The organism is Photobacterium arenosum (assembly GCF_014841115.1).
Classification (GTDB): domain Bacteria; phylum Pseudomonadota; class Gammaproteobacteria; order Enterobacterales; family Vibrionaceae; genus Photobacterium; species Photobacterium arenosum.
The window spans coordinates 345,268-402,938 of sequence record NZ_JACYTP010000001.1; the positions used below are offsets into that span (position 1 = coordinate 345,268).

Sequence of the window (57,671 nt, forward strand, 5' to 3'; positions counted from 1 at the left end):
GCTCCTTTCCAATCTGGCCTACACCAGCATTGCCTTTTTTATCATCCTGATCCGTTTCCGAGTGCTCATTACACCCCGCTAACAGAGTACTTGTCAGCAAGATAGCCGTGACACTGGCCAGATGCCTGTTTTTGATCGACATGTTTAATCCTTTTTTATCTCTATTCCATGGCGTTAACTGGACTAGTCCAATATTCAGCTGATGATGCTAATTGGTCTGTGTGACAGAGAATCTAAATATGGATGACACTTATCTATCAGTTTATTGACAATGAAATATTGATCTTAGCCTTTGTACTGTCGCTAGCTTAACTGTTCGGATCTTTCTGTTGCCGGGCTCACATTGAGCATGGCGTCTCAGCTCAGGAAGCGACAAACTGGCTTGCTTTACCGTTTTGGCATGATATGTTCTGAACTTCGACTCAATGCAGCTAAACAAATGACAAAATATCAATCACTTGCTAATGATCTAATGCAACAGATCCGCCAGAAGATCTGGCGCTCCGGTGAAAAAATCCCGTCTGTGCGAGCGAGCAGCCAGCAAACTGGCTACAGCACGGCGACTGTGTTGCAGGCATATCAATTGCTGGAAAGTGAAGGATGGCTGGTGGCTAAACCGCAGTCCGGGTATTTTGTCGCTCCCAACATCCAAGCACTACAGGCTTCGCGGCCGGAATCCCCTCAGTCTCCGGTCAACATTAATGATTTACTTTTTGATGTCCTACAGCGAACCAAAGACAGCGATGTCGTGCCTTTCAGCTCGGCGTTTCCCGACTCCAGCCTGTTTCCGCAGCAGGAGCTGGTCCGCAGTCTGTCCAGTGCCTCGCGCAAAATGGACAACAGAAGTGCATTAACGCACCTGCCGCCCGGCAACCATGACTTGCGCCGGATCATTGCGCAAAGGTACGTACAACAAGGGCTGCAGATTGGGCCGGATGACATAGTGATCACCTCCGGCGGCTTGGATGCACTGAATCTCAGCTTACAGTTTGCCACCCAGCCCGGTGATTATGTCGCGGTTGAATCGACCACTTTTTATGGGGCACTTCAGGCAATAGAGCGTTTGAAGTTGATACCGGTAGAGATAAAGGCCAGCGCTGACGGCGGCCTGGATTTGAAAGACTTCACTGAAAAGTTATCCGCTTATCCGATAAAAGCCTGCTGGCTGATGACCAATGTCCAGCACCCGCTTGGCTACACTCTCAGTCAAGAGCGCAAGCAGACACTGGTAGACATTCTGCGCCAGCATAAGGTGTTTCTGGTAGAAGACGATGTGTATGCAGAACTGTATTATTCAGCGGAAAAGCCAGTACCGGCCAAAGCTTTCGATCAGCAGGATCTGGTGTTGCTGTGTGGTTCATTCTCCAAATGTCTGTCACCAGGATTTCGCATTGGCTGGGTAGTGGCAGGAAAACACAGCGAAGCCATTCAGAAACAGCAATTTTTATCGACCATATCAAGCAGTGTGCCTGTGCAGCTCGGGATCAGCCATTACCTGCTTCATGGCGGGTATGACAACCATTTGCGCAAGCTGCGCAGTACATTGCAAGACAGAAAGAACGCAATGATACACGCAATACGGCGCTTTTTCCCGGACAGTACAGCTGTAACTGATCCCGCAGGGGGCTACTTCTTGTGGCTGACGTTTCCAGCTCCGTTCGATAGTCATGCATTTTATGAGCAAGCCCTTGAGAAGCGTATCGCAGTGGCACCCGGGACGTTATTTAACATCCGGCAAGACGATCTCAGGCATATCAGGCTCAACTATTCGTACGAGATGAATGAAGAAAACCTGGCTGCGATGGCCACACTTGGTCAACTAGCAAAAGCGTGCCTAAGTGACTGAAGTGAGCCACAAAGTGACTGTTCGGTAAAATACTGTATCAACTGTATCAACAGGAATAACCGCAGCCGTGATGAAATAGTGGCTCTTGCTTGTTAAAGGGTCACAACATGGAAAGAACCACTAAGGTTAAAGACGAAGTCAAATTCATATACATCGCCATTATCTGCGTCTTCCTGGTCGTGTTAGGCCATTTCATTTTGATGAAAAATGTCGCCTATTTTGCCTGGGCTGAAGCTACCGCAGCGGCTATCCCCTTTCTGCTCATCGGGCTGGGTGTGGCAGCTGTTCGCCGGGCAGTAAACATTGATAAGAAAAATACCCCGGCAGAATGAATAATACTGCGCTCTCCTGTATCGATTCAGGGGAGCGCAGTTTGTCAGCCAGTGCTAGTCATGAGCGGCTTCGATCTCATTCGATTTCAGGTATGACGGATGGGTCACCAGCTGCTGTGCATACGCGGCAATGTGCGGAAAATGCGCGAGTGCGCCACTGGTATGCAGGATTTCTACAATGAACGACATCATGATATCTGCCCCTGTCAGCGAATCTCCCACCAGATAACGCTTTCCTGCCAGTGACTGATCGACATAAGCCATGACCTTGGCAATTTCCCCTTCGGCATAACCGGCGAGAAAGTTAGTTTCACAGCCGTCTTTGTCGACGAACATCTTCAACAACAAAGGAAGAATGGCCGAGCTTTCCGCAAAATGCATCCATTGTAAGTAAGCAACATAATCTGCAGTGCCGCGCTCAGGTGCCAGTTTACCCTCGCCATACTTATCAATCAGGTACTCAGTAATAGCCCCGGATTCAGTGACGATCAATCCATCATCCTCAATCACCGGAGATTTACCCAAAGGATGAACCGCTTTCAGCTCTGGTGGCGCAAGGAATGTTGCGCTGTCACGTTGGTAAGGGACGATCTGATAGTCCACACCCAGCTCTTCCAGCAACCAGATAATCCGCTTGGATCGTGATTTGTTCAGGTGATGCAGTGTGATCATAATGCTGTTGCCTCATTGATCTGATTGAACTTAATAGTCTGTTTATTAAACAATTTCTTTGCAAACATCTTCCAGACTAAACCATATCTGTGTCTGTCACCATCACCGCTTATAAACTTTCCAACGCTTTTAGCCGCTTCCGCTGGCCACAAAAAAGCCCGGACGGCGATTTGCACATCCGGGCTTTACTGGTTTTATTGCGACTAGTTAGTAGGAATCAGTCTGGTTTCTGCTGTAACTTTTCTGGGTTACGCAGCCAGTGGATAAGCGTCAGGCTGCACACCAGAATGATAATAGTGGCCGGTAATCCACCGAGGTTAGACAACTGCTTCACGCCATCCACACCCACTGTGCTGACCATTATCCAGGCCACCAGACCAATAATTACCCCCCAGAGTACTTTTATTGGCAGGGCTGCGCCTTCATCAGAGTCCGATTTAAAATCCTTGGTACACAAATCGCCAATGGCATCAGTGCTGGAATCGGCAGCCGTGACATAGGAAATAAATGCGATCATCACCAGAAAGAACGATGTCAGTCCACCCAATGGCAGTTCACCGAAAATATGGTATAGCAACTGTTCAATGCCCCCTTCATTCAACACGGCGTATAAACTTCCGTCTGTGTGCAAGTCCATGTACACCGCCGTACCGGCAAAAACAGAAACCCATAACAGAATGAACAAACTCGGATAAACAACGTTGACCTGAATAAACTCGCGAACCGTATACCCACGGGCAATTTTCCCCAGGAACATGGCCGTGATCGGTGCCCAGGCAAACCACACCGCCCAGTAAAATACACTCCAGTACTGAGGCCATGGATCACTAGCCGCCTGGCCGGTAAACAAGCTCAGCCGGAAGAAATCTTGCAGGTAGGCGCCGACCCCTTCCACACCGATAGCCAGAATATAGACAGTCGGGCCGCAGAGAAAGACAAAGATAAACAGTGCAATCAGCATCCAAAAGTTGGTTGCCGATAAACGCGCTATCCCTTTGGTTAAACCGCTGGCAGCCGAGATCACAAAGGTAGCAACAATCAGGCTGATGAAAATACCCAGTGTCAGGGCATTACGTTCCATGGGAATAAACTGGCTCACCCCGCCCAGCAAGGTCAGCGCCCCTGTTCCCAGCGATGACGCCATACCAACCACCAGCGAATACAGTGCCAGCGCATCAATGACATCGGCCATTTTCCCCGTGACATATTTACCCAGAACAGGGCGCATGGCGCTGGTGATCGAAAAAGGCATTTTCAGGTTGTAGAACGCCAGCGCAAAGATCAACGCAGGTACGGCATAAATCGCATATGGCGTTGGCCCCCAATGGAGAAACATCGCTGAAAATGCAAACAACGCGGCATCAGCACTGCCCGCTTCAATACCAAAACTCGCCGGCGGCGAATGCAGGTGATAGATAGGTTCTGCCGTTGTCCAGAACAGCACCCCGACCGCCAGCGTGGTACAGAGTACAATCATAAACCAGCGGGGTTTGCTGATTCTTGGTGTACTGTGATCGCCACCAATTCGGATATTTCCCAGCTTAGAGAAATAGGTAAGCGCAATTAACACCAGCAGGTAAAAGCTGCCCAAACTGAACAACCAGGAGAAATTGGACAGAATCACTCCGTTCAGCGATTTGGTATAGCCAATGAAAGCGTCCAGATCAACCAGACTGAATACCAAAGCACCAACCAAAATAAGAAAGGTTGGAAAAAACACCAAAGGTCGTAACGATTTCAACATTGTATTTTCCCTAATTTATTGTTTTACATGTAGTTACGTTTAATCTTCTCGTCAAAGCCCTTTTCAAAGATCAACATACCTTCATGAAACGCTTCCCAGCGCGCTTTAATATAAAAATACTCATGATCACAGGTCATATGATAATGACTGTGAATCTTTGTCCACCAACCGTCCCGGCCCATTTCCACGGTCAGATCAATCTCGTTTTCAGCACTGAGCGGATCATCGGGATGAATCCGCATTTCCTGCCCTATCTTGAAATCTATCTCTGTATGACAAGAGTTGTAATACTGGCGGCCAAAATCTTCATAGGTTTCCAGCGTTACCAAACCGGTTTTGTAATCGCGGTGTGTAACGCGTTTGCTGTCGCTCGGGCGCAGTGTTTTCCCTGCAAACGTCACAGGCTGATCGTACGCTTTCAGCGGATTAGCCGTGCTGAATGAAGATTTACGGGGGATCTCGATCACACTGTCTTTGGGCAAGATAGTCAGGGTAGCGTTATCGGCAGAAGGCCAGATAAGTGGCCAGTATGCCGTCGAGATGGCAATACGCAGTTTGTGTCCTTTCGGTACTGTGTAGGCAATATGGTTAACCGGCACCTCGACTTCATAAATTTCACCCGGATTAAGCGCTTCAGGAAATTCATGGCTGTTGCGATGGGTCAGGTTCAGTATACCGTGACTTATTTTGGTCACTTGTCCGTCTGGATGCACATCGGAAACACGGACAATGACATTCGCCGACGGTGAGTCAGATACCAGTGCCAGCTTTGCCATAACCTGTCCGACGATAGCAAAATCGTCCTCCAGCACTTCGGAGTCAAACACCAGAGACCCGGCGTCATCAATGCGCTGATCCCCCGGGTGCTCCATGTCCAGACGAATGCCGACGCAGAATCGGCCACCGTCCAGCCCGACTGTCTCAGGTGAACACACAGCGTAAGACGTGACGTGCTCATTCAGAGATTCAGATAACCCGTGTTTACCCAGATAAAACGCGTGCGGGCGGATATCTGAAGATGGCCAGCCAGGCTCAGACATCCACTCTCCGGGGCGACACTCATAGTCCGTTTGCGGCCGTACGCTCTCCTGCAAATAATAATGCAGCGCAGGTTCATCCATCATGCCGTTGTCGTTGCCTTTTAACCAGTGATCCCACCAGCGGACAGACTCAGACACATAGTCAACCTTTGGGTTCGGGTAGGCAATATTCGGGTATTTGTGTGCCCAGGGGCCAACCAGGCCCTTGCAAGGCACACTGAGGTTTTCCAGCATGGTAAATACGGTATTACGATAGCCATCTGCCCAGCCGCTCATGGCATAAACGGGTACTTTAATATCATCGTAGTTTTCGCAGACCGAGCCGTGTTTCCAGTAATCCGAACGGGTTTGCTCAGTCAGCCAGGGTTTGGCCAGAAAAGGCATAGCCTGCAAACGATCCAACCAGACCGATTTCCACTTTTCCCCGATCAGCGCAGGATCCGGCGAGCGGGCCTGAGCGTATGCCCAGAAAAATGCTGCCCAGTCCATGTTGTCATTCAGCAGGCATCCTCCGCTGAAATGAATGTCGTCCCGATAACGATCATCCGTCGAACACTGCGTAATAATGGCTTTCAGCGCAGGCGGGTTCATCGCCGCGACCTGAAGCGCGTTGAACCCGCCCCAGGAGATACCGACCATGCCGACATTGCCGTCGCACCATGGTTGTTTTGTCAGCCAGTCAATGACATCGTAACCATCCTGTAGCTCTTGCTGAGAATACTCATCCGTCATGAAACCCTCAGATTCACCGCAACCACGCAGATCAACGCGAACACAAGCGTAACCATGTGCAGCCGTCTGGGCCATGGTGATTTCATCACGGATGATAGTACCGTCGTTTTTACGATATGGCAGGAATTCGAGAATAGCGGGAACCGGGACTGACTCTGCATTGACGGGTAACCACGCCCGGTAGGCCAGTTGAGTACCATCCGGCAGCGTCAGCATGTCATGATGGATTTCACGTATCATTTGCATAATGTCCTTGAGTCGATGACGTCGGACAACCCATATTAAAGACAGCCGTTTGTGAGTAAATCGCTATTTTGTTAACCTAATATGAACTAAAAGTTAAAGATAACCAGCCCTGATGCCTATTAACAACAAAGCCATACCGCCGATAAGTAACCTGATCTCTTTTGAAGCATCAGCCCGGTCAGGCAGTTTCACAAAAGCCGCCACTGAGCTCTGCGTTTCCACAACAGCCATCAGTAAGCAAATCAAACAGCTTGAAACGTTTTTGCAAACCAGCCTGTTTATCCGGCGGAAAACCGGTCTGGAACTGACTGATAACGGAAAAAACTATCTGGCAACCGTCACCAGTGTGCTTGAGATCCTTGCGCGTGAAACGGTAAAACTGAATAACAGCAATCAGACAGCACCGCTGACAATTGAAATCGGGGCCTGCTTTTCACACTTCTGGTTAATTCCCCGGCTGGATGGTTTTCGCGAGCGCTACCCGGATATACCTCTCAATCTGATTATCAACAATGAAAGGCACATTGGCGATAACGATGATTACGACATCGCTTTCTTCTACTCCGCGATAGATACGCTCAACAAAAATAACCATTTGCTCTTTGCCGAACGCATGCTGCTGGTTTGTAGCCCAGCATTTCTCGCAAAGCGCCCGGAGTGCAAAGATATCCAAACCATTTGGCAACAACCCATTCTTATGCTGAAGGATGCCAAGTCCTTTTGGGAAGGCTGGCAAACCTGGGCAAATCGTTATGGTATCCCCTACCAGGAGCCGACTAATGTCATTCAGATGGAAGAGCAGGTCTCTATCATTCAGGGCGCGCTCAGCGATGCGGGTATTGCTCTGGCCTGGGACTGGCATGTCCGCACTTTAATAGAAGAAGGAAAACTGATCGCACTGACTGAACCAGTGGAGTGCGACAGTAATGCATTTTTTCTCAGTATTTCTGAAACAAGCCAGCACTCCAATGCCAGAACCTTCGTCAGTTGGGTTTTAGAACAGGAAATGCAGATAAGCGGATTCGATTGATCTGCATCAAGCCATCTTTTGCCATACCAGATACAGTGGAGCTCTCCATGTTTTTGGGAAATGCATGTGTACGTTTGCCCCTGACTTGCAGGGGCTTTTTTTCACTCTGGCCCTGCCCTGCTCACTCGCCTTTTCTGTCTCTTCTCTCCGGTACGGCAATGCACTGTGGTTCCAGCTATATTTATGTCAATACTGGCTGCCGCAAAAGCACCGGATGAATGATTTAGCTGTTGTTCTGAAAAGAATATCTTCCGCAGCCAGATGATTGAACACGCGCTTCAGGAGGAGTAAGCTTCTGACGCCTGAAAACACATCATTAAATAAGGACAGCTATGAGCAGTAAGCGTACCTACCCGATTGGCACTCCTGGCCAGAAATGGACCATGAAAGAGAAGGCAGAGTGGCTGGCCCGGCTCACCATCAAGCGTTCCTATCTGGACGAAGTGGTCACTAAGATCGACGCACTGAAAGATCGCTTTGATGTCGCTCAGTATGGCGCTCTGTCGTATGACACAGAAAAGTACCCGCTGTTCGTCATCAAACCCCGTCACTGGAATGCGCAAAAGCCGACCATTCTGATCACAGGTGGCGTACATGGCTATGAGACCAGCGGTGTTCATGGTGCGCTGCAGTTTGTCGATGAAAAAGCGCAGCACTATAGCCAGTATTTCAATATTCTGGTTGCCCCTTGTGTCAGCCCCTGGGGTTACGAGACGATTAATCGCTGGAACCCGCATGCGATCGATCCGAACCGTTCCTTTTACGACAACAGCCCGGCGGAAGAATCGGCGGCGCTGATGAAAATGGTTAAAGATCAAGGCGCAGAGATCCTGGCTCACATCGATCTGCATGAAACCACAGATACCGACGAAACCGAGTTCCGTCCGGCTTTAGCGGCGCGTGATGGTATTGAGTATAAACCCGGCAGCATTCCTGACGGTTTTTACGTGGTGGGCGACACCAACAATCCGCATGATGCCTTCCAGAAAGCCATCATAGATGAAGTGCGTAAAGTCACCCATATTGCCCCGCCTGATGACGAAGGAAACATCATAGGTTCTCCGGTTTCTCAGGAAGGCGTGATTGATTATCCGCTGAAGAAACTCGGCCTGTGTGCCGGTCTGTCAGACTGTCAGTACAGCTCCACCACGGAAGTGTACCCGGACAGCCCGCTCGTCACGCCAAGCGAATGCAACAACGCACAAGTCGCGGCAATTGTAGGGGCACTGGAGTATATTCTGAAACAGCAATAATCCGCTGCTCCAGCCTGTGTGGCAGCCCTTCAGCTGCCACAATATATAAGGTGCGCTCGCAGTGATTCACTGAGATTGCCAGATAATAACCTTAGGAGACTTACCGTTAGCCTGCGATATCTCTGCCCGGATACTCATGGCGGGCAATGTCACAAGCTGACTGTCTACGCGAACTTGAGTCACATTGTGGCTGAAATTTGCCACTATCTGACTGCCATCGCTGAATCTTGTTCTTTGCAAAGAGCCATCACTATTCAGCCAGTCAAATCCCACTAATGCCTTATCCCACAATGCCTGATGCAATGGCATGAATCCCCGCTGATAATCTTGTAATGCTTTGATTCTGGGCGAAGTCGCAGAGGCTGCTTCATCACGGGTTAAATGCACCATGGGTGGCGTGTTATAAAGCATACTGGTCAGATCCCGGATGCCTTTCACATCAGAAAACTTCAGGCTATCCATATGCCAGTGATGGTTATTGATCAGCTCATCATGAAACACCGCCTGGTATAAGGGCACTTTAAAAGCCGGCGAGAAGAACAGGGTTCGGTACGGCTCCTTCACTGTTGCCGGCTTAAAAAAGAAGGCCGGCTTATTATCCGGGTACCAGGCACCAAGGTAATAGGGCGACTGACGGTTATGTTTCATCTCTTTATCCGTCCAGCCAAACCCCGTGGTTTCCATGCCATGGGCAAACACCACACCTCGGGTGGTGATACTGTTGCCATCTTCCGAGCCCAGCAGCACCCCTTGCCCGCTCACCCACTCTAGCCGGTCGTTGAATGCCTTCGCCATTGCCCGCTGAGACATACCGCCGGTCGCAGCACTTTCATTCCCGGATGCAGCCAAGCGGCTTTTATCGGAATAATCTTCACGCACCATTCCTGTTGCATCAACGTCCAAAAACAGGCTGTTAAACTGCCCCAGCTCCAGAATGCGTGAGATTCGCTGTTTGGCATAGTCAGTTTCACAGCCGGGGTTGAGGTAATTGCCTTGCCCGCGAAACCCCGCCTGATTCTGCCCATCGGCGCGTTCAATAGCGCAACGCGTTCTGATTGCTGCCGGAATGTGCGCTGTTAACCAGCTCTCGTTATCCGTTTTATCGATAGCCGTATTATAAGAATCATAAGTCGCGACCAGATATCCCGCCGCTTTTGCCTGTTCAACCACCTCGGGCTGATAAAAAGCAGGTAACCAGTTGTCCAGCCCCAGCCACAATTTCTGCAGTCCTGCTTGCTTGAGTGTTTCAAGTACAGGCGAAGACAGGCTTTGTCCCCATTTGTCAGAAGCAAGCAGAAATGGCGCCGCATGGCTTGCTAAATACGCTTTCCTTTTATGAATCGCAGCAAACTGGTCGGTAATTTGCTCCCATGGGCCCGCATTTTCGCTAAAAGGAAAAAGCGCGGACAAAGAGTGATTAACAGACTCGACCAAAAGACGTTGTTGATAGCGATCCAAGCTGACAGGCTGATTAGCTGTTGTCAGTGGCAGCAATTGTGTCTGGACTTCACGGCTCGCGAAGGCGCTCAGCTCTGACTGATGAAAGTACCATTTCAGCAACCCAGTCCAGTCGGTCACATCACTTTGCGAGATACCGTCACTACCGAACAAGTACACATGACTCGCGCCGATGATTTTGCTGACATCCGGATTGCGGGCAGCCTTATCCCGCAAGCTTTCTCTCTCGCCCTGCTCGTCTCGCCAGCGCCGGTACCGGATGGCGCCAGACAGCCTGTCTTGCCCGCTATGGATCAAGACCTGAAAAGGCTGATTCCAGTTCAGAGGGGTAAAAGAGTGGCTGGAGACCATATCAACAGCAGGTGAGGTTTCAGCCGCCTTTGCCGTTACCTCTTTGAATGCCAATGCATTGTTAAATGGATTGACTAACAGATAAGAAAAATATCTGGCCGGATTATCAGGCTCATTTTCGTAGTCTGTGTTCACCTGACTGTCAGCGCGTTGCCGGACCTTCTGAGTCCAGAACGGCATTTTCAGATCCTGCGTGGAATTGCTGCCTGAATATTCATCCTGCAAATACCTCGCCCAAAGCCTGTGATGAACAGGTACTCTGATCCCTTCATTAAACGGTAACAACAGCTCGGTAGTGGAGGTTTCCGGCAAATCAAACCAGTTCAAGACCATGGGGTGACTGCGAGTGATACTGGCACCAGAAAGCAACTGAAACTGGAGCGTCAGGTCGCCTGATTCTAATTGCGCTGTCACCTTGATATTACTGGGTTGCCACAGCCATGACGCATTATCACGCTGAGACTTCTGCCGTTGGCTGACACTTTGTTTTTCGTTATTTACCCTGGCACCCGCCTGGTTCAGATCGTAAATCAGGCTGTCGGTATGCCAGGTAATAGCGAGCGATTCGGGATCAATCTCGACTCGCTGATGGTTGTCACGTAATGAAATAGTATCGGCAGCCACTTTGCCACAAGGCATTAGCAAAATAGCTGAAAGTAATATCGCTTTACATGGCTGCAAGTGCGTTCGCTGGCCCGTCACAGGGGCTGCTTTCAATAACATGGGGGTCTTCATCCTAATACCTTGGGTTAATAAACACCGGTATTACACATGGTGCCGGACACCAAATTGTCACCCCTATGTATTCATTCGCACAGGTGGACAGGTGGACAGATGGACAGGATGAGTGATTAGTCTGTCAGCATGTACCTGACAGGCACTGTCAGCCGATGCACGTTTTCAATTTTAATCGCCCCTTGAAAATAACTGTCTGCCACTACCGCACTTAACCAATTCGCGTTATCAGGTTTGTCACGGGGCGGCACGCCATGCCCCTGAGCATCCAATACTAGGGTTTCAGCAGGAGATGCCAGTTGATAGTCACTGTCGAACCATTGCCACTGCAATCTCTGCCTCTGACAGGCATTTCGATCCGCAAAGAGATCCGGTGAAAACACGAAAACTCCGGCTGTACTCTTTTCTGCCTGCTGTAATTGAATCGCTGAAGCCCTTTCTGTTTCCTGCAGTGAAGTCAGAATCAACGGATAATGTTTCTCCCCAACACTCAGCTGATAGTATCCATCAGGCACGGATTGAAACCATTCTCTGCTTTCCAGTTCGCTGTAGCCCTCTACCGGCGTTGAGCTTGCCCCCGATAGCCATTGATTGCCCCGCGAATCCGTCAGGCTCACTTCCATTGCATGTCCGGCGCCATCAATCGAGAGTTTAAGCTGATACACCCTCTGGCTGAGATTTACTTTATCCTGTATCGACAGCGAAATTCGGGGTTGGTCAACCCAATCTGACAGTGCTCCCGGATACTCAGTCAGCCTGCGTCCACAATCTGACTGATTAATCAGCTGCTGAAAAACAGGTTGCCATAAGTCCGGGGTAACCGGTTCTGTACTCTGCTGCAAAACGACCTGTAACTCTTGCCACGCCAGCAGCATATTGTGATCGGCCAGAGCCTGATAAACCCGCTGTAATGGCGTGGGCATAAACCAGCCACCGGCTGCGGTACTCCCGGCCTGCACCTGATCTGAGGCTAATGCAGGACGACATACACAAGCGGCAAGCAACAGGGAAAATACCATGGCTTTAGTGCTAATAAATCGCATGATTACTCCTTTCTTAGCCGGTAGCCAACGCTGCGGACAGTATCGATTGCCAAAGAGGGAAATTTCTGCCGCAGATGCAGAACATGATTGTCGACTGTCCGGGTAGAGGGAAATGCCTGATATCCCCACACCTTATTCAAAAGTTCATCCCGGTGATAAACCCGTCCCGGATTCTGAACCAGCAACGCAAGCAACTGAAATTCTTTAGGTTTCAGAGGAATATTTTGCTGATCCATCATGACAGTCTGATAAGACAGATTCACCACAAGGTTTCTATATTGGAACTCGACTTCCCCTAACGGGCGAAGTTGGGCCTGAATCCGGGCTAGCAGCTCCTGATGTGAAAACGGTTTGATGACATAATCTTTCGCGCCGGCACTTAACCCTTCAATACGGTGATCGACATCGGTTTTCGCCGTTAAAATGATCACCGGGAGCGCTTTCACTGACAGCCAGCCAGGCAGCCATTTCACACTGTCACCTTCAGGTAACTGGCGATCCAGCACAACCAGATCGGCCTGAATCCAATGTTTTTCCACATCCGATATTTTTTTGATCCAATCACAGCGATAACCGTTTTTGGCCAGATACATCGAAAGACCTTCACCCAGTAACACATCGTCCTCAACCAGCAAAACCCGGCTCATAGTGGCAACTCCAGAATGTACCTGGTTGGATGCCGTAAGTGAGTCATGCGCCCGCCAATCCGGCGCATGATACGGTTGACTATCATCAGCCCAATCCCCATACCGTCCCCTTTCTCAGTTAGTAACCACTTTTCCCAGCGTGCAGGCGATGTCCCTTGATCCCTCACCTCAATAACCAGGCTGTCAGAGATTTGAGCATCAAGGTATATCGGTTGCTTGCCATGTAAAACGGCATTACGCAGCAGATTATCCAAGCACACGCCCAGCCAGTAATAAGGCAGCGACACCCTACGATCTCCGTCGATATGGCAGTGCAAGTCATACTGGCTGGCTATGCTCTCCAGCCACTCTGAAAACTGAGCGTCTTGCTTATCTAGCCCTTCTTCCCGGCGTCCACTGAGAAACCCTTTGCTGGTTTCTGTCAGCCGGTAGAGGCGCTGGTAGTCGCCCAGCAGCCGGTAAAACGCATGCTGACTTTGCTCGTTCAAGTGATCATATTCATCTCTGAACTGCTCCACCGTAAAACCAAGGCTGGTAATGGGTGTTCGCAATTCGTGCGTCAGCAATTGCAGGATAAACTGCCGCTCTTTCATTTCCCGTCGTCGCTCCAGCCCCAGCCTGAAAATCAGCCCAAGAATAATGACAAGTAAAATAAGCATGCCGCCCTGCCACCAAAGCGCATTGGTACGACGAAGCTCAATACATAAGTTACTGTACTGAAAACGACAACTCTCGCTGACCTGGTCACTAGACCGGGTGATCCTGATACCCGCCTTGTCTGCTATCGGTTGCCATTGCTCCGGGCTTAACACATCAATGCCAGTCAGCGTGTTGCGCCACAAGCGGCCACTTTTCGTCAGAAAATACCGCGAGCCGCCCAGAATAGCCGACTGACCCGTATCAGAAAGCGAGGCAAATATACCGTGTAACGGATGCAGCGGATGGGCAAGAGTCAGACTGTTGGCATGCTGTTGAAGAAATGCATTCGCGTCACTTCCATCATGATGATCTCTCAGGTAGTTCACATACCTGTCTGCATAGCTGCCACCGGCAGGGTGCCTCTCGGACAGGTGCTGACTCCATTGCGATGGAAGTTTACCTTCGCGGCACAAGATCAGTTCAAATTGCACCGCTCTGCGCCAATCCGCACTGTCACTCAACACATTGTCGTCTTCAGAGCAGTGGGTATGAATGTGGTAAAGTGTTTCTATCTGCGCCCAGCTGAACCGCTTTAAATCTGGGTACTGACTGACAGGTAACAGCAATTCCTGCGGATACTGATTCAACGACTGCTGACTGATTTGATCTTCACCCTGCACTGTTGCAATACGATCAGAAAATGCCTGCCATTGTTGATGGGCCAGATGTGTTTCCGGCTGCCCGCATACAGGCAAGGCCACTAATAACAGCGGAAGCAATGCATTCCTGACCATTTAACTCTCTCAGAAAAAATAATGCGCGATCATACACAATGCTTGTCGTGACATTGTCTCCGCAATGTCACTGTTTGGCATTTTATAAGCGCCGTTCCATGTGGTTATTCGTCAGTGATTGCCCTGTTAACCACTGCAATCAATGTGTCCAGCGCGCATTTGGCTGCGTTATCCGGCTCTCCCGGTTCGGGCAGCGCGTAGCCGATATTAATTCGCAGGCTGTCCCGGTACAGATCCCGCAGAGTGAAACACTCACCCAGCCTGATATCCAGCTTAGCCCCAATCAGCAAAGACTTAATTTTTGCCTCATCCATGCCTGGTATCTGTAACCAAAGTACTAACCCGCCAGCAGGATCACTGATACGAACTGTTTCCGGCAGATGCTGCTGCAAATATTCTCGGTAGCGCCGCTTATGGAGCAACAAATCAAACCTTTGTGTTTTCAAATGACGCGCATACTGGCCACTATCGATAAAATCAGCGACGGCCAACTGTATCGGCAGCGATACACCAAAGCAGCCAGCCGCATGTTTGCTCAGATACTGATTCAGATAACGTCCCGGCAAACACCAGCCAAGGCGATAGCTGGCGGCCAATGTTTTGGATACGGAACCGCACCAGAGTATATATCCGCTTTTGTCGTAATATTTTGCTGGTAATGGCACTGTATTGCCGTGGGGTAATTCCATGTACACATCATCTTCAATCACAGGAATTTCATAACGGGATGCCATCTTTGCCAGTCGCTGCTTTTGTGACGGTGACATCGTAATACCCTGCGGATTCATATGAGTCGTACAAAAGAGACCGGCTTGAACCGTCCCCTGCTGCATATGATGATCTAACTGGTCCAGATCTATGCCGCTGTCCACAGACGGAATCTCCACGATATTGCGCGACATTTCCCGCAATAAGGTTAACAGTCCGTTGAAACATGGCGAGCTGACAGCAATGGCATCGTCAGGTTGAGTACAGACTTCAATGGCCGTGCGTATGGCATCCATGCAGCCGTTTGTGATGGCCAATTGCTCAGCGGTGAAATGAAAACTGTAATTCGCAAAATGTGCAGACAAGACACTGCGCAACATAGCCTCACCCTGTCGGGTGGGATAAAAGTTCAACCTTTCACCAAGGCGCCGGTTTGTACGCCGGAAGCTCTGTTCCATCTGACTGGTCAGTTTATGAGTGACTTCAAAGCGGGAATAACCCAGCGGCCCGGCGAACTGACTGTCAGGCGCATTTCCCTTGTCCAGCGAATAGTCAGATGCCAATGCCAGCTGACTTTCAAACTGCGCCAGATCCGGTAAGCGCAGGGTTGATCGCTGTGCTACGTAATAACCGGATTGCGGTTTAGCGACAATCCAGCCCTGAGATTCCAGATGCTGATAACAATTCAAGGTAGTGGTCATGCTTACCTGATGTAATTGTGCAAACTGGCGCAATGAGGGCATGCGGACTTGAGCAGCCAGCAGACCTGATTGAATATCGGCAATATACTGCTCAGCTAATTGTTTATACCTCATGGCGTACCCTTTTCAGCTTGAAACACAAACTGTGCTCTTTTTATTGTTAAAAATTGTATCTGCACCTTTCTGCGACGGTAATCCACAATGTTGGTTAAATCAACAATGGAGTACAACGCATGACATTTAAAGATGCCTGCCTGGGCTTATTCGTGATGTTCATTTGGGGCATCAATTTCTCTGTGATCAAACTGGGCGTCAGTCAGGCTGATCCTCTGCTGATGACTGCAATTCGATTCACACTTGCGACAATGCCACTGATCTTCTTTGTTCGTAAACCGGATGTTGCCTGGCGCTACCTGGTGAGTTACGGCGTGCTGTTTGGAGTGGGTGTATGGGGCATGGCATCCTGGTCAATCACCGCCGGACTGTCTGCGGGAATGACATCAGTGTTACTGCAGACCAATGTCATTTTTGGTCTGTTCATTGGTTATCTGGTTTTTCGCGACAGATTCACAATACACAAAGTCATTGGCGCCCTGTTTGCGTTTACCGGGTTGGCTTTATCCCTGATGGCCACTGACGGCACCATCACAATAAAAGGTGTGGCTTTAGTGATGATATCTGCATTGTCCTGGAGCCTGGTCAGCACCCTGGTGAAGAAATCAGGCACCCGACAACCCTTTGCCTTCAGTATCTGGGGCATGGCATTTGCGCCTCTGCCATTGCTGCTCTTTGCACTCTCGCTAAATGGTACAGATATCATCACCACCACGATTAACAGCTGGAATGGCTACACCACTTTCTCAGTCCTATTTCAGGCCTATCCGACCACGGTATTTGGCTACTGGGTATGGAATCGTATGCTGGTGAAGTATCCGCTCAGTACGGTCGCACCGGTCAATCTGATGGTGTCAGTATTCGGCTTGCTCGGCGGCTATCTCTTTTACGGTGAGCATGTCGGTGCTTTACAGGTCATATCTGCAGCAATGATTCTGGCGGGTGTGCTCATTATTCTGCTCAAACCCGGCAACACTTTTTTGGCTGCCAGACTGGCTCAATGGCGTGTAAGGAAAGTCTCTGATCAGAAAGTCTGATTGTCTAAGCCACCTGGTGACAGGTGGCTTTTCATGTCAGAACCCAATTATTGCATCAGGAGAGCCTCACCGACTGGGCCATCAGATGTCTGTAGCCATGCTCAGCGAATGCCCAGATCTCGGTTTGCCAGTGATCGCGCCAGGTTTTCAGCCTCTGCATACGCCGCTTTCAGCGACGCCTGATGGCGGCTATCACCAAATTCCTGGTAGCCGGCACTTATTTCATAGGTCTGTTCCACCCCCAAATAGTGACTCATAACACGAATATGCGGACCAAGGTGATTCATCGCTTCGCGGACTCCTCCGGCTTCGAAACCAAATTCACCAGTAGAGGTAATGAGCACCAGTGTTTTCCCGGTTAACATCGGCGACAAAGGAAAATCACCCCGTTCCAGATCAAATGAAAAAGTTTTATTGATGCGTATTACCTGGTCAAACCAAGCTTTCAGCGCAGCAGGCAGACCATAGTTGTACATTGGTGTCGAGATGACTATCGTATCCGCCGCCATGACTTCCTCAATGAATTCATCAGACAGTGCCAGCACTTTCCTTTGGGCAGCGGTCCGATTCACCTCCTGAGTAAAAGCCGCTGCAATCCAGTCCTGACTAATGAACTCTGGCGGGTTAATACCAATATCCCTATGTATCACAGCGGTTTTCGGAGCAATAGTCAGCCATACATCCATAAAAGAAGCCGCTATTTGTTTAGAAATTGAATTATGGCCTGAAACGAGATTATCAGTCCTGCGTACACTGGCATCTAAATGTAAAATTGTCATCCGCTTATCCTTCTGTTCCAAAGTAAGTTGTGGTCAGAGAATATTGTCTGCCTGAGTGACAGTAATGACAAAAGGGATATACTTCCACATAGATGAAAAAAACTCACCTTTAGGTATATTAAATGTTCGCCCGTCTCCCCTCACTCAACAGCTTTCGCGCGTTTGAAGCCGCCGCCCGTCTGAAAAGCTTTAAAGACGCCGCTGCTGAGCTTTATGTTACGCCAACCGCTATTTCTCATCAGATTCGTCAACTGGAAGCGCAGATGGGTACCCAGCTATTTGAACGAAAAACCCGATCTGTTGTGTTAACCCTGGAAGGAGAAGAATTACTGCTTTGCACACACCAGGCGCTTAAACAGCTGCAATCAGGGGTGAATAACATACGTCGTCAGGCCAGCACGATTACCGTGAGCACGACTTCTGCCTTCGCCAGTTTGTGGCTGGTACCAAGGCTGGAACGGTTCCGACAACAGCATCCTGAACTGGATGTCGTTCTGAAAACCGGTGAGAGTAAAGAAGATGTCGAACACGACAGACGATTTGATGTGGCTATCCGTTATGGCCATTGCCCGGCTTCGGACCCACAATCTATCCTGCTGACAAAAGAAACATTATGTTGCGTAGCCTCACCTTCGTATTGTGAGCAGGTAAAAACAGCAGCAAACGCCACTGTTTTTACCACCCGATGGCAAAATACCGATTTACCTGCCATTGAACCTTCACTTGAAAGTTTAACTCCGGCCGCTGCTGCGTCTGTGAGTATCCGGTACTTTGATCAGGAAAATCATGCGGTACAGGCTGCATTAGCAAGCCAGGGCGTGGCTTTTATCAGTACGTTACTGGTACAGCAACCCCTGAGTGAAGCATGGCTGATACCGCACCCTGCCTTTGCGTCATTGCAAAAAACAGGGCTTGAATATTACGCAGTCATCCCTAGCCGACACAAACAAACTGCCGCGGTTCAGCAGTTTGTTTCCTGGCTTCAGCAGACACTCACCTAGATGCTGTCACCCTCACTCACGGCGTGACTCAGCCACCAGTGCATCCAAAAAGCTGAACAGGGCGCGGTTCATTTCACCGTAATCGGCTTTGCGCAGCTGATCAGCCGTCTGAATGAAGGGCTTATTTTCGTAATTGTTGAGATCGTCGCCAGAGTATCTGATGAGACCTTCCACCGAGTCGCGGGTAAATTCGGGGTGGCACTGAAAGCCATAGGCTAACGAGGTATAACGCACAATCTGGCGCGGACAGCCCAGACTGGTTGCCAGCACCTGGCATTCAGGTGTCAGCCCCGGCATGTCATTATGCCAGTGACCAACAACCAGCTCTGGCGGAAACCCTTCAAACTTGCGGTCCAGCCTTGCGTGTTTGTTAAGCACGATGGGAAAGCAGCCCACTTCCGGCTCCAGACTCCGGCAATGCGGCGCACCTAACGCTTCCCCGAGAAGTTGTGCCCCCAGGCAGAACCCGACAACCGGTGTTTTGCTTGAGACAGCTTTTTTGATCAGCGTAATTTCCGCTGCAGCATCAAAATGCGGGCACTCTTCTCTGGTGGTTGCCGGACTTTGCGGGCCACCCAATACAATCAGCAGATCCATATCATTACCACGTTCTGGTAACACCTCGCCCAGATAAACACGCGAATATGACGTCGAATAATTACGCTGATCAATCCACTGTAATAAAGCGCCTGGTCCTTCAAACGCTTCATGCATAACAAAATGTACTTTCATTGCTTTTCCTTTGCGTTTTGTATTTGAGTTTCGATAACACAACCCATACTATGCGCGAAACAATCCGGTCAGGTAGCGACAATATGACAAAAAATATCGATAAAAAGACATATGCAACACCTGACGGTAATACACTGATCGCGACCTATTCATGCCAACCTCTTCTGATCAATACCCTGAACATGGCTAAAGGCTTTCACGACAAACCGCATCAGCACGCGTGGCATCAGATTATTTTTCCATCCAGGGGATTATTGAAATGCAGCACTGACACGCATCAGTTCTGTATTCCACACCACAGGGCATTGTTTATCCCGGCACACACATGGCACGAGTCCAGGGCGCAACAGGACACCACATTTATCGCCGTGTACCTGAACCCAGCGTCCTTAACCCACTTACCGGCGTCCAGCCAGCCGATTGAAGTGACGCCGTTTTTCCGCGAACTGATCCTGAAACTCAGGCAATCCGTTGTGCGCGATCAAGAACAGCCACCTGGTATTTTACGCCTGCTGGCGGTACTGGAAGACGAGTTAAGCACAGACAAAGACAGTTCACTGGAGCTGCCCATGCCGCAAGACCGCCGGCTTATACCTATAGCCGATGAGTTACTGAGTCATCCCGGCAGCACAAAAACCCTGGCACAATGGGCTCGTCAGACCGGAGCAACCGAACGGACATTGTCCCGGGTGTTTCAGAAAGAAATACAACTGACGTTTCCGCAATGGCGGCAGCGCCTGCGGCTCATGACGGCAATGACGCTGCTTGAGCAAGGTTTACCTGTGCAGGATGTGGCCCATGAGATTGGCTACCAGTCTGTTTCCGCTTTCATTGAAGCATTCCGGCTGGCCTTCAAACTGACCCCGCAGCAGTTCAAACATCAGCGCACTATTGAGTAACAGCACGTCGCTGAGCTACTGATTGCCTTTTTCAATTAAGGCTTCATCCGTGATATGCACTATCTGTTGCTCTTCTTCAGTCAGGCGGGTCTTTTTCCATGTTCCTCGCTTAAACCAGCAAAACGCAAAAACAGCGACCACCACATTGGTAACAGCAAAAGACCACCAGATACCGTTATCCTGCAACGCCGTATGTTTTGACAACACATAGGCCAGCGGAAATTGCACCACCCATTGCGACACCAGTGCAACCATCATGGCGTTCTGCATATTACCTGACGCCCGAAACGCGGAAACGACGCAAAGCTGTACCCCAATACCGCCCCATGTCAGGCACATAGTACGCAAAAAGTGGGCACCTTCTTTGATCACCTCAGGATCATCGGGAATAAACACAGCGATCAAATGAGGGGCGAAAACATAGAATAGGATGCCGATCACCGTCAGACCGAGAAAGCCCCACAGCGTGCCCAGCAAGGTGATTTTTTCAGCCCGCTCAATCTGGTTCGCCCCTATGTTCTGCCCCACCAAGGTCGATACTGCCATCGACAGCCCCATGGCCGGAATCATCACAAACTGCAGCAGGTTGGAACCCACGCCATAAGAGGCAATCGTTACTGTTCCGAAACTCGCCACCAGAAACGACAGAATGATCATCCCCAATGCACGGGCAGACAGCTCTACTGAGCCAGGGACACCCAGAAAAAACGCTTTTTTAATATAGGCAAAATCGGGCTTGAAGTTGTGCCATTCCAGCTGGATGCCATGTCTGCCCCGCATGAACACCATCAGGCCCAGTATTGCAGCAATTGACTGGGTGACCAGTGTCGCCAGCGCCGCCCCCATGACACCCAGTCCTTCAAAACTGCCAAGGCCAAAAATAAACAAGGGGTCCAGAAAAAAGTTGAGGATCACAGTACCGAAGACAATCATCAGCGGGATCTTGATCTGCCCGATCCCCCGCATCAGAGACTGAAACATGGCAAATAAAAAGACAAAAATCACCCCGATAAACGACACGTGCATGAACTTGAGCGCATCGCCATAGACCTTTTCGCTCACGCCCAGTAACGTCAGGAAATAGGGCGATAGCAAATAGCCAGTGAATCCCAGCACCACGGATGTAACCGCGACCATCAGCATGGTCTGAGCCGCCACATGGTTCACTTTGTCCCGGCGCCCTGCCCCCATGTATTGTGCAGATAGCGTTGCGCCCGCCATGGCTAACCCTGAACCTAACGCAATCACCAGAAAGGTAACGGGCATGCTGACAGACACAGCCGCCACTTCAGATGCGCCCAAGCGCCCCACCCAGAATGCATCTGTCAGCTGATAGGCCGACTGCAGAATATTGGTCAAAATAATGGGAACCGCTAACGAGATAAGTACTTTGTTGATGGGACCTTCGAGAAACCGGTTTTGCCTGTCTGTCATCGCCATGCCTTATGCAGTGATCGTTATAAATACGTTTTGAAAATGCGGATACTTTAGTCAATATAGTTAGTCAGGCCACTATAATCATTCGTTTTTGTGGTCTTTCTGCATGGCCTTTTTGCATGGCCTTTTGCAGGTTGACAAATGATTAGCTGCTGCTGGCATGGCTTGTTACAGCAAGGTTAGCTGCTATTGGCAGTGCCGATAACAAACAATCCATGCAGGATATTACATTGAGTGCCGTTCTTCTTAGCTCCACCTCTTATATTCCTCTCACCCAGAGATACATTGACGTCCATACTCCTCGCCAGATCATAATGCAGCCATGACTAATAAACAGCATACTGTACTATTAGTTCGATAAAACCCAGACCCAAGAATATTCAGTTACCACTCGAATCCTCACTGAACAACTAACACAACATAAATAACAATAGCAACTATTATCAACAGCGTTATTGGCACGATTAAAAATAAAGCATATTTATCCCCTTCCTATTGACGCAGTCAATATAAATTACAACAGGGATAAAGTATAAAGCTTCGAATCCTTCCTTAGTTTTTCCATCTCTTTATTAGTTACCCGCAGAAACAAACCAACACTTTAAAAACCATAATTTTTATTCTTAATGAAAATAAAAACATACCGTAATGACTAGCTTTAACGACATAGCAAACATTGCATCAAATTAACTGTCAGAAAAAATTACACCATAAAAACAAACGCGACAGGAATTAAATGAAAATAAATTTAAATCAACAAGTTAAACCACCGAACAAAAACGGCATGAATTTGGCATGAATTCGTCGTGAGATAATTAAATACTAATAAAGCAGGGGGTATATCATGAAAATCTCATCTACATTTCGAACTGTTCGCACTGGTTTATATGTCTCAGGTCTCTTGTTATCATCAACCTCACAAGCAGGACTGGTAGACATATTTGCGTTTTCAAGTTATTTTTCTCCTGACAATACAAATGTTTATGTAGATACACCACTCGACAACTACGGCATTGGCTACAGTGACATCCCCTACGAGTTTGTCACCTCTTTCACATCTGCGCTTGATAGTGATAACTACGGTACATTACAGTGGCAGATCAAAAATAACTCCGGCAGTAGCTTTACGGATGTTCACATTGTGGGTGTATTAGATGCAGTCATTGATTTTTACGGTGATGATGATTATGCCTATAATGCCGGCAACAGTGCCGATAGTTGGGAGATTAATGACAGCTATGATCTTTCCGGAAACTTTTACTACTATGGTTTAGCCCTCAATAATTCAGTGACTCCAGCTTTCTTTTCACATGGCCTCGCGCTGGGTTTTAACATCGATGAGTTCTCACACGGCTCTATTTTATCCTTCACCTATACCCTCAAAGACTATGGTCCTGGGTTGCATTTAACCGACAACTATTACACCGATTTATATTTCGACGGTACGTATCAAGTTCCGGAACCCGGCTCTCTGCTTCTGTTCACTACTATTTTATTTGGGGCAAGTGTGTCACTTAGAAGACGTCTTAAAATTAACTCATAGATTTGTTTAACATTAACCAATAATAAAATCTCTGAAGTTAGCATTGATTGCTGTTTATTAATGCGAGGGAATAATAATGGAAAAAAGTAGAAAAGCAATGCGCTTTGGTGCACTAGGTTGCACCATTGCTTGTTTTAGCTTGGGGGCTGTATTTTTTGCACAATCTGAAATACCTGCCGAAGAACCTGAACCAATAGAAAGTTTGATTCCTGAAGCACTCACGAACCTTCAAGTACCTCTACCTGATTTAACCGGTATTGTAAGAGACAAAAACATCGCCATAAAACTTGGCAAAGCCTTCTTTTGGGATCAGCAGGTCGGCAGTGACGGGCAAGCCTGTGCCAGCTGCCACTTCAAAGCGGGTGCTGATGGCAGGATCACCAATATTCTTACTCCCGGCCTGTTGCGGGTCGATGCCAATGGCAATCCCGACCCTGATACTGAGTTTGGTGGCACCGTACCACCCAGCCCGATGGCAACCGATGGCTTTACCGCCAGTAACCAAGTGGCCCGGGCCAATATCACACTCACCCCGGATGATTTTCCATTTCACCAGCTGGTTGATAAAGATGACCGCAATTCAGCCATTGTATACTCCACCAATGACTCCGCTACATCACCGGGAACCTTCGATGGTTCATTCGGCACTGTGATTCCCAGAGATCTGAATGAGTACTGTGGTGACCCGGAAGGCAGCATTTTCCATACTCAGTCCAACCTGGCTACCCGAAAAGTCGAACCGAGGAACACCCCAACGGTCATCAATGCTGCATTTAACTTCAGAAACTTTTGGGATGGTCGTGCCAACAATATCTTTAACGGTACCGACCCGTTCGGACGACGTAATGAGCAAGCGAGGGTGATGATCCTTAACGGCCGTACTCCCGAACTTGCCCGGATCGATCTCAACAACGCCAGTCTGGCTTCTCAGGCTGTCGGGCCAACATTGAGTGATTTCGAAATGTCCTGTGCAGGCAGACAGTTTGCCGATGTCGGTCGACGCATCGTTAGCCTGAGACCACTGGCACAGCAAGATATCGCTAACAATGACAGCCACCTGTCCGATTTGGTCCATCCCAGCGGCAAAGGCTTGCGAACCAGCTACGCTCAGTTAATACGAATGGCTTTCGAGCCGCAATACTGGGCAGCCCGTGGCAACTTTGTTATTGATAACAGCGGCAGCGAACCAATGCTGGTTAGTGACAGCCAGGGCTATACCCAAACCGAGATCAATTTCTCTCTGTTCTGGGGCATTGCCATCATGCTCTACGAAGCTGAACTCATTTCCGATGATACTGCGTTTGACCGCTTCAGAGGATGCCATGAACCCTCTTGTTCACCGGCCATTGAACCCAATGAAAATGCGCTGTCTGAGCAGGAAAAACAAGGGCTTATGGTATTCGTTGATAAAGGAAAATGTGTGAACTGTCACAAAGGTCCAGAGTTCACCTCTGCCGCCATTCACCTGCAAGCTGAAAATCAGGAAGAAGGCCTTGTTGAGCGAATGATCATGGGTGACAACCAGGTTGCACTCTACGATAACGGTTTCTACAACATCGGAGTGAAACCAACCAAAGAGGATCTGGGTGTCGGTGCTGTTGACCCCTGGGGCAACCCGTTGTCTTTTACCCGCCAGTATTTTGATATTTTGCTCGGCAATAACGCGCCCGATCCGTTTGAAGTCGATCCCTGCACCTTTGAGGTTCCTGTACTTAATGATTTCCCTTGTAACTCCGCGCAGCAGACCAATGCGCTACGAGATAGGGTCATCGCAGGTCTGGAACGCGATGCTGTTGACGGTGCCTTTAAAACGCCCGGGTTGCGGAACATCGCGTTAACAGCGCCGTATTTCCACAATGGCGGTGCCGCGACGCTCGAACAGGTTGTCGAATTCTACAACCGGGGAGGAAACCGCAGAGGTTCTGAGTCAAACAATAACTCTGGCTTTGGTAATAATGATTCCAATCTGGATCCTGATATCAGACCACTGGGCTTAACCTCTCAGGAACAAGCCGATTTAGTGGCTTTCCTGAAAACGTTAACCGATGAGCGGGTGCGTTGTGCCCAAGCACCGTTCGACCACCCGAGCTTAACGGTTTCCAATGGACATCTTGATCAGGACAGCAACAATGATAATCGCGCCGATGACATTCTGATCACCCTACCGGCAGTCGGAGCGTCCGGTTTACCCTTCAGTAAATGCTGGGCAAACTCAGGCGATTTGTTCAATCAGGGAGGACCGCTGTAACGGTACGGCAATCAAGAGCAATAGCACCAGTCAAGGCCAATACCGTTTGGCCTTGACTGGCACAGAACCAGCATAAGATTCGCAACAATTATCTTGCTTTCGGCAGACTATACTTTATTCGTTACCTGCTCAGCACCGTCATTCGACTAAGGATAACGGTATGAAATTTGCCAGATATCTGCCTCTGGTAGTGCTTGTTACAGCAGGGCTCCCTGCTATCGTCAATGCCGATGACAAACAAGCAATGCTGGATGATGCATTGAGTGCAGCTCCCCCCACACTCAGAGATAAAGTCACCGTAATGGACTGGGATAACAATGTCTTACAAAAAGGCTCCAATGACTATACATGCTTTCCAACACCTCCTCAGCTGGAAGGGACAGCTCCTATGTGCATGGATGGTCCGTGGATGGCATGGGCACAAGCCTGGATGAAAAAAGAACCCGTTGAAACGAAAACCATAGGTATTTCTTACATGCTGGCTGGTGACGGCGGCGCGAGCAATATCGACCCTTATGCGGAAGGTGAAACTGCAGACAATCAATGGGTGGTTGAAGGACCACATTTAATGATTATCACACCAGACAAAACCTTACTCGATTCGCTTCCCACCGATCCCAATAACGGCGGGCCATATGTGATGTGGAAAGGCACCCCCTATGAACACATCATGGTGCCAGTAGGACCCAGAAAGTAAGACAAAATAAAGAAGAAAAAAGCGAGATAATCATCTCGCTTTTCTTTTTATTTGTAGTTTTATTTTTTGCCTTTTTTCGGCGGGTTACTGGTGCTTTTATAGGGTTTCGGTGGTTCCACAGTCGTGGTGTCCGTGAGCGTTTTCATATAAGCAACGAGCGCCGCTTCTTCGTGAGCCGTTAACCCCAGATCACCTGTTACAGCACCAATAGTTAATAGCGGTGCATCGGGCACTTCAGGTGCAGGCCAGCAATTATTGGCAAGCGCTTCTTTTTCGGTCACGATACTTGCAGGGCAACGTATCACACCAAAATCTGCCGCGGTCTGACCATCAACATCTGAGGTATTGTAGAAATGCACAATACTTTCCAGACTCTTAAACCAGCCATTGTGGGCATACGCTTTGGTAAATCCTTTTCCCGGACGTTTATCAACATTGCGCAGTGTTGGAGTTTTGTGGGCACCAATAAAGGCATTCTGAACATTAAACGGAGGGAAGGGTAAATTGGCATTGGGATTTAATCCCAGATCTAACAGTGTGGGATGTAATCCGATATCCGGTAATGGAGAACCCGGTAGCTCATAGTTTCTTGGCACACCAATCGCGTGATAGCTGTCATCGGTATAACGTTCAAGGGGATGCGTCCCATTGGCACCATTGCTGTTATGACAAATAACACACCCAGCCTGGCCATAAAACAGGTCATGCCCTTCGTTTTCCAGATCGGTGAATCCAGCTAACGGGAATTGTTGATTGTCGTCTTCTGCAAGAGCAATATCCCGTTTTGAGTTAAAGCGATTGTTATCTTCAGACATTTGCCATGCCGCCAGAGCAACAGAAAAGCGCGCAAAGGCCGTGGCCGATTCCGCTGCAGACTGGCAAGATAAACCCACGCCCCATGACAGGTAATACAGCTCTTTACCCCATTTGGTAGATTCTACTTGGCTACACACATCTTCTTTGCTCTTGTGGTTTTGCTCGACAGGGTTCAAAAATGGGCTTGCAAAGGCCTGATCAGCAAGGGAACCGAGGTATTTAGCGTAAAGCGTTTTTTTCTGCCAGCTGGCATCGTTAACATCAAAAACCAGATTAGTATTTTCGACAATGTCTCCATTCGCGCGTCCATTCCAAAACGCACCGCCACAAGGAAAAATACCACACGGCCCCTGCCCCGCAAGCTGGAGTTTTTGCAGACCTTTTGCTACACCGTCATACAGAAAGCTGACATATTGATTTGTCGGCGGCTTCAGACCACCAGCATTTTTCACCGTCGTTTTTTCTTGTCCCTCTTCTAAATCTTGTGGTCTCAAATGAGGCCTTGCCCCGGTCACGGCGACCTGATGTAAATTCACACCGGATACATTGTACGTGCCACCCGTGTTTGGCGCGTGGCAAGTCGCACAAGACATTCGATTAGGATCGGAGATGTTTTCAAAAAATAATCTTTTTCCTAATTCCTCTATGGGTTGTAAATCATAGTCATTCTCATTGTTGTTTTTAGCTTGTGAGCTAAATGAAAACAGCATTGAAATAACCAGAACGGATGTTCCGATTATTTGCATCGGTTTTAAATATGCACTGACATTATCAGGCTGTCTGCCTTTTGATGCTTGCATGGTCATGGTTAACCTCTTCTTTTTTCCGCGCACAAGTCAGCCACCCGTAAAGTCGGGCAGCACTGAGAGCGTTAAGGCTTGATTAACCAACTATAACTTAAGTTTATAAATCCGAATTTCTCATAAAAGAGAAAACTTTTTAAATCAACAATATAAGCAACAAATTCTCATTTTATAGAAAATGACACGCAAAAAAACACCACCATACTTATCACAGCCGTTAATAAAACATTCTTTGTTTTCAAAGCGATTATAATCGCAACAATTGCGCCAACTAAATATGGGTTACTATACGTAACATCAACAGTATTTTTATCAGGCAAAAAAACAATAGGCGCCCAAATTGCCGTCAACACTGCCGGGCTCGAGTAATTTAAAAAACGCTGAGTTTGATAGTTCAGTTTTACAGGCAATCGGGGTTCTAAAAATAGATAGCGACTGGCGAAAATAATCAGCGTCATTGTCAATATAGTTAGCCAGATCATCATTTGTCTTCCTGCTGTTTTTCTGTTATTTCACTGTAAATCGATTTATTTCCCATCAAGCGTTCAGATATATATCCGCCTGACATCGCGGTTAAGCTGGCTATCATCAACCCGCCTTCTATGTTCAGAGCTGCCATTAATACCGACATCACCAAGGCAATCAGTACTGCGATCAACACCGGCCAACGCTGAATACTGGGTACGACAATAGCGATGAAAGTGGCGGCGATGGCAAAATCCAAACCCAGGCTGTCCAGATTCGGGATAAACTTTCCCGCGAAAATGCCTGCTAATGTGGCGATGTTCCAGCTGATGTAAAACCAAAGCCCGGCTCCCAGCGCATACCAGGGCTGAAAACGCTTCGGGGACTGGTTACCACACAAGGCAAAAAGCTCATCGGTAAGAAGGAAGCCCAAACCCAGCCGCCAGCGAAGCGGAAGCGGGCTGATCACGTTTCGCATCGTAATGCTGTACAGCAGGTGCCTTGAGGTAATGAAAAAGGTGGTCAGTAAAATAGTCACAATACCGACCCCGGCTTTCAGTAGCCCGGTCGCTACCAGTTGCGCCGCGCCGGCAAACACTATCGCTGACATGGCCACACTCTGAAACACGTCCAGCCCTGCATCAATAGCAAAGGAACCCGCAAGTAACCCCCAGGGGATCACCGCAACACATAAAGGCATCACTGCGAGAGCGCCTTGTTTAAACAACCGTCGTTTCTCCTTGCCAGTCAGCAAAACGGCTGACGCTGCCATGAATATTTCCTTTTCTTTCATTGCCTACCACTATCCGCGCTTCGAAAACAGTCACTTTACGCCAATACAAGGCTTCAATCTTGTACAAACTTGTCTTAAACAATGATAAGAACATCAGCTCATAAGGTGATCACTATTTATTGATATTGTGTTGATTATTAGCACTTACTAACGCCAGAATGGTTTACTCTTCCTGACCGACAGGATAATGTGAGCGCCCATTGACATAAAAATACAACACTAATTTAACCTAACTGGTTATCTCGCATCAGATGGCGGATGGCTGGTCTTTGATGAATCATGATTGCAGAACTATTTTCGCGTTTTTTTATCTCCGACAGCACAGACCCAAGCCTTCTGGTCACTGGTGAATATAACTATTCACTGATTGCTATCTCTTTGCTTATCTCTGTGGGTGCCTCTTTACTGGCGCTTTCTTTAGCTGAATCGGCTAAACAGAGCCGTAGTCGATTACTTCGCCGCCTCCATATACTGACAGGCGCAGCTTCGTTAGGGGTGGGTGTATGGGCCATGCATTTCATTGGTATGCTGGCGTTCGAGCTGTGTACCACGGTGAACTACAACATCAGCACTACCCTGCTTTCCGCTATACCCAGCTTTCTTGCTTCCTGGGTAACGCTCCATTTGCTGACGAAACGGGCTGTCAGTAATGCACGACTGATCCTATGTGGTATAACCGTCGGGCTGGGCATAGGCTCAATGCACTACATTGGCATGGCGGCGATGGTACTGGGGCCTGCGCTAAAATATGACCCGGCCTTATTCGCACTCTCCATTTTTGTCGCTGCCTCGTTAGCCACACTGGCCTTATGGATCAGTTTTGGTCTGCGCAAGCATCGCTCAATGCCTGGCTACCAGATCCAGCTGATTGCCAGTGTTGTTATGGGACTGGCCATTGCAGGTATGCATTATACTGCCATGGAAGCAACCCGGTTTGTCGGTCAGCCCGATCCAGCATTTATCCCTGGCAGCCAGCGTCATTACTTACTCGCCATTACCATTTCAATTGTCACCGTATCCCTGAGCCTGATCATTGCTGCGGTCAACGCCCTGACCCGCTACCGCTCATTACTGCAGCACAGTGAAGAAACCGCTGCTGAGCTGAAAGCCACCATAGATACCGCCGTAGACGGTATTATTAAAATGTCACAACGCGGTATTATCCTGTCATTTAATGCCTCTGCAGAACGTATTTTTGGTTATCACGAAAGTGAAGTCATTGGCAGGAACATCGGCATGCTGATGCCAGAGCCCTATCAAAGTGCGCACGATTCCTATCTGGAGAATTACCGCAAAACCGGAACAGCACGTATTATCGGCATTGGCAGAGAAGTCACCGCGCTGCATAAAAACGGCCTGATGAAACCGATTCGTTTATCTATTGGCGAATCCAAGCTCAATGGCATCAGCACCTTTGTCGGTGTGATCACTGACATCAGCAAGCAGAAACAAATGGAAGCCGATCTGCGCCGCTCCAAAGAAGAAGCAGAAATCGCGGCTCAGGCAAAAAGCACCTTTCTGGCCAATATGAGTCATGAATTGCGAACACCAATGAATGCCATTATCGGTTTTTCTGAACTCATGCTGGACGGAAAAATGAGCACCGAACAGCAAAGACACCTTGGCATTATCCGGCAATCTGCGAAAACCCTGCTCAACCTGCTTAACGATGTGCTGGATTCTGCCAAGCTTGAAAGCGGGACCACACAGCTTGAATCCCGCCATTTCTCTCTTCGTCAAATCTGTGAGCAATTGATCGCAACTCAATCGTTGTTGGCCAACAAAAAAGGCATAGAGCTGACAATGCGCTATGACCCGCAGCTCAGTGAATATTTCCAGGGTGATCCGCTCCGCGTTCAGCAAATTATCCTGAACTTACTGAGTAACGCTGTAAAGTTCACCGAGCGGGGTTATGTCAGACTGGACATCACTTCCAGCCGTACCAAAGGCATCACCATTCTGGTCGAAGACACGGGAATTGGCATTGCGCCAGACAGACTGGAGAGCATCTTCGCCCCTTTCTCTCAGGCAGACAGCACTATGTCGCGCCGTTTTGGCGGCACAGGCCTGGGAACGACCATAGCCAAACAGCTGGTTGAACTGATGGACGGCAAAATCGCTGTCTACAGCCAGCCAGGTCAGGGCTCGACCTTCCGTGTTGATTTGCCGTTACCGGCAGGACAGTCCGCTCAGATTGATGACAACATAACAGACAATGTTCATCTACCGCCTATGACCATATTGGTGGCAGACGATGTCGAGCAAAATCTGGAGCTGATGACAGGATTATTAAAAAGAGATAACCATCAGTTAGTCACGGCCAGAACCGGAACAGAAGCCATAAAACAATATAAATCCAGGCACATTGATATCATTCTCATGGATGTTCAAATGCCTGAGATGAATGGTCTGGAAGCCAGTAAAGCCATCCGGGCTTACGAAAAAGAACAGCAGTTAAAAGAAGTACCTATTATTGCTTTGACGGCAAGCGTACTTGAAAAAGACAGGCGTAACGCACTCGCCGCCGGCATGAATGGATTTGCCGTCAAGCCGATCGATATCTATGCGCTGAAAGCAGAAATTGCTTACCTGAAAGGGATTATCGCCCAGGTTCCGGTTCACCCTGAGAAACAAGACGACAATCAGGACACCCTTATCGATCTGGAGAAAGGGCGCCTGCTCTGGGGCAATGAACAATCGCAGCTCACCGCTATACAGAAGTTCATCAGCCAGCCACAGCATCACCCTGATTTTCTGGCTCGCTTGCTCAGTGGCAGCCAGACAAAAGCCCTGTCGCATGTGCATCGCCTGAAAGGTGTGACTGGCAACCTGTGCATGCCGGGTATCCATCACTGCATGAAAAAACTGGAACAAGCATTACAGCGTGACGAAAATACGGTTCCACTGTTTACTCAATACCGCGAGATGTTTAATGCCATTACGCTGCTGCTCACTTCGGTAGAAGATTTCTCTGCTGAACCTGAGCATCAAACAGCGACAACCCTCAACCATGACGATATAAGGAAAATCATTCAGCAACTGGAACAGGGCGAGATGCCGGACTGCGCTTTTTCAGCGGTTAAATCCCAGCTCCCTGCAGAACTGGCAATGGATGTGGAATCGGCCATGAGCGATTTTGAATTGGATCGAGCAGCCACGCTGCTAAATAACTATCTCGTCAGCCAGCAGGCAGTGGAGGCATAACATGGATGAACGTAAAACCCTTCTGGTTGTGGATGATGAACCCGCCAATTTACAGGTGCTGAAAAACATTCTGGCATCGGATTACCGCCTGCTATTCGCCAGAGACGGCAGCCGCGCCATTACACTTGCCAACACAGAAAAACCCGATTTGATCCTGCTGGATATTATGATGCCAGGCCTGTCCGGCTATGAGGTTATTCAACAGCTTTCTGCCGCACCGGACACCAAACACATTCCAGTGATCTTCGTGACCGCGCTGTCAGACACTAAAGATGAAACACAAGGTTTTGAGTTGGGCGCGGTCGATTTCATCACCAAACCCGTCAGCCCGCCCATTGTCCGGGCCCGTGTGAAAAATCAGCTGTCGCTGGTCAAAATGGATGAGCTGAAATCAACACGGCTTGCCGTGGTTCAGAAACTGAGCAGAGCAACAGAATACAAAGATAACGAAACAGGCCATCACGTTATTCGCATGAGCCATTACGCATATACCATTGCAAGGGCCGCAGGTTACAGCCCGGCGTGGTCGGAAACCCTGCTGCATGCAGCACCCATGCATGATATCGGCAAAATTGGTATCCCGGATCATATTCTGCAAAAGAAAGGGGCGCTGTCTGGTGAAGAATGGAAAATCATGCAGCGCCACACCCTGATAGGGGCAGAAATTTTGGGCAATGACACCTCAGAACTGATGCAAATGGCCAAAAACATCGCCGTTTATCACCATGAAAAGTGGGACGGCACAGGCTACCCTTACGGTTTACAGACAGACGCCATTCCCATTGAAGCACGTATAACAGCCATTGCCGATGTATTTGATGCTCTGACAAGTCAACGTCCTTACAAGCCGGCCTGGAGCATTGAAGATGCTTCTGACTATATCTGTAAAAATAGTGGCACTCACTTCGACCCGATTCTTGTCGAGGCCTTTAACCGTTGCCTGCCAGAATTACTTGATTTTAAAAAGAAGTGGCCAGAATAATATCCGCAGAGAAAATGATTCATCAAACCTGTCCGATGCATTCTTTGATAAAAGAAAAGCAGTATCATGCTATGCCATTACACATGAAAAAAGGCAAATAATATATTGCCGACAGTTGCCACATATAAATTAGGCTACCCTAATTTATATAAGCCTTAAATTTCATAACCTTATGTAACGGTACATTTGATTCACCAAAATGAGACTCCCACAGCATTTTCATCATTTCGAACACCATAAAAGCGAAAAACTGACATTCAAATGTTAAAGAACACGGCATTATATGAAATTATAATTGTTAGGAAATGTTGTTAACTGATGAAGCTTTGCATCTGTGAATTTGTAACTACAGCTATCGCAATGAAATGCGATGCGATAAACAGGCAAGTGGTGCGTAAATAATGTACTGCGTACAATGCGGTGTTCGAACACTGGATAAACCTGACGGTACTCCGGTAGAAATGTGTAAAAAATGTACTGAGGGCGAACAATCGCAGTCTCACGACTCGCGACGCTCGAAATACTCACTCAAATTCAGGCTGGCAATAGGTTTTCATGCCCTTTACGCGATTATCTGGCTGATATGGGGCATCGTTTCAGGTTTTCAGGCCGCCATCGACGGCATCATGAACATTGAAACCAACAATTTCTCTATGGTGCTGCTGGCTGTGTTGATGATAGTGCTTCATCTCACTGCCGGATACGGACTATTAATCCGCCATCCCTGGGCTGAAAAAGCCACTATGTTGTTTGGCTGCATACTCTTTTTCTTCTACCCATGGGGAACAGTGGCCGGTTCTACCTTAATATATTCGCTGATCCAACTCCGTTACGACTACACGCTCACGTCAAAGTTCTTCCGTAAGCTTTATCGCTAGAAGCTGTTCTGCGAGATGGAATGCAATTCTCACGGTCAGTGCTTCCTTTTCTTGTCTTAGGCCGAAATTTTCGTACACTGGTCGGCTTTTTAGTTGTCAGGAGGAAGTATGTACATAGGTTTCGACTACGGCACAGCCAACTGCGCTGTTGCTGTTATGGAGAATGGTCAGCCAAGGTTGCTTCCCCTTGAAGGCGACAGCTTTTTCATTCCTTCAACGCTTGCGGCACCAAGCCGCGAGGCCGTCAGCGAGGCGCTATTTCGTCACTATGACATCAAACCCGCTGATAAGATTGGAGAGCAATTACTGCGTCGTTCGATCTCTGCCAACAAAGACGACGACATCATCGTTGATGCGCATGCCTTACAGTTTGGTCAGCAGGCGCTGGACACCTACCTCAATGATCCTGATGAAGTGTATTACGTCAAATCACCAAAATCCTTTCTTGGTGCTTCCGGTTTACATGACATCCAGCTGAGTCTGTTTGAAGATCTGGTCTGTGCCATGATGGCAAATATCAAACACCGCAGTGAAAACCAGTGCGGTGAGAGTATTACGCAGGCTGTTATCGGTCGCCCTGTCAACTTTCAGGGTACAGGCGGAAGTAAGGCTAACCAGCAGGCCGAGAGTATTCTGCGCCGGGCGGCAACGCGTGCTGGCTTCAAAGCGATAGAATTCCAGTTCGAGCCTGTGGCTGCCGGTCTGGAATACGAGAGCCAGTTGCAAGAAGACAAAACCGTACTGGTGGTCGATATAGGTGGTGGTACCACCGACTGCTCCGTGCTGCAAATGGGGCCGGGCTGGTTAAATAAAGAAGACAGAACAGAAGGATTACTGGCTCACAGTGGCAGCCGCGTTGGCGGAAACGATCTGGATATCGCCCTCGCCTTCGAGCGTATCATGCCTTTGTTTGGCAAGCACAGCACCAACCAGCGCGGACTGGCAGCGCCGATCAGCCAATTCTGGAACCCGGTGGCGATCAACAATGTGGCCGCACAAAGTGATTTTTACGCCAGCGCGAACTTAGCCGTGCTGCAACAGCTCGTGCGGGATTCCGCAGAACCTGCTTTGCTGCAAAGACTGCTGCAGGTCTACCACCATACTTTAGGTCATCAATTAGTGCGTGAAGCCGAACTGCTGAAAATCGCGTTGTCCGAATCATCCAGTGCCAGTACCGAGATCCGCATCAGACAGGAAACACTGCCGATCAGCTGTACCAGCCATGAACTGGCAGAGGCGGTCAGCAGCAACGCGGATAAAATCAGCAGTCTGATCAATGAAGCTTTGTCTCAGGCGGAATGCGCACCGGACGTTATCTTTATGACAGGTGGCAGTGCCCGCTCTCCCATGTTACGCCAGCTTATCGAGCAACGCCTGCCCGGTGTGCCGATCGTGGCCGGTGATTATTTTGGTTCGGTCACCGCTGGCCTGAGTCGCTGGGCGGAGTTCTGCTTTCGGTGATCAGCAATTATCAGACCGGCAATTAACAAAAAGAAAACGGATGCAAATCAGACAAGCTACTGAGTCCGAGATGAACTCAGTGTATATGATGGGCTACTCAGCCTGGGGCGATGAAATGCCCCAGGCTGAGTATCTGACCGCCTGCAAACGCAGCCGGAAATACACCGCTGGCCAATGGTACGTGCTGCCAGAAGCTGATATGCCTGTCGCTTCTCTGATTCTGTACCGTCATCAGTTTGGTCTGGAAGACGGGCAAGCAGGAATAGGTTCGATAGCAACGTCGCCAGCGCATCGCCGGCAAGGCTATGCCAGTCAGCTAATTCTCGACATTGTCCGTCATCTTTTCTCAAGCACAACGACAACAACGGTTTTTCTTCACAGCGACATCGACACCACCTTTTATGAAGCACTCGGCTTTGAGCGGATCAACAGCCAAAGCGATTGCCTGTTCATCACCCGTTCGCCAGACATTACCCTGCACACTTACCCAAGCTACTTCTGAATCGCCGCCCTTTGCATGTGCAATAAACACCAACTTGTGTACAATGAACTATCTTATAATCCATATATCCACCTCCATATCATGTACACATATTGTGTGAACATTGATAACAGAGACATGCAATAAAGGAAAAGGGGTAAGCAATGACCTGGAATGTCTATCTTTCTGGTGAAATCCACACCGACTGGCGGGAACAAATCATTAAAGGCTGTGAGGCAAGAGATCTCAATGTTGTGTTTACTTCAGCCGTTACAGATCACGACAGCAGTGACGCTGCAGGTGATGGTTTAGGGGCTGAATCTAACAGCTTCTGGCGCGACCATAAATCGGCCAAGGTTAATGCGATTCGGATACAGAAACTGATCAAACAATGTGACGTGGCCGTCATCCGTTTCGGTGATAAATACAAGCAGTGGAATGCCGCGTTTGATGCCGGATATTGTGCCGCACTGGATAAACCCTACATCACACTGCACAGCGAAGACATTGTCCACCCGCTTAAAGAAGTGGATGCCAGTGCCAATGCATGGGCAACAAATCCAGCACAAGTAGTTGATATTTTAGATTATTTACTGAATCAAAAATAAAGCCTGCACCCGACACAATCACACCGATTGTGTCGGGTAAATTGCTTTACTAGCGCAGGCGCTGGCCAGAAATGGCAGGATGATAAATAGGCTGAACGACATTACCGGCCGGATCGGTACAATGAAAACTGCGCGCACCATCACTGTGATCGTGCGGTGTGTCCAGTAACGGCACGCCTTTGGCTTTGAGAAACACGAACCAGGCTTGCAATTCTTCTTTGCTGTCCACTATGAACCCGAAATGATCAAGGGACTGATTGTGATTCTCCTGCGGTTCATACGCCCTGCTCAGCGACAAGTTGTCATTACCGCAACTGAGGTAAATCAGGTTATCGCTCGCTTTTCTTAGCACTTCCATACCCAGTATTTCGGTATAGAAACGGATACACTCCTCAAAGGGATATACCGCTAGTGCTAAATGTCGTAATCCGTTCAAAGGTTTTGGTCTCTCAGCCATATTCAGCCACTCCGTGTGCAATAGTTTTACTCATTGTATACAATAAGGGGCCAGATATTCAAACGAAGAACAAGTTGTTCCTCAAACCGACAAAAAAGGAAGTGCGCTTTATGTTTTGTATTGTTGTGAAAAATTCAGTCAAAGCAGGGTTTCGAGACCAGTATCTCTCGATCATGAAGGAAAACGCCAAGGCTTCGGTAGAGAATGAAGAAGGCTGCCTGGTGTTCGATGTGCTGTCAGCTCAGGACAACGACCACTGCTTCTACCTGTATGAAATCTACACCAGTGAAGACGCACTTGCAGCGCACAAACTGACACCGCATTACCTGGAAAGCCGCAAGCACTTAGCCGGGTTAATCGACGACCAATCTGTCATCCGCTGCGATGTGGAGCATCGCAATTTCCAGCGGTAAACACCTACATAGCTGTGCCCGTTATCCTGTGAGCACGAATTGATGAAGGCAGGTAGGTAAAACACCTGTCTTCATCAATACAATGAAGCTCAAATCCGCACCATCCGGAAAAACCTGCATACTGTCCTCTCTTTGGTCGCCTTAGTAACACACCCCATGAACAGACTCATTACTAAAAGAAGCAAGGTGGATTATGAAAGGCGTTACCTGTTTATCCCTCACCCTGATGTGTGGCTTTATGGTATCGGCAGCAGCGAACGCGGGCTGTGGTAAAATGCAAGCCCAGTGCATTGTGTTCGAGCACGGTGAAACAACGCCGGTCAGTTGCTCCATTTCGGTCTGTGCCAATACCAGCGAGTTTGATACCTATTGGACACTCAGCAACGGTTCTGAGATCTCCCATCACATCAACGCAAACACGGCCACCATTAAGGTAAACGGTCAAACCGGATTTGCATTACCTTCAGCCATATTACAAGACAATCTGAGTTGCTACAGCGCCCCCGGCATCAGCAGCATTTATTGTGCGAAAGACATGTTACTTTAGCCTGAGCTATCTAAGACGCACTGAGGAAACATTCAATGCTTTGTATAGTGACCTGCCTATACAATTGACAGTCATCTGTCTGCCGTTCATACCGTTTGTTGCCTGCCGCTTTTAGCCTGACCAGAGTGCGCTTATACCGATTCCCCGCTTAAACCTTCTGCTTACCTGCCATTTTGCAATAACCAGTTAATGACACACAGCGTTCTGACGCCATTAAATACTGTCATTGGTTGGGGGTTTCTGACCCCTTTTCATCATTATAAGAATCAAGGTGAGTATGAAAAAGGCACTATCTATTATTCTTCTCTCATCGTTATCAGGCTGTGCATCTATGGGCCAGCCAGATCCTGAGATCGGGTTTGAGTCTACAGTTAACCTGAATGGCTACTATTTTTCAGAGAGCAACGGCAATGTTCTGGAAAATGGGCAGCTGGTCAAAAAGAAAACTTATGCCTATATAAAATTCAATAGCTTAGAAGAAAATCAGCTGACGTACATCGTTGCCACGTCTCCGGCTGTAAACGGCATTGTCCGGGGCGATGCGATCAGTACCCGAGTAACCAGTAATTACAGTGTGGATAATAACCACAGCGATCAAGGTTACCGAATCAGCTTCTACCAGCAAAAAGGGAACATGCACCTTGATTACGTGCTGAATGCAGACATCAATGGCGTTATTGAAGATTTTACTTTCCAGCCGCTGTGATCTGACACACTGACAACTTACTGCTGATAATGTAATCAACATTTTTCGTTTAATGGACTAGATATGACGTTGGGGAATTATGCGCACTATTAAATTTTCAGCCCTGTTTGCCGCTGTGTATTTACTGATGACCACTCATGCTCATGGACAGTCCGTTTCAACCTCTGTCGCGCCCTCTTTGCTGGGAAAGCGAACCGTTGATGACGTATTAGCGACTTACGGCCACTTGTCTGAAATGCGGTTGAAATACAGATTTCGCCAGGCCAATGTGAGCTATCCGCCTGAGAAAATTGCGCTGCTTGGCCTGAAAGAAGAAAAAGTCCTGGAGCTATGGGCGTTTGATCAGCAGGGTCGTCGCCATTTTATCTACAGTTACCCTGTCACAGCGGCGAGCGGCAAAGCAGGGCCAAAACTCAAAGAAGGCGACCGTCAGGTGCCGGAAGGTATCTACAAAATCATCGGCCTCAATCCGAACAGCCGTTTCCACTTGTCGATGAAGCTTAACTATCCCAACAACTTCGATCTCAAATACGCCGCGCTAGAAGGCCGGCAATCACCGGGTTCCAATATTTTCATTCATGGCAAAGCCGACTCCATTGGTTGTCTTGCTATCGGCGACAGCGCGGTGGAAGAATTGTTTACCCTGGTGGGGAAAATCGGCAAAGACAATGTCGAAGTGGTGATTGCCCCGCATGATCCACGGAAAAACCCGATCCGCCCTGTACCCGACACCTCCCCGGCCTGGATCTCAGAGTTGTATGCATCTATTGAAAGCGAATTTTCCCGCTTTGAATATTAAGCAGGCAAATAAGACTCCCAGAGCGGATCGCTATCATAACTGCCAATGAAATCTGTTGCGCACTGGAATAAGCCACCATAAACTCCTGGCGACAAATTAAAATTAAGTGGCTTATTTCAAGGATTATTATGAGCACGGAATTACGCTCTCATTGCACTCTGTCTGTCCCCGGCAACCGTGAAATGTCTCCGGCCGACATCTTCCTGCAAATGGCAAACTGGTGTCAGAGCAATCAGATCAAACATGATATTTACGGTCAGGGCGATGATCTGCAGCAGTTTGAAACCAAAGTTGCCGATCTTCTGGGCTACGAAGCCGGCCTGTTCGTTATCTCGGGTACAATGACCCAACCTACTGCGCTGCAACTGGCCTGTATGGCACGCAAAAAACCTATTGTGGCCATGCATCCCTCCAGTCATATTTACCTGCATGAAGCGCAAGGCTATCTGCTGCAGCAACGCTTTACCGTTCTGCCTGTCGGTAACCCTTATCAAACCTGGTCTTTGGCCGATTTGCAGGAATGGCCGGACGATATTGCTGCCGTGCTGTATGAACTTCCCATGCGCGAAATTGGCGGTCAGCTGCCGGAATGGGATGATTTAAACGCTATCAAAGCCCATTGTCGCGAGCAGGGTATTCATCTGCACATGGACGGCGCCAGATTGTGGGAAGCCAAAGCCTGGTATGGCCGTGAGTACAGCGAGATTGCTCAAGGTTTCGATTCAGCCTATGTCTCTTTATATAAAGGCATTGGCGGATTAGGCGGCTCTATGTTGCTGGGCGATCAAGCATTGATTGAAAAAGCTCGCCTCTGGATGCAACGCCAGGGCGGTAATGTATATCGCCGCACACCGTATTCGGTTTCCGCGGCGATGCAGTTCGATCAGCGCCTGGCGCTGATGCCAGCCTTGTTCGATCGTACTCAGCAGCTCTACCGCATACTGAAAGATTACCCGCTGTTAACGCCAAACCCGACTGCGCCACAGGCCAATATGCTGCATCTGTATCTGCCCGTCAGTGCCGAAAAAGCCAGTGTCATTCGCGACAGGCTGGCGACAGAGCAGAAAATCTGGCTGGGAAATCCGCAACAAGCGGCCTTACCTGAGCAATCATTCCTCGAATGGTATGTCGGCGACAATTTGCTTAACCTAAGCGATGACAAGTTGCGCGAAATCTTAAGCTGGCTATCCGGCGAATTAGTCAGCTAATTGAAAAGCGGCTCCCTGCGCTGCATAATCAGCGCAGGGAGCCACTTGGCCATAGTGAAATTATGCCTTGCTATTAGCGGATGATTTTTCGCTTTGGAGGTAATCCAGTGTCATTCGGGTTAAACGCTGCTTCTCTTCCTCGCAGATAAAACTGGCCTGAATCGCATTGAGGGTAAACTGCGCGATCTCTTCCTGCGTCATAGGATGTGCATCGGCCACCGCCTGAAAATTATCTGTCATATACCCACCAAAATACGCCGGATCGTCAGAATTGATGGTGACACGCAGGCCTTTGCGCAGCAGCTCGACGATATTGTGATCTTTCATGTCTTCGAACACCTTGAGTTTTAAGTTCGACAGCGGGCACACGGTTAACGGCACCTGCTCCCGCACTAAACGCTCAACCAGAGCTGCATCTTCAACACAACGAATGCCGTGATCCACCCGGGTCGCCCCCAGCAGATCCAGGGTATTGGTAATATTTTCCGGTGGCCCTTCCTCACCGGCATGGGCTACGGTCAGAAAACCTTCTGTCAGTGCTTGCTGAAAGACCGCATTGAATTTCTCCGGCGGATTGCCCTGCTCTGAAGAATCCAAACCCACTCCCACTATTTTGTCTTTATGCGACAACCCCTGACTGAGCGTGGCAAAAGCAGAGTCCTGATCGAGATGGCGCAGGAAACACATGATCAGCTGGCTGGAAATACCCAGTGTTTCCCTGCCCTGCTCCAGTGCGCGGTGAATGCCCTTCACCACAATATCGAAGGCAATACCCCGCTCGGTATGGGTTTGCGGATCAAAGAAGATCTCTGTGTGTACCACGTTATCGGCTTTACAGCGCAACAGGTAGGCCCAGGTTAAATCGTAAAAATCCTGCTCGTGGATCAGTACGTTTGCGCCCTGGTAATAAATATCCAGAAAAGACTGCAGGTTGTGGAACTGGTACGCCGCACGCACTTCATCAGGTGAATGAAACGGAATCGCAATCTGGTTTCTTTCGGCCAGTGCAAACATCAGCTCAGGTTCCAGCGAGCCTTCAATATGCAGGTGTAATTCCACTTTCGGTAAACCAGTAATAAAAGATGTCATAAGGTGCTCTTAATCAGGTTCTCAATACGTTGACTGGGATGATTAACAGCTTTTCTGCAGCAAAGGAGAATGGGTATTCCGACCATGACAAAGAGAAAAGCGATTAATCGACTTAACTCTTCGTAATCAGAATTTTACGGATTCTGGTAGAGACCCCCACACCCTATCAGTGGGGTTATACGAAGCGGGTTGTATCGGTTTACGCTAAACCGATGACCACAACGGGACAAACTTTCTCATATCATCTGCCGGCTTGCAAGCCGCGCCAGCCAACACCCGATCTGCAAACCCATACAGGAAGGCAACTTATTACAGGTTCTGCTTACTGGTTTCTGGCAAAAATGACGGGGAAAACGTCACAATGGAAAATGCGCCCCGTTCGCAGAGGCGCAGCGGTAATATTACTCTTTCTCTTCTTTAGAAAATTCTTCGCTGGCTTTTTGCCAGGCTTCACTCAGGCTGTCATAGGCACCGGAAAAGCCTTCTTTGACATGATCCCAGGCGCCAGCTGAGCTGCTTTTCATACTGCCATACCATTCAGCCAGTTTCACTCGCTGTTCCTGCATAGATTTGAGACTTTCTCTGGATTTCTCACGGGCTGCCTTATCCATATCATCCCAGTCGTCTTCTATCTGTGTCTGCAACTGCTCAATATGTTTATCCAGGCTGTCGATGCCCTCTTTCGTCGCCTTCATGGCTTCGTCTTTTTGCTCTGCAGAGTAGTTTTTCAGTGACTCCAGCAAATCCTTCGTTTCTTTGTTCACCTGCTCAGCTGATGTCACTGCTTCTGCTTCTTCTTTTTCGTGATGGGCCGCAGTGACTACACCAGGCAACAGCCCGATAGACACCACTAGTGCACATACTGAGGCATAACGACGAACTACACTCACTTTCATATTTCCTCCAAGCGTCGTGATATGAATGAAGAATCAGACCTAAAGTATGGTTGATCCCGAATAACATTGTGTTCATTCACTGTCAGGATACGGTTCACTGGCGAATCCTAACGGATGTTCCATACTTTATAGCACTGGTTTCAACAATGAAAAACAATAAGTTATGGATGAGAACAATAGCACTTTATTGAATCTGCGCACCATTGAGCCTTCTGACTTTAAGCAACTTGCTGCATTGGAAGATCTGGTTTTTCCTGATGTGGGCGGTGCCTGGCCAAAATCTACCATTCAAGGGCTGGTCAAACATTTTCCCGACGGGCAAATCTGCATTGAGGACAAGGGGAAAATCATTGCCGCAGCACTGACCATTAAAGTCAGCTACAACCGCTATTCCCTGAACCACACGTATCTGGATATAGTCGATGCCAACAATGTGGCCTGTCACAACCCGAGCGGAGATGCGTTGTATGGACTGGACGTATTTGTCCATCCGGATTATCGCGGCCTTCGCTTAGGGCGTCGCTTATACGAAGCCCGTAAGGAGCTCTGCCGGGCCAACAACCTCAAAGCCATTCTTGCCGGCGGACGCATTCCGGGTTATCACAAGTATGCGGATGAAATGCATGTTTCTGAGTATATTGCCAAGGTCAAACGCCGTGAAATTCATGACCCGATACTCTCGTTTCAGCTTGCCAATGATTTCGATGTAAAACGCCTGATGAACCGTTATCTCCCTGAAGATGCGAAGTCCAAAGGCTATGCCACACTGCTTGAATGGGACAACATTTTCTACGAAGAAGATATCTCGATCCATCAAACCGAAAAAACACTGATAAGGTTGGGCATAGTGCAGTGGCACATGCGTCGGGTCGTGTCGGTCGACGACCTGATGAACCAGGCCGAGTTTTTTGTTTCTTCTTTATCCAAATATCAGTCCGATTTTGCATTGTTCCCTGAGTTTTTTAATGCGCCGCTGATGGGGTTAGCCAGAGACAAAGACTCGGTTGAGGCCATTCGCTATCTCAGCCAGTTCACTGAAGAAATCCGTCAGCGATTTTCTCAGCTGGCTGTCACGTATAACATCAACATCATTGCCGGCAGTATGCCTTACCTGAAAGGTGACAAGCTATATAACGTCTCATACCTGCTGCACAGAGACGGGGACATTGACGAGCAATATAAAATTCACATCACGCCGCACGAAGTCAGAGACTGGGTCATAGACGGAGGCGATAAAGTCAAAGTCTTCGACACCGATGCCGGGCGGATTGGTATTCTGATTTGCTACGATGTCGAGTTTCCCGAACTGGGCAGGCTGCTGGCCGATCAGGGAGTCCAGATTCTGTTTGTCCCTTTCTGGACAGATACTAAAAACGGCTATCTGCGGGTACGTATATGTGGTCAGGCGAGGGCGATTGAAAACGAGTGTTATGTCGCGCTGGGTGGCAGCGTCGGCAACCTTCCCCGGGTCGATAATGTTGACATCCAATATGCCCAGTCTGCAGTGTTTTCTCCCTCCGATGTGTATTTCCCGCACGATGCGATCATTACGGAAGCCAATGCCAATACCGAAATGATTATTTTCGCCGATGTCGACTTGTCAAAATTAAAACTGTTGCACAACGAAGGCTCTGTCACTAACCTAAAGCATCGGCGCTTGGATCTTTATAAAATGAAGACAAAAAAGCGTAACAAAAAGAAACATTAACCAATGTTTTTCACAGGAAGTGGCCATGTTACGAACTATTCGACAGACAGTGCTCATTCTTGGAGCACTGTCTGCTTTTTCCGTTTCAGCTCAGAGTGCTGTCAAACCCGGCTTGTCAGGTAATGTCAGTATAAACCTAGGCTGGTTTAAGAACGACTCCCACCTGAGTACCGAGCAGTCTTCCGTACTCAGTTCACTGGACGAATCCGGCACGGACGAAGAAAAAAATCTGCCCCTGCCCATGTGGGATTTACAGCTGGGTGTCACACCAAATACTGCGCTGTATTTCAAATCAGCACTGGGGGGTATGGCGAGCAGTTTTTATATGCAGGCTGGCCTTACTCAGTATTTGAGCGACGGCTCCAGCTTAGGCATTGGCGTTATTCCCGGCTTTTTTGACAACGAAGTGTGGGATGACCCTTTTCTGACCGGAACACCAAGACAGGAAACCAAGCGCTCAATCCGGGGCGCAGTGCTGGACTATAACCGCATTGCGGGAACCAATGTGTCACTGGAGCTGGCTGCGGGTAAACGAAAAATCGACGATGAGCGCAGCGGAACCAGCTATAGCTCGGCGACACAAGACGCGCTGGTTCGTGAAGGCGATCTTTTCTATGCCGCACTGAGTCAAAAACTGGATTTAAATCGTCAGTTTGGTATCGACTGGAAAATTCACTACATCGATGACAGCGCGGAAGGTAGTGCGATAGCGAACAATCGCTATGGTGTTGAGCTGACAGCCCGGCAACGGATCGATCGCTATATTGTGATGCTGGGTGCCAGTGCGGCATGGATTGACTATGACGAGGCCCATCCCATTTTTAACCAGATCCGGGATGACAACCAATACGGTTTTTCCGCAACCTTGATCTACCTGGCCCCGTTTAACTGGCGAAACGCCAGTGCTATTGCCCGGGCTGGATTCGATAACCTGACGTCCAATATTGATTTTTATGAAGAAACTCAGAATCTGTACAGTATAGGGCTGGCCTATTCGTTTTAATCACATTACACACGATGGCAGCCTGCGCTGCCATCGTGTGATTCATAACCGGCTAGCTTTTTTTCGCAAACCACCCTTTCATTACCGACTTAGCGTTTGCCCATTTAAGCTTATCCTTGATGTCATTCAGTGTGGTCAGTTCATTCTGATAGGCAACCGCAATCGGCCAGCGCTGGCCTTCCACTTCCAGAACCAGTGAAGGAAAGCCCGACACACCCAATGCTGCCGCGTGTTCTATGTCTTTCTGAAGTAATGCGTCAACCTCAGCACCGGTAATGTCTGTCATGAAACGCGCAACGTCCAAACCCAGCTCAGCTGCCAGTCTGGCGTGGGTCTGGTAGTCAGAAGGATTCATTGCTCTCAGGTAATAGGCCTGCTGAATCGCCTCTGTCATTGCATACTCCTGTCCCTGTTTTTTTGCGGCAAGAACAGCCCGACAGGCAGGGTACGTCGACCGGCGCGGCTGGCACTGTATCCAGAATTCATGATTAAATTCCGTCCCCAGCTGGCTGGTTATCCGACGCCAGGTCAGCTGCAACATTTGCTGCATCTCTTCTGGCATGGGCTGATCACTGTCAGGAGCCAGGCCACCCAACACACAGCGGATTTCCACACCAGCCGGTAACTGATCTTTGAGCCGCTGAAAAGCAGGACGATAACCCCAGCACCAGCTACACATAGGATCATGAACGTAATACAAAATAGCGCTCACACATTTCTCCTGACTGAGGCTTATAATAAAATTTCTAACCGTTCATTCTAAAGATATCATGGCTATACGCCAGCTTTATCTGGAATCATACCGCTCTGCTTTGATTGCTTCTGCTTATCGGCGATTACTGCTTCTGACGTATCTTAGCCATTTGATGTGAATACAAGGTTGCAGCATCCTGTTCTGTTAACTGTAAATTAAACTGCGTGGTCAGAAGCTGATATAACATGGTGCCGTCACTGATATCGACAGTTCTCTCTTGCCCTGTCTTATCTTCATATTCAAAGTAGGTCAGGTTTCGGATCAGATACCGCCGATTCTCAAGAATCCGCGATACCACCAGATGATTCACAAATACGGCGTCAGGGGCTTGATGACTGTAAAAATGGCTGATTGTGCAATCCGATTCCAGGTATTCTGCAAAATCAAAGCGATACAGTGTTACTACTTCATCTGAGTTTGTGGCCATCACCAGCATGCCGCCACGGTTGTCTGATTCCACGCTGTACTGGTATCTGACATCAGGCTGAGGCAGGTTGGTATCCAGGGAAATAATCTGTCTTGGGTTCATTATCCCGAAGCCGGCATCAATCAGATACTGCTTATCGCGCAGGGTGAGTAAGGTTAAGCGATGAGAACGACCATTGTCCGGGTTACCGTTGAGCATCACACGACCAATCAGAGGGCGGACATCAAAGCCCAGCTGTTTCAGCACCAAAAATAAGACCTTGTTGTGCTCGAAACAATACCCGCCGCGGCGTTGCACTACCAAACGATGAAACAAAGCGTCTGGTTCCAGGCTTAAATCATGCTTCAGAATAACATTCGTACTGGAAAACGGATAACGAGCCAAATGGGCAGCTAGCAGAGATTGCAGCCATTCCAGGCTGATTTGCGGCTCATTAATACCCAGGCTTTGCAGATATTGATCGATGAGGTTTTTCATTTAATCGCTCCGTTGAATCAGATTTGATAACGCCACGATAAAACCTCAGGTTAACTTGAGGTCAAGCATTAATTTATTGCGAAGACCTCTGGTGCCGCTCTTCACAAACCCGCTGAATCAGTGCACTGCCCGGTTTTTGTATCACTTGATATCGACAGGTAACTGCTCCAGCACATGCCGTTTCCTATCGTCAACGCGATCACTGAACTGACTCAGTAAAATGCTGAGTTTCGGACTGATACGCATCTGACAAAAAGGTTTCTGCGGATTGCTGTAAAAATAATTCTGGATTTCATGCCGTGATGGCTGAAACGCATCAAAGCGCAGGGCCTGCGTTAAGATAGGCTGTTCGAATTCCGGTTGAAGAGCTTTGAGACAAACCTGTGCGGCACGTTGCTGGTCAGGACTGAACGCATAAACAGCCGAGCGGTATCTGTGGCGCAAGGCATGGTTCGACGTACAGCTGTGAGTATAAAGGTGAATCTGAATCAGGGTATAAAGATCGATCCTGGCAGGATCAAAGCGTAATAAAATCCCTTCAGACATCTCTTCGTGTCCCTGAGCTGACAACCAGCCCTGATCGACTTCGCCAACGCCTTTCAGCGACCGAAACACAGCCTCCGTACACCAATGGCAACTTCCGCCCAGACCGACAGTTTCCATCCAGTGCCTCCTGCTTTATCCATTCGACTTTGGTAATTGGACTCCTTCAGGCAGGAAATGGTTTCACCGACAGCAGCATCTTGCCGATTTCTCTGCGCAATTTATGTAATCAAATGTTGCACTCGCTGCGACAGCCAGCCATTTTTCGCCGATAGAACAACACAGCAGCAGGCCGAAATGACTCTGGCGGGAAGCAATCAACAACCGTCTCTGAAACGGTTAGCAGGCTGGAAAGTAAAGAGGTTTCAGCACTGTGCTCTATTGGCCGGATGAGCACTTTATGGTCTGACGGACTACAGGAAGGCTGTCCCCGGGCAAGGCTGCCCGGGGATGTGTTCTTTTCTAATGCAGTTAACGCTGTTCGCGCTGCTGTTTCTTGCGTGTCAGCTTTTCCTGCCGACGGGCTTCGATAATATTTTTAGCATCACCGCCAACGTGTTGTTCACCACGCTGTGCTGCCAGCTGAACCTGCTTCTCACGCTCGCGAAAACGGGCTTTCTGCTCGTCAGAATGTTTATCAAAACATTTCGGGCAGCTTACGCCTTTTTCAAATTGCACACTCTGCATATCCTGCTCTGTGATCGGTAAACGGCAGGCGTTACACATGTCATAAGAGCCTTTTTCCAACTGGTGATTTACCGTGACACGGCCATCAAAGACATAGCACTCGCCTTCCCACAAACTCTCTTCGGCAGGCACCTCTTCCAGGTATTTCAGGATACCGCCTTCCAGGTGATAAACCTCATCAAAACCCTGCTCTTTCAGGTAAGCGGTGGATTTTTCGCAGCGGATACCCCCGGTACAGAACATCGCCACTTTCTTGTGTTTAGCCGGGTCCAGGTTCTCTTTCACGTACTCCGGGAACTCGCGGAAAGTCTCTGTCTTCGGGTTGACAGCGCGTTTGAAAGTGCCTACTTCGATTTCATAGTCATTACGGGTATCGACGACGAAAACGTCCGGGTCAGCAATCAGCTCGTTCCAGTCTTTTGGCTTCACATAGGTGCCGACAACATGGCGAGGATCAATACCCTCTACACCCATGGTCACTATCTCTTTCTTCAACTTAACTTTTGAGCGGTTGAACGGTTGATGATCGTCGAATGACTCTTTGTACACTATGTCTGTTAAGCGAGAGTCCGTCTTAAACCAGGCCTGCAGAGCGTCAATGTTTTCGCGCTTGCCGGCAACTGTGCCGTTAATACCCTCTTTAGCAAGCAGTAACGTACCGCGAACCTGATTCTCTTCCATCAGGTTCTGTAATGGCTCACGAAGGGCTTCAAAATCTTCCAGTGCAACAAACTTATACAGTGCACAAACTACATATTGGGACATCGTTTTTCCTCAGTGCGGACTGGATCGTAAATCCAGAGCATTGTTCTATACATCAACGGGTAGCGTTTGCTGACCCTGCTACTTGTTCTCGCAGCAATACCCAGCCAACCAGTTTCAGGCTGATACCGGTTGGCCAAAAGACTCGTCATTCACAGTTTTACTATGACTGCACCTACAGACAGCATACAAAAGTGAATAAGCGCGGCATTATAGCCAAGTCTGTCCGCATAAAACACACATTTAGAATATGGTTAATTTATACGGTTATCTCGGGTCTATACCTTTGAGGGCGCTTTTCTTGAAATTCTTGAACTATGGCCCTATCTATAAAACCACATCTAGTTAGTTGGAGAACGACATGCTCACTTGGGAAAAAGTTATTGAACACGCAACCAAAGGCGATATCGTGCCTCCCCGCCGCGTTGAAAAGGCCGAAGAGGAATGGCGCCAGCAACTGACTGACGATGAATACTACATTACGCGCCAGAAAGGTACGGAAAGACCGTTTAAGTCAGAAATGTGTGAATTGTTCGAGCCGGGGGAATACGCCTGTGTCTGTTGCGGCAATATGCTGTTTGACGCCGGGGAAAAATTTGACTCCGGTTCAGGCTGGCCATCTTTCACACAACCGGTAAGCGTCAATGCTATCAATTATCTGATGGACACCTCGCACGGCATGCAGCGAATTGAAACCGTCTGTGCTGTCTGCGATGCTCATCTCGGTCATGTCTTTCCTGACGGCCCGGCACCCAGCGGACTGCGGTACTGCATGAATGCCGTTGCCCTGAAGAAAGTCAGTCTGTAACTACACTTGCCCGATACCAGTCGGGCAAGTTATTTATATTTATCCCAGGCCGCCCTGAACGCTTTTTTCATTGAATCAAACGCTTCTTCAGCACCCTGCCGTAATTCTCCCCATGCCTCTTCGCTGGCATGTTTCACTTCGTCCAGTTTCTTTTCCGCTTCTGCTTTTCTGGTTTTCAGTTGTTGAATTTCATCACGATATTTTTCTTTCAGCTCTGCGCCTGAGTGCTGAGCTTTTGCTTCCAATTTGTCGATTTCTGCATTGATCTCTTTCATTTGTGCGCTGAGCTTTTCTACAAATGCTTTTCTGTCCATCTCATACTCTCTCAAAGTGGGTGGCTCACAGTTGCGGCCAGTGAATCGTAGATAAATGAATTGCAGATATAAGCATAGTTGCTTAACAGCGTTCTGTTAGTGTCATTCCGGAATATAAAAGGGGAACACTTGCAGTACATGTCTGATAGCGCTATAACCCCTCCATAGACGACTCAGGGAGAACAAGGATGATCATCGCGCAGTTAGGCAATCCGATACTACGCCAGCAGGCGAAAGCCCTGTCGACTGAACAATGGAAAGAATACGCCCCCTTTTTTACTGACTTAGCATCTCTGATGCTCAGCCACCAGGGAGTAGGTATTGCAGCCCCGCAGGTCAGTGAATCGCTGCGTGCTTTTATCGTTGCCTCTTCTCCGAATGCCCGTTACCCGAATGCGCCGACTATGACGCCAACGCTGATGCTCAACCCTGAGATTTACTGGATGAGCGAGGAGATAGAAAAAGACTGGGAAGGTTGCCTGAGTATCCCCGGTATTCGCGCGCTGGTACCGCGTTCCACCAGAATAAGTGTTGGTTACGAACAGCTTGATGGGCAAAAAGTCCGCTGTGAGTTATCTGGCTTCATCGCGCGGATATTCCAGCATGAGTTAGACCACTTAAACGGTATCGTTTTTCTTGATCGTGCAGACTCGCACGATTACGCCACTGAAGACGAGTACCGTCGGCAACTGGGACTGAACTGAAAGAAGCGGCCTGAGCCGCTTCTTATTCATGATCTGCTATCTTCTCGCCTGGTTTTTCCGTATTTGTCTATTGCTGCCTGACAGAAGCCGAAGGATTATTCTGCTGGTGACTCGCTTTCTTCTGGCCTGGCTTTTCTTGTTGACCATCCAGTGCCGAAGCAGTAATCCGGGTTGGTTTGGCGGGTTTCTTCATGAATAGCAATGCCATCAGGATCAAACTAATTCCCGCCCATTGCAAGAGCCCAAGGCTTTCTCCGACCAGTCCAATACCCAGCAAGACAGCAGTAACCGGGTTTATCAATGAGAACATCGACATCACGTTCGGACCGAGTTTTTTCACTGAACGTACCCAGGCCCAGTAACCAAATGCAGTGTTCAGTAATACCAGCCATAACAGACCGGGTATCGCATCCACAGGCAGCGCAACCGGCGCGCCGGCCACGAACCAAGCGAAGGGAATCAGCATCATGCCACCAAGAACGAGCTGCCAGGCGGCAAAGCTCAGCGCATCGTTAACCGGCCATCGTTTCATCCAGATAGCGGACTGCGAGACCAGAGCTGTGCCAGCCAGAGCGGCCAGGGTGCCAATCGGATCCAAATCTGCAGACGGGTTCAGCAATAAGCCCACTCCAATTAAACCCAGTATCGCTAACACCACTGAGCGAGGGTCCGGTTTTTTACCTTCCCCTATCCACTGCAGTAGCATCATCTGCAACGGCATCGTTGCCCCCAACGTGCCGGCGACAGAGCCAGGCAAGCGGTAAGCAGCGATAAAAAGTAACACAAAGAATGCGGCAATATTGCAAAAGCTCAGCAAGGTCATGCGACTCCAGCTCAGCGGCGGCAGCTTTGGTCGTAGCAAAAGCAACACCAGTCCGGCAGGTAAAGCCCGCCACACAGCCACCCAATATGGAGACATATCTTGCAGAAACAGGCTGACGGCAGCATAGGTGCTACCCCACAGCATTGGCACTAATAACGCGAGCAGATAGTTCATTTCACTTCCCTTTAAGAATCTTTACATCAAATATCTTTGTATGAAGATAAATTAGTGGCTATTTGCCTTTTAATCAAGTATCTTTTTCGAAAAGTTAATGACATATTTTTGACTCAATGAAGAACGGACAAACACAACCCTATGCAAGATCATGTCGATAAACTATTGATTCAATGGCAGGAACACCGGCCAGACTTGGATTGCTCTCCTATGGGGATCATTGGCCGCATGTATCGGGCCCACAGAATAATGACGGACAGCATCAATGACGTGTTCAAAGGCTACGGGCTGAGCCAGGTTGAGTTTGATATTCTGGCCTCGCTGCGCAGAGCTGGCGAACCCCTTACGCCAACCCAGCTTTATCACACCGTGATGCTGTCTTCCGGGGCGATGACAGCCCGGCTGGATAAACTGACCGACAGAGGGCTGATCTACCGGCAGCCGAGTGACGATGACAGACGCAGCTGTAAGGTGTCGTTAACAGAAGCAGGACAGGCTCTGGTCGACAAAGCCGTCACAGCCCATGTTGCCAATGAGCATCAGATGCTGACGGCCTTAGACAAAGATGAGCAGGCCCAGCTAGCGGGATTATTGCGAAAATGGCTGTTGGCTAACGAGTCAGCATTGAAATAACCTCAATCAGCATTGACGCATTTCATCCTGTATCGCCTGAAACCGCTGTTCAATGTCTGCCAGATCCTGTGGTTCATTCAGGCAATCCTGACTGGAGCGCAGGATCATTTCGGCCTGACGACAAACGGCACTTTGCTGCTCACGCGTTCTGCAGTAACTGGCAATCCGGCCAAGGCTTTCAAGCAAACGGATGGTAACCGCCGTATCGGATTTGCCGTGCTGGCGGATCTGATCAAAAGCGGCGTTGAGTATCCCGGTAAAAGTCAGAGGCGGTTCTTCCAGCCGCAGCTGGCCGTCATCGCCATACCAGCGCGCGGGATGAAATGACCGGCCAGTCAGGGTGCAAAGTACTGCACTGAGTCTGTCAACGCTGGTCATGGCAGTAAAAGGATCATTGATACCCGGTGATAATGCTCTGACGGCCACTTCCACCAACTGATGAACAGCGAATTCAGGATCTTGTTCCGGGGTACGCAATTTCCCGACAATCATGCAATCAAGAAGCTGTGAATCCAGACCGTCTTCCGGCTCAGTGTCAGACCGCACGACAGCGATTGAGCTACCTTTTACGACAAATGCCCCGGCTCTGTAACCCAATTCAATCCGGCAATCAAACTGCTGGGCAAGCTGACATAAGCACTGTCTGTCTACGGCTTGCAGGTAACCTTCACTGTCCGCCGCGACCACATGATGAAACATGCCGGTTGGATTGCGATCACTCTGAAAAGGTTCAGGATCAGACTCACCGAGTTCATCAGGGAAAAAATGCTCAATGTACTGATTCAGCTCCTCATACACACCATTGACGACGTTATCCGCCTGAATCGAAGTCGCCACATGGTGAATGAAATAAATCAGAACCGCGACATTGAACAGGGCCAGTAACAAAGCCAGATTGACCGCAATGCGAGGCACGAACACATCACCGTTGGAATGGGTCACACTGCTTAATACCAGCAGACAATAGATGAACGTCGCGATAAAGGTGCCAAGCACGTACTGATTACCCGGATCGCGCATGAAATTTCGCAGTAAACGGGGACCAAACTGAGAGGAAGCCAGCGTTAATGCCACTATGGTGATAGAGAAAGCCACCCCGGCCACCGTTACCATGGAACCTGCAATCGTAGAAAGGACACTGCGTGCTCCCTCTGCACCTCCCGTGAAGCCGATATCAGGCAAAACCAGAGAGAAGTGCACCAGTTGATGATCCAGAGTAACTACAATCCGGGCCAGCCCGACGGCAATAATCACCATCATGGCAGGGACGAACCAGAAACTGCTCCTTACCGCTTCCCAACGATTAAACCAGTGTGTTTTCATGCCTGCCCTGCCGTGAAGTGAAATCACCTGACTTGCCAGACAGCCTCGTGCGTGTATCAGCAACAACCCTGGAGATCAGCTGGCAAAAATGGCGGGCACATACGTCTGCCCGCTGAGATAAAGATAGCAGAGCAGAAAAGCAAACCACTGATATCAGCCTTGATGTCAGCGCGGCTTACGGCTGTTCGTTGCATAGATCAGGCAGGTTTCGCCCAAACGGTTCGAAAATGTTCCAGCACCAGCACAGTGTCTTCGCTCATCTCAATAGCCAGCTCTTCGCACTCGGTGCTGAAAAACTGCCAGTGGGCATCCCGCCACCAGCGCAGCGACTTATCACCTTCTCCTTCAGCCGCCGCGAACTCAGCGGTCACATCTTTAAACCGGGCTTCTGCCACCCGGGTAATTTGCGTGATCGCGACCGGAACGCCCTCCCAGTCAGTGACCACCTGCAAATGGCCGACCTGCGGCATTGGCTCCGGCCCTTCCTCACCGCCTATCTGATACCAGTATTTCATACTGCAGCTGGCTTGCTTTTCTCCTTTTCGTACCAGTTCGGCACAAATGTCTGCATTGTCTTTGTCTGCACAGAAATAATCTGCGCTGACACTTGAAATAGCCGGTATTTCAGCTTCCGGTAAGGTCACCAGATAAGCCGACAGGCAGTCTGCCGCCTGGGGAGAAAGCTGAAACTGTTCCGCTAATGTTGCCGGTGCAAAGTTGTTAAAAATCATGATGTCCCTGTCGTTGTTAACTGTGTGCTCGGTACAGGCTTATCGTCCGGCGAGTGCCGCCGCTAATCCCATCTGATAGCCGGTGTCTAAGCGTTTTTTGTCTGTGGTAATACGGCCGACATCAAACTCTGCCGGCGGTGCTATAACATGAATGCGGCAGTCTTGAGGCGGGTTCTCAATAAACTCAATGGCGCTATTGTAATTGTCGGCACGCTTCATCATCACCCGCGCCAGCTCAGGGGTATCTGCCAGCATACGGCGGAGGAACCAGCTCGTTTTGCTGGTTTTCTTCCGGTAGCCCAGCGGGCGTGACAAAATCACCGTGATTTCTCTGGCACCCATTTGATAGGCTTTGATGACGGGAATGGAATCGGCGACCCCACCGTCGGTCATGGCGTCGCCATTCAGCAGCGGATAATCCCGGTACGCGACCGGCACAGAGCAAGAAGCTTTAAGCAATTGTTCAAGATTATCTGCCGTGGCTTGGGTATAAACGGCCTCTCCGCTAGAGACTTGGGTGGTGACCACGTACAAAGGAATGGGTTGTGCGTCGAAAGCATCCAGATCCAAGCGTATTTCATCAATAGTGATCTGCCACAACCAGTCGAGATCCAGCCAGTGCCCGCCGCGAATAAATTTACGTAAACTGATAAATTCCGGGCGGCAGGAATAATCCGTGATCACTTTGTAATTACGGCCATGCTGATTCGCCAGCCAGGCTGCAAGATTGGTGGAACCCGCCGAGACACCGATGCAGAAATCAAATGGTCGGTAATGTTGCTCAAGAAAGCCATCCAGCACACCGGCGGCAAAAATACCGCGCATCGCGCCGCCTTCGACAACCAGAGCTTGTGATTCTGCCACTGCCATCCCTCTCTCCTTTCAAGCCAGATCTGATTAAGCGACTGGCCATTATGCAGCCAGTGCTTATGCCACAGGTTCAGATTAACCCTTGTCCTTGATGAACAAATAGAAACCAAATCCCATAGTGTCGCGGCCAAACTGGTGGTAATACGCGTTCCACTCGCGAACCGCATCACGCTTTTGACACGCTTTGCCATCCTCTGGATTGGCCATCACAGCACGTTCTGCTTTCAGGCGAAAGCAACCTTCAAAATGATCCCACTCGTCCTGATTACTGGTGGCCGCATACACAGTGGCCAGGCCGTGAGACTCGGCGACCGACATGTTGCCCTGGTGATCGTAATAAATACCAATCGGCTCACCAATGAAGTCCTGATACGCCTGGGCCGGTGGCTGCTTCCAATAACCTTCGCCAATCAGCAGTTGACCATGGGGTTTCAGCCATTGCTGCATTTGAGTCAGTGCTGCCGGATAACCCGCATCCCCTTCACCAAACGCATGGGTCGATCCCATACAGATAGCCACGTCATACAGTGTCGCGAACGGATAGTCGTTGGCATCAGCCACTTCGAATTTCACGCGATCGGCCAAGCCCAAGGCTTCTGCTTTCGCATTCGCGGCGGCAATACAGGTCTCAGAAATATCCAGTCCGAGACAGTGTGCCCCTGTCGCACTGGCAAGACGCAGTAAAAATTCCCCTTCCCCGCAACCAATATCAATAACATGGCTGTCAGTGTGGAGATTCAGTAGGTCGATCAGTCGATGTGCTTTTTCGAGGCTGAGTGGGCTATTAAATAACATCCAATGTCCTTATCTCACGATTTACCCTGCAACAGGCTGTTTCGGGGTATCCAGTATCAGCTGGTAGAAATCCAGATCCAACCAGCGTTCAAATTTATAGGCTGCTTGCTTTATCGTGCCGGAATATTCGAACCCCAGCTTTTTGTGCAAGGCAATGCTGCCAGTGTTTGTCGAATCTATACCGCCAACCAGCACATGGTAATTCTGCTCTCGGGCCGCCTGAATCAGGGCATCCATCAGCTTTCGCCCCAAGCCTTTACCCTGGTGCTGCGGATGAATGTACACAGAGTGTTCAACAGAATATTTAAACGCAGCCCATGCGCGGAAGGTGCCGTAACTGGCAAACCCCATCAGCTCACCGGCATCATTTTCAATACCAATCACAGGAAACTGATTGGCCGTTTTGGTGGCAAACCAGGTTTGCATGATGTCCATCGTACGGGGCTGATATTCGTAAAGTGCGGTGGTGTTAAGAATGGCATCATTGAAAATTGCCAGAATGGCTTCGCCATGTTTTTCATAGGTACAATGAACAAACTGCATCATCCCTCCTGATGCTCACAATACTCGGCAATCATTGCCTTCAGTCAGGCAAATACTTTACCACTAACTTTTCCAGCGTTAAGCGAAAATTTCAGCAAAATAGCCAAGTTGCAGGCAAAAGCCATGGATTAAACTGCAGCAACCAGATAATTGGCCGCCAATAAAAGCAGTAAAGAGATCGCAATTAACCAGGCTGAGAATACAATCTCATGGTAAGCCTTAGTCAGCAGCGCGTTTTTATGCTGATTGCTCTGATGTAACAACTGCCAGGTTTCGTAACAGCGAACCACGGCCAGGTGAAGATTGTCATTTGCACCTTGTTGCTTCATTCCTTCCAGCCAGTTGTTGGGTAAATGCACACCATACACATCGGCTGGCCTGAGCAGGCGAAACAGAAAACTCCAGGCAGATATCAAACCCAGATAGGTCACGGTCACGGCGATAACTGCCAGCCAGGCGATGGCATGCTGTGGCGGGACAAACAATGAAGAAGCAATAAATACCAGAACGGTAAACCCTGCGATGACA

56 protein-coding genes and 1 riboswitch (2 of these 57 only partly in view) are annotated in these 57,671 nt (G+C 49.0%); of the genes, 26 read left to right on the plus strand and 30 right to left on the minus strand.

The annotated features are described in order from the left end of the window. A protein-coding gene (locus IFO68_RS01565) for a purple acid phosphatase family protein (protein ID WP_192014043.1) crosses the window boundary here: on the minus strand, positions 1-142 show its 5' end (the start). It extends 2,288 nt beyond the left edge of the window; only the first 142 of its 2,430 coding nucleotides appear in the window; it begins with the start codon at positions 140-142; its stop codon lies off the left edge, out of view. 297 nt (positions 143-439) lie between these two features. Between IFO68_RS01565 and IFO68_RS01570 the strand changes: the two genes are divergently transcribed. Together IFO68_RS01570 and IFO68_RS01575 are read left to right on the plus strand one after the other, a co-directional pair. Beyond that, positions 440-1,846 (plus strand): aminotransferase-like domain-containing protein, encoded by a 1,407-nt coding sequence (locus tag IFO68_RS01570; protein WP_192014045.1) that lies wholly within the window; start codon positions 440-442, stop codon positions 1,844-1,846. A gap of 107 nt (positions 1,847-1,953) precedes the next feature. Further along, positions 1,954-2,178 (plus strand): hypothetical protein, encoded by a 225-nt coding sequence (locus IFO68_RS01575; RefSeq protein ID WP_192014047.1) that lies wholly within the window; start codon positions 1,954-1,956, stop codon positions 2,176-2,178. A 54-nt stretch (positions 2,179-2,232) separates the two neighbouring features. On the opposite strand, the gene IFO68_RS01580 is transcribed toward IFO68_RS01575, so the two are convergent. From IFO68_RS01580 to IFO68_RS01590, 3 genes are all read right to left on the minus strand, one after another. After that, the gene (locus IFO68_RS01580; RefSeq protein WP_192014049.1) at positions 2,233-2,850 is read right to left on the minus strand and encodes a glutathione S-transferase family protein; all 618 of its coding nucleotides are present in this window, start codon (positions 2,848-2,850) and stop codon (positions 2,233-2,235) included. 217 nt (positions 2,851-3,067) lie between these two features. Further along, positions 3,068-4,594 carry a BCCT family transporter gene (locus IFO68_RS01585; RefSeq protein WP_192014051.1) on the minus strand — a complete coding sequence of 509 codons (1,527 nt, stop codon included), beginning with the start codon at positions 4,592-4,594 and terminating at the stop codon, positions 3,068-3,070. Between the two features lie 23 nt (positions 4,595-4,617). Continuing rightward, positions 4,618-6,612 carry a CocE/NonD family hydrolase gene (locus tag IFO68_RS01590; RefSeq protein WP_192014053.1) on the minus strand — a complete coding sequence of 665 codons (1,995 nt, stop codon included), beginning with the start codon at positions 6,610-6,612 and terminating at the stop codon, positions 4,618-4,620. 112 nt (positions 6,613-6,724) lie between these two features. Between IFO68_RS01590 and IFO68_RS01595 the strand changes: the two genes are divergently transcribed. After that, positions 6,725-7,642 (plus strand): LysR substrate-binding domain-containing protein, encoded by a 918-nt coding sequence (locus tag IFO68_RS01595; RefSeq protein WP_192014055.1) that lies wholly within the window; start codon positions 6,725-6,727, stop codon positions 7,640-7,642. Between the two features lie 332 nt (positions 7,643-7,974). Next, positions 7,975-8,895 (plus strand): M14 family metallopeptidase, encoded by a 921-nt coding sequence (locus IFO68_RS01600; RefSeq protein WP_192014057.1) that lies wholly within the window; start codon positions 7,975-7,977, stop codon positions 8,893-8,895. Between the two features lie 66 nt (positions 8,896-8,961). Here the strand turns inward: IFO68_RS01600 and IFO68_RS01605 are convergent, their stop codons facing one another. From IFO68_RS01605 to IFO68_RS01625, 5 genes are all read right to left on the minus strand, one after another. Beyond that, entirely contained in the window at positions 8,962-11,439 is a 2,478-nt protein-coding gene (locus IFO68_RS01605) for a glycoside hydrolase (protein WP_225444997.1), read from the minus strand. Positions 11,440-11,555: 116 nt separating this feature from the next. Next, on the minus strand, positions 11,556-12,482 hold the full coding sequence (locus IFO68_RS01610) for a DUF2861 family protein (protein WP_192014059.1): 927 nt from the start codon (positions 12,480-12,482) through the stop codon (positions 11,556-11,558). 2 nt (positions 12,483-12,484) lie between these two features. Beyond that, positions 12,485-13,129, minus strand: coding sequence for a response regulator transcription factor (locus IFO68_RS01615; RefSeq protein ID WP_192014060.1), 645 nt, complete (start codon positions 13,127-13,129; stop codon positions 12,485-12,487). After that, complete coding sequence (locus tag IFO68_RS01620) at positions 13,126-14,562, minus strand: ATP-binding protein (RefSeq protein WP_192014061.1); 1,437 nt, start codon at positions 14,560-14,562, stop codon at positions 13,126-13,128. The genes IFO68_RS01615 and IFO68_RS01620 overlap by 4 nt, the downstream gene beginning before the upstream one ends. A gap of 104 nt (positions 14,563-14,666) precedes the next feature. Then, entirely contained in the window at positions 14,667-16,085 is a 1,419-nt protein-coding gene (locus IFO68_RS01625) for an aminotransferase-like domain-containing protein (protein ID WP_192014062.1), read from the minus strand. Between the two features lie 119 nt (positions 16,086-16,204). Here IFO68_RS01625 and IFO68_RS01630 point away from each other — a divergent pair, with 119 nt between their 5' ends. Then, complete coding sequence (locus tag IFO68_RS01630; protein WP_192014064.1) at positions 16,205-17,122, plus strand: EamA family transporter; 918 nt, start codon at positions 16,205-16,207, stop codon at positions 17,120-17,122. A gap of 101 nt (positions 17,123-17,223) precedes the next feature. On the opposite strand, the gene IFO68_RS01635 is transcribed toward IFO68_RS01630, so the two are convergent. After that, complete coding sequence (locus tag IFO68_RS01635) at positions 17,224-17,901, minus strand: FMN-dependent NADH-azoreductase (protein WP_192014065.1); 678 nt, start codon at positions 17,899-17,901, stop codon at positions 17,224-17,226. Positions 17,902-18,023: 122 nt separating this feature from the next. Here IFO68_RS01635 and IFO68_RS01640 point away from each other — a divergent pair, with 122 nt between their 5' ends. After that, a complete protein-coding gene (locus IFO68_RS01640) occupies positions 18,024-18,902 on the plus strand; it encodes a LysR substrate-binding domain-containing protein (protein ID WP_192014066.1) in 879 nt (292 codons plus the stop codon). A 12-nt stretch (positions 18,903-18,914) separates the two neighbouring features. On the opposite strand, the gene IFO68_RS01645 is transcribed toward IFO68_RS01640, so the two are convergent. Beyond that, positions 18,915-19,634, minus strand: a complete 720-nt coding sequence (locus tag IFO68_RS01645) for a glutamine amidotransferase-related protein (protein WP_192014068.1) — start codon at positions 19,632-19,634, stop codon at positions 18,915-18,917. 83 nt (positions 19,635-19,717) lie between these two features. Here IFO68_RS01645 and IFO68_RS01650 point away from each other — a divergent pair, with 83 nt between their 5' ends. Then, complete coding sequence (locus IFO68_RS01650; protein WP_192014070.1) at positions 19,718-20,533, plus strand: AraC family transcriptional regulator; 816 nt, start codon at positions 19,718-19,720, stop codon at positions 20,531-20,533. A gap of 15 nt (positions 20,534-20,548) precedes the next feature. On the opposite strand, the gene IFO68_RS01655 is transcribed toward IFO68_RS01650, so the two are convergent. Further along, positions 20,549-21,967 carry an MATE family efflux transporter gene (locus IFO68_RS01655; protein WP_192014072.1) on the minus strand — a complete coding sequence of 473 codons (1,419 nt, stop codon included), beginning with the start codon at positions 21,965-21,967 and terminating at the stop codon, positions 20,549-20,551. Between the two features lie 847 nt (positions 21,968-22,814). Between IFO68_RS01655 and IFO68_RS01660 the strand changes: the two genes are divergently transcribed. The 3 genes from IFO68_RS01660 (at position 22,815) to IFO68_RS01670 (ending at position 26,458) form a co-directional block, all read left to right on the plus strand. Continuing rightward, positions 22,815-23,513 carry a PEP-CTERM sorting domain-containing protein gene (locus IFO68_RS01660; RefSeq protein WP_192014074.1) on the plus strand — a complete coding sequence of 233 codons (699 nt, stop codon included), beginning with the start codon at positions 22,815-22,817 and terminating at the stop codon, positions 23,511-23,513. A 76-nt stretch (positions 23,514-23,589) separates the two neighbouring features. After that, complete coding sequence (locus IFO68_RS01665; protein ID WP_192014076.1) at positions 23,590-25,761, plus strand: cytochrome-c peroxidase; 2,172 nt, start codon at positions 23,590-23,592, stop codon at positions 25,759-25,761. A gap of 160 nt (positions 25,762-25,921) precedes the next feature. Beyond that, positions 25,922-26,458 (plus strand): hypothetical protein, encoded by a 537-nt coding sequence (locus IFO68_RS01670; protein ID WP_192014078.1) that lies wholly within the window; start codon positions 25,922-25,924, stop codon positions 26,456-26,458. A gap of 59 nt (positions 26,459-26,517) precedes the next feature. Here IFO68_RS01670 and IFO68_RS01675 read toward each other — a convergent pair whose 3' ends face one another. From IFO68_RS01675 to IFO68_RS01685, 3 genes are all read right to left on the minus strand, one after another. Then, complete coding sequence (locus IFO68_RS01675) at positions 26,518-28,080, minus strand: cytochrome-c peroxidase (protein WP_192014080.1); 1,563 nt, start codon at positions 28,078-28,080, stop codon at positions 26,518-26,520. Between the two features lie 161 nt (positions 28,081-28,241). Continuing rightward, a complete protein-coding gene (locus IFO68_RS01680) occupies positions 28,242-28,559 on the minus strand; it encodes an AzlD domain-containing protein (RefSeq protein WP_192014536.1) in 318 nt (105 codons plus the stop codon). After that, positions 28,559-29,314, minus strand: coding sequence for an AzlC family ABC transporter permease (locus tag IFO68_RS01685; RefSeq protein ID WP_225444998.1), 756 nt, complete (start codon positions 29,312-29,314; stop codon positions 28,559-28,561). Before IFO68_RS01685 ends, IFO68_RS01680 begins: the two co-directional genes overlap by 1 nt. A 300-nt stretch (positions 29,315-29,614) precedes the next feature. Between IFO68_RS01685 and IFO68_RS01690 the strand changes: the two genes are divergently transcribed. The 6 genes from IFO68_RS01690 to IFO68_RS01715 all read left to right on the plus strand — a co-directional run bounded on the left by IFO68_RS01690 (position 29,615) and on the right by IFO68_RS01715 (position 36,949). Next, positions 29,615-32,539, plus strand: a complete 2,925-nt coding sequence (locus IFO68_RS01690) for an MHYT domain-containing protein (protein ID WP_192014084.1) — start codon at positions 29,615-29,617, stop codon at positions 32,537-32,539. 1 nt (position 32,540) lies between these two features. Next, positions 32,541-33,521, plus strand: coding sequence for an HD domain-containing phosphohydrolase (locus tag IFO68_RS01695; RefSeq protein ID WP_192014086.1), 981 nt, complete (start codon positions 32,541-32,543; stop codon positions 33,519-33,521). Between the two features lie 401 nt (positions 33,522-33,922). Continuing rightward, on the plus strand, positions 33,923-34,399 hold the full coding sequence (locus IFO68_RS01700; RefSeq protein ID WP_192014088.1) for a hypothetical protein: 477 nt from the start codon (positions 33,923-33,925) through the stop codon (positions 34,397-34,399). A 108-nt stretch (positions 34,400-34,507) separates the two neighbouring features. Continuing rightward, on the plus strand, positions 34,508-35,860 hold the full coding sequence (yegD, locus tag IFO68_RS01705; RefSeq protein WP_192014089.1) for a molecular chaperone: 1,353 nt from the start codon (positions 34,508-34,510) through the stop codon (positions 35,858-35,860). Positions 35,861-35,900: 40 nt separating this feature from the next. Beyond that, complete coding sequence (locus IFO68_RS01710) at positions 35,901-36,362, plus strand: GNAT family N-acetyltransferase (protein ID WP_192014090.1); 462 nt, start codon at positions 35,901-35,903, stop codon at positions 36,360-36,362. 143 nt (positions 36,363-36,505) lie between these two features. Beyond that, positions 36,506-36,949, plus strand: a complete 444-nt coding sequence (locus tag IFO68_RS01715) for a YtoQ family protein (RefSeq protein ID WP_192014092.1) — start codon at positions 36,506-36,508, stop codon at positions 36,947-36,949. A 49-nt stretch (positions 36,950-36,998) separates the two neighbouring features. On the opposite strand, the gene IFO68_RS01720 is transcribed toward IFO68_RS01715, so the two are convergent. After that, positions 36,999-37,406 (minus strand): VOC family protein, encoded by a 408-nt coding sequence (locus IFO68_RS01720; RefSeq protein ID WP_192014094.1) that lies wholly within the window; start codon positions 37,404-37,406, stop codon positions 36,999-37,001. Positions 37,407-37,516: 110 nt separating this feature from the next. On the opposite strand from IFO68_RS01720, the gene IFO68_RS01725 reads away from it, so the two are divergent. From IFO68_RS01725 to IFO68_RS01745, 5 genes are all read left to right on the plus strand, one after another. Then, complete coding sequence (locus IFO68_RS01725) at positions 37,517-37,819, plus strand: putative quinol monooxygenase (protein ID WP_192014095.1); 303 nt, start codon at positions 37,517-37,519, stop codon at positions 37,817-37,819. 193 nt (positions 37,820-38,012) lie between these two features. Next, entirely contained in the window at positions 38,013-38,366 is a 354-nt protein-coding gene (locus IFO68_RS01730) for a hypothetical protein (RefSeq protein ID WP_192014096.1), read from the plus strand. A gap of 277 nt (positions 38,367-38,643) precedes the next feature. Beyond that, the gene (locus tag IFO68_RS01735) at positions 38,644-39,072 is read left to right on the plus strand and encodes a hypothetical protein (RefSeq protein ID WP_192014098.1); all 429 of its coding nucleotides are present in this window, start codon (positions 38,644-38,646) and stop codon (positions 39,070-39,072) included. 79 nt (positions 39,073-39,151) lie between these two features. Then, entirely contained in the window at positions 39,152-39,871 is a 720-nt protein-coding gene (locus IFO68_RS01740) for a L,D-transpeptidase family protein (RefSeq protein WP_225444999.1), read from the plus strand. 128 nt (positions 39,872-39,999) lie between these two features. Beyond that, entirely contained in the window at positions 40,000-41,079 is a 1,080-nt protein-coding gene (locus IFO68_RS01745; protein WP_192014100.1) for a threonine aldolase family protein, read from the plus strand. Positions 41,080-41,139: 60 nt separating this feature from the next. Here the strand turns inward: IFO68_RS01745 and IFO68_RS01750 are convergent, their stop codons facing one another. Together IFO68_RS01750 and IFO68_RS01755 are read right to left on the minus strand one after the other, a co-directional pair. Further along, positions 41,140-42,168, minus strand: a complete 1,029-nt coding sequence (locus IFO68_RS01750; protein WP_192014102.1) for an adenosine deaminase — start codon at positions 42,166-42,168, stop codon at positions 41,140-41,142. A gap of 103 nt (positions 42,169-42,271) precedes the next feature. Beyond that, a riboswitch (purine riboswitch) is annotated at positions 42,272-42,371 on the minus strand. A gap of 198 nt (positions 42,372-42,569) precedes the next feature. Next, positions 42,570-43,064, minus strand: coding sequence for a sll1863 family stress response protein (locus IFO68_RS01755; protein ID WP_192014103.1), 495 nt, complete (start codon positions 43,062-43,064; stop codon positions 42,570-42,572). A 163-nt stretch (positions 43,065-43,227) separates the two neighbouring features. Between IFO68_RS01755 and IFO68_RS01760 the strand changes: the two genes are divergently transcribed. Next, a complete protein-coding gene (locus IFO68_RS01760; protein ID WP_192014104.1) occupies positions 43,228-44,772 on the plus strand; it encodes a bifunctional GNAT family N-acetyltransferase/carbon-nitrogen hydrolase family protein in 1,545 nt (514 codons plus the stop codon). 25 nt (positions 44,773-44,797) lie between these two features. After that, on the plus strand, positions 44,798-45,775 hold the full coding sequence (locus IFO68_RS01765; RefSeq protein ID WP_192014106.1) for a DUF2860 family protein: 978 nt from the start codon (positions 44,798-44,800) through the stop codon (positions 45,773-45,775). A 52-nt stretch (positions 45,776-45,827) separates the two neighbouring features. On the opposite strand, the gene IFO68_RS01770 is transcribed toward IFO68_RS01765, so the two are convergent. The 4 genes from IFO68_RS01770 to trhO form a co-directional block, all read right to left on the minus strand. Continuing rightward, positions 45,828-46,487 carry a DsbA family protein gene (locus IFO68_RS01770; RefSeq protein WP_192014107.1) on the minus strand — a complete coding sequence of 220 codons (660 nt, stop codon included), beginning with the start codon at positions 46,485-46,487 and terminating at the stop codon, positions 45,828-45,830. Between the two features lie 124 nt (positions 46,488-46,611). Next, on the minus strand, positions 46,612-47,433 hold the full coding sequence (locus IFO68_RS01775) for an arylamine N-acetyltransferase family protein (RefSeq protein WP_192014108.1): 822 nt from the start codon (positions 47,431-47,433) through the stop codon (positions 46,612-46,614). A 141-nt stretch (positions 47,434-47,574) separates the two neighbouring features. After that, complete coding sequence (locus IFO68_RS01780; RefSeq protein WP_192014110.1) at positions 47,575-48,096, minus strand: peptide-methionine (S)-S-oxide reductase; 522 nt, start codon at positions 48,094-48,096, stop codon at positions 47,575-47,577. A 351-nt stretch (positions 48,097-48,447) separates the two neighbouring features. After that, positions 48,448-49,428, minus strand: a complete 981-nt coding sequence (gene trhO, locus IFO68_RS01785; RefSeq protein WP_192014112.1) for an oxygen-dependent tRNA uridine(34) hydroxylase TrhO — start codon at positions 49,426-49,428, stop codon at positions 48,448-48,450. Between the two features lie 358 nt (positions 49,429-49,786). Here trhO and msrB point away from each other — a divergent pair, with 358 nt between their 5' ends. Then, positions 49,787-50,233, plus strand: coding sequence for a peptide-methionine (R)-S-oxide reductase MsrB (gene msrB, locus IFO68_RS01790; RefSeq protein WP_192014114.1), 447 nt, complete (start codon positions 49,787-49,789; stop codon positions 50,231-50,233). Between the two features lie 29 nt (positions 50,234-50,262). Here msrB and IFO68_RS01795 read toward each other — a convergent pair whose 3' ends face one another. After that, positions 50,263-50,547 carry a sll1863 family stress response protein gene (locus tag IFO68_RS01795; protein WP_192014116.1) on the minus strand — a complete coding sequence of 95 codons (285 nt, stop codon included), beginning with the start codon at positions 50,545-50,547 and terminating at the stop codon, positions 50,263-50,265. A gap of 188 nt (positions 50,548-50,735) precedes the next feature. Here IFO68_RS01795 and def point away from each other — a divergent pair, with 188 nt between their 5' ends. After that, a complete protein-coding gene (gene def / locus IFO68_RS01800) occupies positions 50,736-51,251 on the plus strand; it encodes a peptide deformylase (protein WP_192014118.1) in 516 nt (171 codons plus the stop codon). A gap of 67 nt (positions 51,252-51,318) precedes the next feature. Here def and IFO68_RS01805 read toward each other — a convergent pair whose 3' ends face one another. Further along, positions 51,319-52,248 carry a DMT family transporter gene (locus IFO68_RS01805; RefSeq protein WP_192014120.1) on the minus strand — a complete coding sequence of 310 codons (930 nt, stop codon included), beginning with the start codon at positions 52,246-52,248 and terminating at the stop codon, positions 51,319-51,321. Between the two features lie 141 nt (positions 52,249-52,389). Between IFO68_RS01805 and IFO68_RS01810 the strand changes: the two genes are divergently transcribed. Beyond that, positions 52,390-52,881, plus strand: a complete 492-nt coding sequence (locus IFO68_RS01810) for a MarR family winged helix-turn-helix transcriptional regulator (RefSeq protein WP_192014121.1) — start codon at positions 52,390-52,392, stop codon at positions 52,879-52,881. 6 nt (positions 52,882-52,887) lie between these two features. Here IFO68_RS01810 and IFO68_RS01815 read toward each other — a convergent pair whose 3' ends face one another. The 6 genes from IFO68_RS01815 to IFO68_RS01840 all read right to left on the minus strand — a co-directional run. Further along, the gene (locus IFO68_RS01815; protein ID WP_192014123.1) at positions 52,888-54,204 is read right to left on the minus strand and encodes a DUF2254 domain-containing protein; all 1,317 of its coding nucleotides are present in this window, start codon (positions 54,202-54,204) and stop codon (positions 52,888-52,890) included. A 197-nt stretch (positions 54,205-54,401) separates the two neighbouring features. Continuing rightward, the gene (locus IFO68_RS01820; RefSeq protein ID WP_192014125.1) at positions 54,402-54,935 is read right to left on the minus strand and encodes an ASCH domain-containing protein; all 534 of its coding nucleotides are present in this window, start codon (positions 54,933-54,935) and stop codon (positions 54,402-54,404) included. Positions 54,936-54,974: 39 nt separating this feature from the next. Further along, on the minus strand, positions 54,975-55,805 hold the full coding sequence (locus IFO68_RS01825; RefSeq protein WP_192014127.1) for a patatin-like phospholipase family protein: 831 nt from the start codon (positions 55,803-55,805) through the stop codon (positions 54,975-54,977). 75 nt (positions 55,806-55,880) lie between these two features. Next, positions 55,881-56,600, minus strand: coding sequence for an SAM-dependent methyltransferase (locus IFO68_RS01830; protein WP_192014129.1), 720 nt, complete (start codon positions 56,598-56,600; stop codon positions 55,881-55,883). A gap of 21 nt (positions 56,601-56,621) precedes the next feature. Then, positions 56,622-57,146: a GNAT family N-acetyltransferase gene (locus tag IFO68_RS01835; RefSeq protein ID WP_225445000.1), complete on the minus strand. Its 525-nt coding sequence runs from the start codon at positions 57,144-57,146 to the stop codon at positions 56,622-56,624. Between the two features lie 125 nt (positions 57,147-57,271). Next, positions 57,272-57,671 carry the 3' portion of a hypothetical protein gene (locus IFO68_RS01840; protein WP_192014131.1) on the minus strand. It continues 119 nt past the right edge of the window, so 400 of the gene's 519 nt are visible here — the last part of the coding sequence; its start codon lies beyond the right edge, outside the window; it ends in the stop codon at positions 57,272-57,274.

Bases quoted from the DNA above. Each gene is read 5' to 3' on its own strand.
- IFO68_RS01650 (WP_192014070.1), top strand. From the start codon at position 19,718: ATGACAAAAAATATCGATAAAAAGACATATGCAACACCTGACGGTAAT.
- IFO68_RS01805 (WP_192014120.1), bottom strand. From the start codon at position 52,248: ATGAACTATCTGCTCGCGTTATTAGTGCCAATGCTGTGGGGTAGCACC.
- IFO68_RS01795 (WP_192014116.1), bottom strand. From the start codon at position 50,547: ATGGACAGAAAAGCATTTGTAGAAAAGCTCAGCGCACAAATGAAAGAG.
- IFO68_RS01825 (WP_192014127.1), bottom strand. From the start codon at position 55,805: ATGGCAGTGGCAGAATCACAAGCTCTGGTTGTCGAAGGCGGCGCGATG.
- IFO68_RS01600 (WP_192014057.1), top strand. From the start codon at position 7,975: ATGAGCAGTAAGCGTACCTACCCGATTGGCACTCCTGGCCAGAAATGG.
- IFO68_RS01835 (WP_225445000.1), bottom strand. From the start codon at position 57,146: ATGATGCAGTTTGTTCATTGTACCTATGAAAAACATGGCGAAGCCATT.
- IFO68_RS01730 (WP_192014096.1), top strand. From the start codon at position 38,013: ATGAAAGGCGTTACCTGTTTATCCCTCACCCTGATGTGTGGCTTTATG.
- IFO68_RS01685 (WP_225444998.1), bottom strand. From the start codon at position 29,314: ATGGCAGCGTCAGCCGTTTTGCTGACTGGCAAGGAGAAACGACGGTTG.
- IFO68_RS01670 (WP_192014078.1), top strand. From the start codon at position 25,922: ATGAAATTTGCCAGATATCTGCCTCTGGTAGTGCTTGTTACAGCAGGG.
- IFO68_RS01780 (WP_192014110.1), bottom strand. From the start codon at position 48,096: ATGGAAACTGTCGGTCTGGGCGGAAGTTGCCATTGGTGTACGGAGGCT.
- IFO68_RS01605 (WP_225444997.1), bottom strand. From the start codon at position 11,439: ATGAAGACCCCCATGTTATTGAAAGCAGCCCCTGTGACGGGCCAGCGA.
- IFO68_RS01735 (WP_192014098.1), top strand. From the start codon at position 38,644: ATGAAAAAGGCACTATCTATTATTCTTCTCTCATCGTTATCAGGCTGT.
- IFO68_RS01695 (WP_192014086.1), top strand. From the start codon at position 32,541: ATGGATGAACGTAAAACCCTTCTGGTTGTGGATGATGAACCCGCCAAT.
- msrB (WP_192014114.1), top strand. From the start codon at position 49,787: ATGCTCACTTGGGAAAAAGTTATTGAACACGCAACCAAAGGCGATATC.
- IFO68_RS01725 (WP_192014095.1), top strand. From the start codon at position 37,517: ATGTTTTGTATTGTTGTGAAAAATTCAGTCAAAGCAGGGTTTCGAGAC.
- IFO68_RS01655 (WP_192014072.1), bottom strand. From the start codon at position 21,967: ATGACAGACAGGCAAAACCGGTTTCTCGAAGGTCCCATCAACAAAGTA.
- IFO68_RS01640 (WP_192014066.1), top strand. From the start codon at position 18,024: ATGTTCGCCCGTCTCCCCTCACTCAACAGCTTTCGCGCGTTTGAAGCC.
- IFO68_RS01570 (WP_192014045.1), top strand. From the start codon at position 440: ATGACAAAATATCAATCACTTGCTAATGATCTAATGCAACAGATCCGC.
- IFO68_RS01810 (WP_192014121.1), top strand. From the start codon at position 52,390: ATGCAAGATCATGTCGATAAACTATTGATTCAATGGCAGGAACACCGG.
- IFO68_RS01775 (WP_192014108.1), bottom strand. From the start codon at position 47,433: ATGAAAAACCTCATCGATCAATATCTGCAAAGCCTGGGTATTAATGAG.
- IFO68_RS01765 (WP_192014106.1), top strand. From the start codon at position 44,798: ATGTTACGAACTATTCGACAGACAGTGCTCATTCTTGGAGCACTGTCT.
- yegD (WP_192014089.1), top strand. From the start codon at position 34,508: ATGTACATAGGTTTCGACTACGGCACAGCCAACTGCGCTGTTGCTGTT.
- IFO68_RS01590 (WP_192014053.1), bottom strand. From the start codon at position 6,612: ATGCAAATGATACGTGAAATCCATCATGACATGCTGACGCTGCCGGAT.
- IFO68_RS01740 (WP_225444999.1), top strand. From the start codon at position 39,152: ATGCGCACTATTAAATTTTCAGCCCTGTTTGCCGCTGTGTATTTACTG.
- IFO68_RS01745 (WP_192014100.1), top strand. From the start codon at position 40,000: ATGAGCACGGAATTACGCTCTCATTGCACTCTGTCTGTCCCCGGCAAC.
- trhO (WP_192014112.1), bottom strand. From the start codon at position 49,428: ATGTCCCAATATGTAGTTTGTGCACTGTATAAGTTTGTTGCACTGGAA.
- IFO68_RS01710 (WP_192014090.1), top strand. From the start codon at position 35,901: ATGCAAATCAGACAAGCTACTGAGTCCGAGATGAACTCAGTGTATATG.
- IFO68_RS01715 (WP_192014092.1), top strand. From the start codon at position 36,506: ATGACCTGGAATGTCTATCTTTCTGGTGAAATCCACACCGACTGGCGG.
- IFO68_RS01750 (WP_192014102.1), bottom strand. From the start codon at position 42,168: ATGACATCTTTTATTACTGGTTTACCGAAAGTGGAATTACACCTGCAT.
- IFO68_RS01645 (WP_192014068.1), bottom strand. From the start codon at position 19,634: ATGAAAGTACATTTTGTTATGCATGAAGCGTTTGAAGGACCAGGCGCT.
- IFO68_RS01595 (WP_192014055.1), top strand. From the start codon at position 6,725: ATGCCTATTAACAACAAAGCCATACCGCCGATAAGTAACCTGATCTCT.
- IFO68_RS01690 (WP_192014084.1), top strand. From the start codon at position 29,615: ATGATTGCAGAACTATTTTCGCGTTTTTTTATCTCCGACAGCACAGAC.
- IFO68_RS01625 (WP_192014062.1), bottom strand. From the start codon at position 16,085: ATGAGGTATAAACAATTAGCTGAGCAGTATATTGCCGATATTCAATCA.
- IFO68_RS01815 (WP_192014123.1), bottom strand. From the start codon at position 54,204: ATGAAAACACACTGGTTTAATCGTTGGGAAGCGGTAAGGAGCAGTTTC.
- IFO68_RS01830 (WP_192014129.1), bottom strand. From the start codon at position 56,600: ATGTTATTTAATAGCCCACTCAGCCTCGAAAAAGCACATCGACTGATC.
- IFO68_RS01580 (WP_192014049.1), bottom strand. From the start codon at position 2,850: ATGATCACACTGCATCACCTGAACAAATCACGATCCAAGCGGATTATC.
- IFO68_RS01660 (WP_192014074.1), top strand. From the start codon at position 22,815: ATGAAAATCTCATCTACATTTCGAACTGTTCGCACTGGTTTATATGTC.
- IFO68_RS01755 (WP_192014103.1), bottom strand. From the start codon at position 43,064: ATGAAAGTGAGTGTAGTTCGTCGTTATGCCTCAGTATGTGCACTAGTG.
- IFO68_RS01585 (WP_192014051.1), bottom strand. From the start codon at position 4,594: ATGTTGAAATCGTTACGACCTTTGGTGTTTTTTCCAACCTTTCTTATT.
- IFO68_RS01760 (WP_192014104.1), top strand. From the start codon at position 43,228: ATGGATGAGAACAATAGCACTTTATTGAATCTGCGCACCATTGAGCCT.
- IFO68_RS01610 (WP_192014059.1), bottom strand. From the start codon at position 12,482: ATGCGATTTATTAGCACTAAAGCCATGGTATTTTCCCTGTTGCTTGCC.
- IFO68_RS01665 (WP_192014076.1), top strand. From the start codon at position 23,590: ATGGAAAAAAGTAGAAAAGCAATGCGCTTTGGTGCACTAGGTTGCACC.
- def (WP_192014118.1), top strand. From the start codon at position 50,736: ATGATCATCGCGCAGTTAGGCAATCCGATACTACGCCAGCAGGCGAAA.
- IFO68_RS01620 (WP_192014061.1), bottom strand. From the start codon at position 14,562: ATGGTCAGGAATGCATTGCTTCCGCTGTTATTAGTGGCCTTGCCTGTA.
- IFO68_RS01680 (WP_192014536.1), bottom strand. From the start codon at position 28,559: ATGATCTGGCTAACTATATTGACAATGACGCTGATTATTTTCGCCAGT.
- IFO68_RS01630 (WP_192014064.1), top strand. From the start codon at position 16,205: ATGACATTTAAAGATGCCTGCCTGGGCTTATTCGTGATGTTCATTTGG.
- IFO68_RS01675 (WP_192014080.1), bottom strand. From the start codon at position 28,080: ATGACCATGCAAGCATCAAAAGGCAGACAGCCTGATAATGTCAGTGCA.
- IFO68_RS01720 (WP_192014094.1), bottom strand. From the start codon at position 37,406: ATGGCTGAGAGACCAAAACCTTTGAACGGATTACGACATTTAGCACTA.
- IFO68_RS01635 (WP_192014065.1), bottom strand. From the start codon at position 17,901: ATGACAATTTTACATTTAGATGCCAGTGTACGCAGGACTGATAATCTC.
- IFO68_RS01575 (WP_192014047.1), top strand. From the start codon at position 1,954: ATGGAAAGAACCACTAAGGTTAAAGACGAAGTCAAATTCATATACATC.
- IFO68_RS01700 (WP_192014088.1), top strand. From the start codon at position 33,923: ATGTACTGCGTACAATGCGGTGTTCGAACACTGGATAAACCTGACGGT.
- IFO68_RS01820 (WP_192014125.1), bottom strand. From the start codon at position 54,935: ATGATTTTTAACAACTTTGCACCGGCAACATTAGCGGAACAGTTTCAG.
- IFO68_RS01615 (WP_192014060.1), bottom strand. From the start codon at position 13,129: ATGAGCCGGGTTTTGCTGGTTGAGGACGATGTGTTACTGGGTGAAGGT.